54 protein-coding genes and 5 tRNA genes (2 of these 59 only partly in view) are annotated in these 57,671 nt (G+C 41.4%); 40 read left to right on the forward strand and 19 right to left on the reverse strand.

The annotated features are described in order from the left end of the window. Positions 1-1,465, forward strand: partial view of a signal peptide peptidase SppA gene (gene sppA, locus AC0L6H_RS17460; RefSeq protein WP_473390484.1) — the 3' portion only. It extends 404 nt beyond the left edge of the window; only the last 1,465 of its 1,869 coding nucleotides appear in the window; its start codon lies beyond the left edge, outside the window; the stop codon is at positions 1,463-1,465. 77 nt (positions 1,466-1,542) lie between these two features. Continuing rightward, the gene (locus AC0L6H_RS17465; RefSeq protein ID WP_473390485.1) at positions 1,543-2,055 is read left to right on the forward strand and encodes a SprT family zinc-dependent metalloprotease; all 513 of its coding nucleotides are present in this window, start codon (positions 1,543-1,545) and stop codon (positions 2,053-2,055) included. Positions 2,056-2,083: 28 nt separating this feature from the next. Here the strand turns inward: AC0L6H_RS17465 and yfbV are convergent, their stop codons facing one another. Next, positions 2,084-2,527, reverse strand: coding sequence for a terminus macrodomain insulation protein YfbV (gene yfbV, locus AC0L6H_RS17470; RefSeq protein WP_473390486.1), 444 nt, complete (start codon positions 2,525-2,527; stop codon positions 2,084-2,086). A 300-nt stretch (positions 2,528-2,827) separates the two neighbouring features. On the opposite strand from yfbV, the gene trxB reads away from it, so the two are divergent. The 5 genes from trxB (at position 2,828) to infA (ending at position 5,803) form a co-directional block, all read left to right on the forward strand. Continuing rightward, a complete protein-coding gene (trxB, locus tag AC0L6H_RS17475; RefSeq protein ID WP_473390487.1) occupies positions 2,828-3,784 on the forward strand; it encodes a thioredoxin-disulfide reductase in 957 nt (318 codons plus the stop codon). A gap of 26 nt (positions 3,785-3,810) precedes the next feature. Next, positions 3,811-4,200 carry a leucyl/phenylalanyl-tRNA--protein transferase gene (locus tag AC0L6H_RS17480; protein ID WP_473390489.1) on the forward strand — a complete coding sequence of 130 codons (390 nt, stop codon included), beginning with the start codon at positions 3,811-3,813 and terminating at the stop codon, positions 4,198-4,200. Beyond that, positions 4,115-4,549 (forward strand): leucyl/phenylalanyl-tRNA--protein transferase, encoded by a 435-nt coding sequence (locus tag AC0L6H_RS17485; RefSeq protein ID WP_473390490.1) that lies wholly within the window; start codon positions 4,115-4,117, stop codon positions 4,547-4,549. Before AC0L6H_RS17480 ends, AC0L6H_RS17485 begins: the two co-directional genes overlap by 86 nt. A gap of 42 nt (positions 4,550-4,591) precedes the next feature. Further along, complete coding sequence (locus tag AC0L6H_RS17490) at positions 4,592-5,326, forward strand: arginyltransferase (RefSeq protein WP_473394572.1); 735 nt, start codon at positions 4,592-4,594, stop codon at positions 5,324-5,326. Between the two features lie 258 nt (positions 5,327-5,584). Beyond that, on the forward strand, positions 5,585-5,803 hold the full coding sequence (gene infA, locus AC0L6H_RS17495; protein ID WP_006003271.1) for a translation initiation factor IF-1: 219 nt from the start codon (positions 5,585-5,587) through the stop codon (positions 5,801-5,803). A 137-nt stretch (positions 5,804-5,940) separates the two neighbouring features. Here infA and clpA read toward each other — a convergent pair whose 3' ends face one another. Together clpA and clpS are read right to left on the reverse strand one after the other, a co-directional pair. After that, the gene (gene clpA, locus AC0L6H_RS17500; protein WP_473390492.1) at positions 5,941-8,217 is read right to left on the reverse strand and encodes an ATP-dependent Clp protease ATP-binding subunit ClpA; all 2,277 of its coding nucleotides are present in this window, start codon (positions 8,215-8,217) and stop codon (positions 5,941-5,943) included. 8 nt (positions 8,218-8,225) lie between these two features. Beyond that, positions 8,226-8,546, reverse strand: coding sequence for an ATP-dependent Clp protease adapter ClpS (clpS, locus tag AC0L6H_RS17505; protein ID WP_473390493.1), 321 nt, complete (start codon positions 8,544-8,546; stop codon positions 8,226-8,228). Between the two features lie 242 nt (positions 8,547-8,788). Here clpS and cspD point away from each other — a divergent pair, with 242 nt between their 5' ends. The 9 genes from cspD to AC0L6H_RS17550 all read left to right on the forward strand — a co-directional run bounded on the left by cspD (position 8,789) and on the right by AC0L6H_RS17550 (position 18,070). Continuing rightward, positions 8,789-9,013 (forward strand): cold shock domain-containing protein CspD, encoded by a 225-nt coding sequence (cspD, locus tag AC0L6H_RS17510; protein ID WP_473390494.1) that lies wholly within the window; start codon positions 8,789-8,791, stop codon positions 9,011-9,013. A 155-nt stretch (positions 9,014-9,168) separates the two neighbouring features. Beyond that, positions 9,169-9,807 carry a pseudouridine synthase gene (locus AC0L6H_RS17515; RefSeq protein WP_473390496.1) on the forward strand — a complete coding sequence of 213 codons (639 nt, stop codon included), beginning with the start codon at positions 9,169-9,171 and terminating at the stop codon, positions 9,805-9,807. A gap of 177 nt (positions 9,808-9,984) precedes the next feature. After that, positions 9,985-10,305 (forward strand): hypothetical protein, encoded by a 321-nt coding sequence (locus AC0L6H_RS17520; RefSeq protein ID WP_473390497.1) that lies wholly within the window; start codon positions 9,985-9,987, stop codon positions 10,303-10,305. 121 nt (positions 10,306-10,426) lie between these two features. Further along, positions 10,427-10,633 carry a cold-shock protein gene (locus tag AC0L6H_RS17525; RefSeq protein WP_236986535.1) on the forward strand — a complete coding sequence of 69 codons (207 nt, stop codon included), beginning with the start codon at positions 10,427-10,429 and terminating at the stop codon, positions 10,631-10,633. 327 nt (positions 10,634-10,960) lie between these two features. Beyond that, complete coding sequence (mnmA, locus tag AC0L6H_RS17530) at positions 10,961-12,121, forward strand: tRNA 2-thiouridine(34) synthase MnmA (protein WP_473390499.1); 1,161 nt, start codon at positions 10,961-10,963, stop codon at positions 12,119-12,121. A gap of 6 nt (positions 12,122-12,127) precedes the next feature. Beyond that, positions 12,128-12,751, forward strand: a complete 624-nt coding sequence (hflD, locus tag AC0L6H_RS17535) for a high frequency lysogenization protein HflD (protein WP_473390500.1) — start codon at positions 12,128-12,130, stop codon at positions 12,749-12,751. 89 nt (positions 12,752-12,840) lie between these two features. Next, the gene (gene purB / locus AC0L6H_RS17540) at positions 12,841-14,226 is read left to right on the forward strand and encodes an adenylosuccinate lyase (RefSeq protein ID WP_473394573.1); all 1,386 of its coding nucleotides are present in this window, start codon (positions 12,841-12,843) and stop codon (positions 14,224-14,226) included. Positions 14,227-14,314: 88 nt separating this feature from the next. Beyond that, a complete protein-coding gene (locus tag AC0L6H_RS17545) occupies positions 14,315-15,613 on the forward strand; it encodes an adenylate/guanylate cyclase domain-containing protein (protein WP_473390502.1) in 1,299 nt (432 codons plus the stop codon). 228 nt (positions 15,614-15,841) lie between these two features. Next, the gene (locus AC0L6H_RS17550; RefSeq protein ID WP_473390504.1) at positions 15,842-18,070 is read left to right on the forward strand and encodes an NADP-dependent isocitrate dehydrogenase; all 2,229 of its coding nucleotides are present in this window, start codon (positions 15,842-15,844) and stop codon (positions 18,068-18,070) included. 70 nt (positions 18,071-18,140) lie between these two features. Here the strand turns inward: AC0L6H_RS17550 and kdsA are convergent, their stop codons facing one another. The 5 genes from kdsA to hemA all read right to left on the reverse strand — a co-directional run bounded on the left by kdsA (position 18,141) and on the right by hemA (position 23,044). After that, on the reverse strand, positions 18,141-18,986 hold the full coding sequence (gene kdsA, locus AC0L6H_RS17555) for a 3-deoxy-8-phosphooctulonate synthase (protein ID WP_473390505.1): 846 nt from the start codon (positions 18,984-18,986) through the stop codon (positions 18,141-18,143). 77 nt (positions 18,987-19,063) lie between these two features. Next, entirely contained in the window at positions 19,064-19,510 is a 447-nt protein-coding gene (locus AC0L6H_RS17560) for a SirB2 family protein (RefSeq protein ID WP_473390507.1), read from the reverse strand. Between the two features lie 107 nt (positions 19,511-19,617). After that, positions 19,618-20,538 carry a peptide chain release factor N(5)-glutamine methyltransferase gene (gene prmC, locus AC0L6H_RS17565; RefSeq protein ID WP_473390508.1) on the reverse strand — a complete coding sequence of 307 codons (921 nt, stop codon included), beginning with the start codon at positions 20,536-20,538 and terminating at the stop codon, positions 19,618-19,620. A gap of 64 nt (positions 20,539-20,602) precedes the next feature. Further along, entirely contained in the window at positions 20,603-21,688 is a 1,086-nt protein-coding gene (gene prfA / locus AC0L6H_RS17570; RefSeq protein ID WP_473390510.1) for a peptide chain release factor 1, read from the reverse strand. Between the two features lie 93 nt (positions 21,689-21,781). Further along, positions 21,782-23,044: a glutamyl-tRNA reductase gene (hemA, locus tag AC0L6H_RS17575; RefSeq protein ID WP_473390511.1), complete on the reverse strand. Its 1,263-nt coding sequence runs from the start codon at positions 23,042-23,044 to the stop codon at positions 21,782-21,784. A 277-nt stretch (positions 23,045-23,321) separates the two neighbouring features. Here hemA and lolB point away from each other — a divergent pair, with 277 nt between their 5' ends. From lolB to AC0L6H_RS17645, 14 genes are all read left to right on the forward strand, one after another. Beyond that, entirely contained in the window at positions 23,322-23,891 is a 570-nt protein-coding gene (gene lolB / locus AC0L6H_RS17580) for a lipoprotein insertase outer membrane protein LolB (RefSeq protein WP_473390512.1), read from the forward strand. Between the two features lie 4 nt (positions 23,892-23,895). Then, complete coding sequence (ispE, locus tag AC0L6H_RS17585) at positions 23,896-24,780, forward strand: 4-(cytidine 5'-diphospho)-2-C-methyl-D-erythritol kinase (protein WP_473390514.1); 885 nt, start codon at positions 23,896-23,898, stop codon at positions 24,778-24,780. Between the two features lie 17 nt (positions 24,781-24,797). Beyond that, positions 24,798-24,873: transfer RNA gene (locus AC0L6H_RS17590), tRNA-Gln, on the forward strand. A 30-nt stretch (positions 24,874-24,903) separates the two neighbouring features. Next, on the forward strand, positions 24,904-25,851 hold the full coding sequence (locus AC0L6H_RS17595) for a ribose-phosphate pyrophosphokinase (protein ID WP_473390515.1): 948 nt from the start codon (positions 24,904-24,906) through the stop codon (positions 25,849-25,851). A 197-nt stretch (positions 25,852-26,048) separates the two neighbouring features. Beyond that, positions 26,049-26,492, forward strand: a complete 444-nt coding sequence (locus tag AC0L6H_RS17600; RefSeq protein ID WP_473390517.1) for a hypothetical protein — start codon at positions 26,049-26,051, stop codon at positions 26,490-26,492. Positions 26,493-26,720: 228 nt separating this feature from the next. After that, entirely contained in the window at positions 26,721-27,368 is a 648-nt protein-coding gene (locus AC0L6H_RS17605; protein WP_473390518.1) for a 50S ribosomal protein L25/general stress protein Ctc, read from the forward strand. Positions 27,369-27,371: 3 nt separating this feature from the next. Next, positions 27,372-27,956 (forward strand): aminoacyl-tRNA hydrolase, encoded by a 585-nt coding sequence (gene pth, locus AC0L6H_RS17610; protein ID WP_473390519.1) that lies wholly within the window; start codon positions 27,372-27,374, stop codon positions 27,954-27,956. A 48-nt stretch (positions 27,957-28,004) separates the two neighbouring features. Continuing rightward, the gene (gene ychF, locus AC0L6H_RS17615) at positions 28,005-29,096 is read left to right on the forward strand and encodes a redox-regulated ATPase YchF (protein WP_473390521.1); all 1,092 of its coding nucleotides are present in this window, start codon (positions 28,005-28,007) and stop codon (positions 29,094-29,096) included. A 234-nt stretch (positions 29,097-29,330) separates the two neighbouring features. Beyond that, the gene (locus AC0L6H_RS17620; RefSeq protein ID WP_473390522.1) at positions 29,331-30,398 is read left to right on the forward strand and encodes a hypothetical protein; all 1,068 of its coding nucleotides are present in this window, start codon (positions 29,331-29,333) and stop codon (positions 30,396-30,398) included. Positions 30,399-30,531: 133 nt separating this feature from the next. Continuing rightward, positions 30,532-30,608 (forward strand) — tRNA-Met (locus AC0L6H_RS17625). Positions 30,609-30,629: 21 nt separating this feature from the next. After that, positions 30,630-30,714 (forward strand) — tRNA-Leu (locus tag AC0L6H_RS17630). A gap of 4 nt (positions 30,715-30,718) precedes the next feature. After that, positions 30,719-30,794: transfer RNA gene (locus AC0L6H_RS17635), tRNA-Gln, on the forward strand. A gap of 40 nt (positions 30,795-30,834) precedes the next feature. Beyond that, positions 30,835-30,910, forward strand: a tRNA-Gln gene (locus AC0L6H_RS17640). A 213-nt stretch (positions 30,911-31,123) separates the two neighbouring features. Then, the gene (locus AC0L6H_RS17645) at positions 31,124-32,605 is read left to right on the forward strand and encodes an alanine/glycine:cation symporter family protein (protein ID WP_473390524.1); all 1,482 of its coding nucleotides are present in this window, start codon (positions 31,124-31,126) and stop codon (positions 32,603-32,605) included. A 10-nt stretch (positions 32,606-32,615) separates the two neighbouring features. Here the strand turns inward: AC0L6H_RS17645 and AC0L6H_RS17650 are convergent, their stop codons facing one another. Beyond that, entirely contained in the window at positions 32,616-32,789 is a 174-nt protein-coding gene (locus AC0L6H_RS17650; RefSeq protein ID WP_473390525.1) for a hypothetical protein, read from the reverse strand. A 283-nt stretch (positions 32,790-33,072) separates the two neighbouring features. Then, a complete protein-coding gene (locus AC0L6H_RS17655; RefSeq protein ID WP_473390527.1) occupies positions 33,073-34,275 on the reverse strand; it encodes an FAD-dependent oxidoreductase in 1,203 nt (400 codons plus the stop codon). Positions 34,276-34,647: 372 nt separating this feature from the next. Here AC0L6H_RS17655 and miaB point away from each other — a divergent pair, with 372 nt between their 5' ends. The 6 genes from miaB (at position 34,648) to AC0L6H_RS17685 (ending at position 41,938) form a co-directional block, all read left to right on the forward strand. After that, entirely contained in the window at positions 34,648-36,075 is a 1,428-nt protein-coding gene (miaB, locus tag AC0L6H_RS17660) for a tRNA (N6-isopentenyl adenosine(37)-C2)-methylthiotransferase MiaB (RefSeq protein WP_473390528.1), read from the forward strand. 38 nt (positions 36,076-36,113) lie between these two features. Continuing rightward, entirely contained in the window at positions 36,114-37,172 is a 1,059-nt protein-coding gene (locus AC0L6H_RS17665) for a PhoH family protein (RefSeq protein WP_473390529.1), read from the forward strand. Between the two features lie 29 nt (positions 37,173-37,201). Beyond that, the gene (ybeY, locus tag AC0L6H_RS17670) at positions 37,202-37,705 is read left to right on the forward strand and encodes an rRNA maturation RNase YbeY (protein WP_473390530.1); all 504 of its coding nucleotides are present in this window, start codon (positions 37,202-37,204) and stop codon (positions 37,703-37,705) included. Between the two features lie 126 nt (positions 37,706-37,831). After that, positions 37,832-38,692: a CNNM family magnesium/cobalt transport protein CorC gene (corC, locus tag AC0L6H_RS17675; protein ID WP_473390531.1), complete on the forward strand. Its 861-nt coding sequence runs from the start codon at positions 37,832-37,834 to the stop codon at positions 38,690-38,692. Position 38,693: 1 nt separating this feature from the next. Next, positions 38,694-40,217 (forward strand): apolipoprotein N-acyltransferase, encoded by a 1,524-nt coding sequence (gene lnt, locus AC0L6H_RS17680; protein WP_473394574.1) that lies wholly within the window; start codon positions 38,694-38,696, stop codon positions 40,215-40,217. A 62-nt stretch (positions 40,218-40,279) separates the two neighbouring features. Then, the gene (locus tag AC0L6H_RS17685) at positions 40,280-41,938 is read left to right on the forward strand and encodes a SulP family inorganic anion transporter (protein ID WP_473390533.1); all 1,659 of its coding nucleotides are present in this window, start codon (positions 40,280-40,282) and stop codon (positions 41,936-41,938) included. Here the strand turns inward: AC0L6H_RS17685 and greA are convergent. The 4 genes from greA to dapB form a co-directional block, all read right to left on the reverse strand. Next, positions 41,929-42,408 carry a transcription elongation factor GreA gene (gene greA, locus AC0L6H_RS17690; RefSeq protein WP_473390534.1) on the reverse strand — a complete coding sequence of 160 codons (480 nt, stop codon included), beginning with the start codon at positions 42,406-42,408 and terminating at the stop codon, positions 41,929-41,931. The genes AC0L6H_RS17685 and greA overlap by 10 nt on opposite strands. Before the next feature lie 206 nt (positions 42,409-42,614). Continuing rightward, positions 42,615-45,836, reverse strand: a complete 3,222-nt coding sequence (gene carB, locus AC0L6H_RS17695) for a carbamoyl-phosphate synthase large subunit (protein ID WP_473390535.1) — start codon at positions 45,834-45,836, stop codon at positions 42,615-42,617. Between the two features lie 11 nt (positions 45,837-45,847). Then, the gene (carA, locus tag AC0L6H_RS17700; protein WP_473390537.1) at positions 45,848-46,996 is read right to left on the reverse strand and encodes a glutamine-hydrolyzing carbamoyl-phosphate synthase small subunit; all 1,149 of its coding nucleotides are present in this window, start codon (positions 46,994-46,996) and stop codon (positions 45,848-45,850) included. A 365-nt stretch (positions 46,997-47,361) separates the two neighbouring features. Beyond that, positions 47,362-48,168, reverse strand: coding sequence for a 4-hydroxy-tetrahydrodipicolinate reductase (gene dapB, locus AC0L6H_RS17705; protein ID WP_473390538.1), 807 nt, complete (start codon positions 48,166-48,168; stop codon positions 47,362-47,364). Between the two features lie 196 nt (positions 48,169-48,364). Here dapB and AC0L6H_RS17710 point away from each other — a divergent pair, with 196 nt between their 5' ends. Next, a complete protein-coding gene (locus AC0L6H_RS17710; protein WP_473390540.1) occupies positions 48,365-49,063 on the forward strand; it encodes a cytochrome b/b6 domain-containing protein in 699 nt (232 codons plus the stop codon). A 49-nt stretch (positions 49,064-49,112) separates the two neighbouring features. Here the strand turns inward: AC0L6H_RS17710 and AC0L6H_RS17715 are convergent, their stop codons facing one another. The 4 genes from AC0L6H_RS17715 to grpE all read right to left on the reverse strand — a co-directional run bounded on the left by AC0L6H_RS17715 (position 49,113) and on the right by grpE (position 53,966). Beyond that, positions 49,113-49,610 (reverse strand): c-type cytochrome, encoded by a 498-nt coding sequence (locus tag AC0L6H_RS17715; RefSeq protein WP_473390541.1) that lies wholly within the window; start codon positions 49,608-49,610, stop codon positions 49,113-49,115. A 237-nt stretch (positions 49,611-49,847) separates the two neighbouring features. Continuing rightward, positions 49,848-50,981 (reverse strand): molecular chaperone DnaJ, encoded by a 1,134-nt coding sequence (gene dnaJ / locus AC0L6H_RS17720; RefSeq protein WP_473390542.1) that lies wholly within the window; start codon positions 50,979-50,981, stop codon positions 49,848-49,850. A 198-nt stretch (positions 50,982-51,179) separates the two neighbouring features. Beyond that, on the reverse strand, positions 51,180-53,111 hold the full coding sequence (gene dnaK / locus AC0L6H_RS17725) for a molecular chaperone DnaK (RefSeq protein ID WP_473390544.1): 1,932 nt from the start codon (positions 53,109-53,111) through the stop codon (positions 51,180-51,182). A gap of 201 nt (positions 53,112-53,312) precedes the next feature. Further along, entirely contained in the window at positions 53,313-53,966 is a 654-nt protein-coding gene (gene grpE / locus AC0L6H_RS17730) for a nucleotide exchange factor GrpE (protein ID WP_473390545.1), read from the reverse strand. 253 nt (positions 53,967-54,219) lie between these two features. Between grpE and nadK the strand changes: the two genes are divergently transcribed. The 3 genes from nadK to AC0L6H_RS17745 all read left to right on the forward strand — a co-directional run bounded on the left by nadK (position 54,220) and on the right by AC0L6H_RS17745 (position 57,305). Beyond that, positions 54,220-55,095, forward strand: coding sequence for an NAD(+) kinase (gene nadK, locus AC0L6H_RS17735; protein WP_473390547.1), 876 nt, complete (start codon positions 54,220-54,222; stop codon positions 55,093-55,095). Positions 55,096-55,184: 89 nt separating this feature from the next. After that, positions 55,185-56,858, forward strand: a complete 1,674-nt coding sequence (gene recN / locus AC0L6H_RS17740) for a DNA repair protein RecN (protein ID WP_473390548.1) — start codon at positions 55,185-55,187, stop codon at positions 56,856-56,858. 90 nt (positions 56,859-56,948) lie between these two features. Beyond that, positions 56,949-57,305, forward strand: a complete 357-nt coding sequence (locus AC0L6H_RS17745; protein ID WP_473390549.1) for an outer membrane protein assembly factor BamE — start codon at positions 56,949-56,951, stop codon at positions 57,303-57,305. 56 nt (positions 57,306-57,361) lie between these two features. On the opposite strand, the gene AC0L6H_RS17750 is transcribed toward AC0L6H_RS17745, so the two are convergent. After that, positions 57,362-57,671, reverse strand: the end of a protein-coding gene (locus AC0L6H_RS17750) for a FimV/HubP family polar landmark protein (RefSeq protein WP_473390551.1). The gene runs 1,460 nt beyond the window's last position; only the last 310 of its 1,770 coding nucleotides appear in the window; the start codon falls outside the window, past its right edge; it ends in the stop codon at positions 57,362-57,364.

Below are 57,671 nucleotides of genomic sequence, written 5' to 3' on the forward strand. Positions count from 1 at the left end.
CTTAGCAAGCTTTAAAGAGTCAGGAAAACCCATTTATGCGGTGGGTGATTACTTTGGACGCGCACAATATTACCTTGCTAGCCATGCTGATAACGTCTACATACACCCTATGGGCGCGTTGCTTATGGAAGGTTATACTCGCTACGGTACTTATTTCGCACAAGCTCTAGAAAAATTAAAAGTGTCGACTCACGTGTTTAAAGTTGGCAAGTTCAAATCGGCAGTAGAACCCTACCTTCGCAACGATATGTCGCCTGAAGCCAAACTCGCTAACGAAGCATGGTTAAACGAATTATGGAGTATGTTTAAAGAAGACGTTGCCGGTTATCGCGGTTTTGATGAAGCAAACTTTGACGAAACCTTTGCTGATCTACTCAGTAAATTTGAAGCTGTTGAAGGTGACTTCGCCCAATACGCTTTATCTAATAATTGGGTTGACGGTTTACGCACACGCGCGCAATTTAGAAGCGAAATGATTGATTTAATCGGAGCTGATGAAGAAGACGAGAGTTTCAATCAAATTAGCTATCAAGCCTATTCGAAAATGCTCAAGCCTAGCTTCCCTCTTCCAAGCACAGGCGGGAATAAAGTAGCGGTTGTAGTTGCTAAGGGTAATATTTTAGATGGCGAGCAAGACCCAGGCGCAATCGGTGGCGACAGTACTGCAAAACTACTAAGAAAAGCGCGTTTTGACGACAATGTAAAAGCTGTAGTTTTACAAGTCGACTCAGGTGGTGGTAGTGCCTTTGCTTCAGAAGTCATTCGCCAAGAAGTTGAACTGTTAAAAGCCGCTGGTAAGCCTGTGATTGCCTCAATGAGCAGTGTTGCTGCCTCAGGTGGCTATTGGATTTCAGTCAGCGCTGATAGAATATTTGCTGAACCAAGTACCATTACCGGTTCAATAGGTATTTTTGGTATGCTAGCGACCTTCGAAAACTCGTTTAATTATTTAGGCGTAAATAGTGATGGCGTAGCAACAACAGAATTAGACGGTATTTCTGTAGAGCGCCCCCTTTCAGAAGGTTATAAATCATTATTACAACTGAACATAGAACGCGGCTATAAGCGTTTTATATCACTAGTCGCAGAAGAGCGCGGCATGACGCTTGAAGAAGTCGATAACGTAGCCCAAGGACGTGTATGGGTAGGCACTCAAGCATTAGAGCTAGGGCTAGTAGACGAACTTGGCGGTTTAGAAGAAGCGGTGACCTATGCGGCTAATATGGCGAAACTAGACGATTATAAAAAGATTTATATCGAACGTCAGTTGAGCGAGGACGAACAAATGTGGGCTAATTTACTTAATAACGCAAGTTCACTAATGTCAGGCTTGAACATAAAATACGAACCAAGTCCTTTACTTAAATTAGCTGAAAAAGTAGATGCGCAAACTAAGTTTCTTACCCAATTGAATGACCCGATGGCAGCCTATGTACTTTGTATAGAATGTACCTTGGTCGACTAAGTTAGCGAACAATTAGATTGAATTTCCCCTGCAAAGAGTCTACTTTAGGTAGGCTCTTTTTTTAGTTTATGAACGACATGACACTCAGTGATAGCTTGCAAAACCAGGCACAAGAACGCCTTAATAGCCTCTATAAAAATGCACTAGAAAACCCAATACTCAGCGAATTTAACGCATTGTTCAAACAACCAGAACTTAGCTTTAAACAACGCGGCAAAGCAGCCGGAAGTGCGCTAATTAATCAAAACGTGATTAAACTTAATCCGACCCTTTTTGAAAAAAATAAAGCGTATTTTTTAAGTCATGTAATTGCGCATGAACTCGCACACATATTGGTGTATCAATTATATGGACGTCGCGTAAAACCGCATGGTCTAGAGTGGAAAAAAATGATGTGTGAAGTGTTTAACTTGCCGCCCAAGGTTACCCACACTCTTGATGTTAGCCACGTAAAAATGCGTAGTGTTATGTATCAGTGTCGCTGTCAACGGGTTGCGCTTTCTATGATCAGGCACAATAGGATCACTAACAAAAAGCAATCTTATATTTGTAAAAAATGTAAGCAGGAGCTTCAGGAGATTACGCTATAACAATGCTAATGCGAGTATGCAAGAGGTTTTAAAAAAGATTATTGGTAAAGGCCTTGTCTAATTCTTTAAAGGCGGTTCGCAATAATACAGCAAGTTCCTTGAAATTGGGCTTTGCGCTTGGGCGTTGCAGTTGGCAGCCTTGAACTTGCATTTTGGCGTAAATCTCTTTGTACCAAGTACTAATATGTATTGGCAATTCTTGCTGACTTCTATGCCCTAGCCACAACAAACCTTGGATTGGCATACTTAAAAAGAAAATCCCCATTGTGATGGACTGTGCTAATGCTTCAAAACCCAAATAATGCAGCTGTATTGCGACCACGAAAACGGCGATACCTGGCATGACTTTCATACCAAACTTAGTAGCAGCAATTATCCTACATTCGGGAAACAATGCATATAATTGCTTTTGCATTGGCCAGATCCTCATGTATTCTTGGCCTGATTTAAAGTAACTAACAATTTGGTTCATTGGTATGTATTCAAAAATAATAAAAATTTACACGATTAAGAATAGCACAATATCTTGATTTTAGGGTATTTGAAACTGCCTTGTCCTCATATTTATGTATTTTTTAAGGTACACAAGGGCCACAACGCAATGAGAATTAATGCACAAACCTTGCGTTTTGTATAGTAGAATTATTTGTAGTATAGCGCATTGAAATAAGGCGCTTAGTCCTCATATCCTCAAGGACTAAAACCAGAAAACACGACACGACTAAACGAGTTTAGTAGTAGATAAACGCAAAGCTTTAACTTGGAGAAATGAATGGCCAATACACGACACGTGCCTTTACTAATTTTGGGCTCAGGTCCAGCGGGCTATACAGCAGCAGTTTATGCTGCACGCGCTAACCTTAAACCAGTCTTGCTAACAGGTAGTCAACAAGGTGGGCAACTTACAACAACAACGGAAGTTGAAAACTGGCCTGGTGACGCCAATGATCTAACCGGTCCTGACTTAATGGTGCGCATGCAACAACATGCTGAAAAATTTGATACCGAAATCATTTTCGATCACATAATCAAAACCGATTTCAGCCAAAAACCTTATCGACTTATTTCCGAAAATGGCGAGTATACCTGTGATGCTCTGATCATATGTACGGGCGCATCAGCCAAATATTTAGGCTTAGCGAGTGAAGAAGCCTTTATGGGCCGTGGCGTAAGCGCTTGTGCAACCTGTGATGGCTTCTTTTACCGCAATCAAAAAGTCGTCGTTGTTGGCGGTGGTAATACTGCTGTTGAAGAGGCTTTATATTTGTCGAATATTGCATCTGAAGTGCATGTCATTCATAGACGCGACACCTTCCGAAGCGAAAAAATATTGGCTTCTCGTTTATTAGATAAAGCAAAAAATGGTAACGTGGTTTTGCATCTTAATAAAACCTTAGAAGAGGTTGTTGGAGACGACGCAGGCGTTACCGGTGTTAGAGTCAAAGACACGCAAAGCAATGAAATCACTGATATTGAAGCGATGGGCTGTTTTATTGCGATTGGTCATTCACCAAACACTGGCATTTTTGAAGGTGAGCTTGAGATGAAAGACGGCTATATTGTTGTAAACAGTGGTTTGCATGGAAACGCGACACAAACTAGCGTACCCGGTGTGTTTGCAGCTGGAGATGTTAGCGATCATGTATATCGTCAAGCCATTACATCAGCCGGCACCGGGTGTATGGCGGCTCTTGATGCTGAAAAATATCTCGACGCCCTTGAGAAATAGCGCTCAATCTATCAAAGGAAACGTGTATGCTTGAGTTATTTAAACTTAATCAAACACTTTCCTTTCCTTCAGTAGATTTCGCCCTTGATGATCCCAACGGCTTACTTGCTTTTGGTGGAGATTTATCGACAGAAAGACTTGTAGCCGCATATAAACAAGGGATCTTTCCTTGGTACAATAATGAGGAACCAATTTTATGGTGGTCGCCCTCTCCTCGTGCCATTATTTATGCCCAAGCGTTTAAAGCAAATAAAAGCCTAAGAAAAAGCATTCGCAAGTATGGTTATACGGCCAGCCTCAATAAATCATTCAACAACGTTATTGAAAAATGTGCATCAGTTAAACGAGAGCACAAAAAAAACGCAAAGCAAGACGAAGATTCAGATACAGAGAGATCAAACATGGATCACCAATGAAATGATAAGCGCGTATAAAAACCTGCACAAACAAGGTTATGCGCACTCTGTAGAAATCACGAACCAACAAGGTGAATTAGTCGGCGGTTTGTATGGCGTTGTAGTCAACGGCATTTTTTGTGGCGAATCCATGTTTCACTTACAAAGCGATGCCAGTAAAAGTGCTTTTTTAGCACTATCGCAACATATGGTCAAACACAACATGTCAATAATTGATTGTCAATTGGTCAACCCGCATTTGCAAAGCTTAGGTTGCATTGCTATTGAGCGCGACGACTTTATGCATATACTGCAACAACATCCAACGCGAGTCGATTGTTGGCAGCCACAAACACTCAAACTCTTGTGAGAAAATCATGTCTATAGTCATTGATACTCAGCCGACTATTTTATCCAATCGCATCAGACTAGGTTTTGTGTTTTGAAGTTTGGCGTTACTCAAGCCTTTCCATGCAGTTACCTAGCAAACCGAGAGGAACAATTGCTCGTGTGCATGGAAGAGGTAGATACCTTAGCTACCCACTATCCCTTATTAATAAAAGCTGGATTTAGACGTAGTGGTGAGCAGCTCTATCGCCCACATTGCAAATCTTGTTCTGCTTGTCAGTCGCTAAGAGTGCTAAGCGCAGAATTTGTTCCGAGTCGCAGCCAAAAACGAGTATTGGCAAAAAACGCTAACATCAGCATTAAAGTATTAGAGGGAGAGCGTGATGATTATTACCCATTGTATGAAAAATACATAAGCGTTGCACACCGCGACGGATCGATGTATCCCCCTAGCTATGACCAATATAGAAGTTTTATTCATTGCCATTGGCAATCGCCAATGTTCATTGAAGGAAGAATTGATGGACGCCTAGTAGGCGTTGCAGTTACCGATAAAGTGCATGCAGGCTTGTCAGCCTTGTATACATTTTTTGATCCCGATTTACACAAACATTCTCTTGGCACCTATTTCATTTTGCAACAAATTAAAATGTGTCAACAGATGCAATTAGATCATTTATATCTAGGCTATCAAATAGATGAATGCACGAAAATGAACTACAAGAACAAATTTTACCCCCATGAACGTTTCCAGCAAAACAAATGGGTCTTGTACCGCCGACAAATCGCGTGTAAATAAAGTAAATGAAGATCACAAGCCACTAATTTCAGTGGCTAGCACATCAAGAATTAACGACAATTAACACAGGAAAAACTTTACTATCGCAGCAAATTCGCGTATGGTTCGCGCGTTATTATTTAAGCGCCTGTGTTTTAGCAAAATTTTTAGTCAATAAAAACGCCCTAGTAGCACGGTAATCAGTAGCGTGTTCACTCAATCATGCGCTTAAATCTACAAAAGTAAATATTATATTATAAACCGAGGTTACCCACTTAGATGGCAAAAGAAGATTGTATTGAAATGGAAGGTACTGTGCAGGACACACTTCCTAACACCATGTTTCGCGTTGAATTAGAAAATGGTCATGTTGTTACCGCACATATATCCGGAAAAATGCGCAAAAACTATATTCGCATATTGACTGGCGATAAAGTTACCGTAGAAATGACACCTTACGACCTCAGTAAAGGCCGCATTATTTATCGTGCGCGCTAAATATTAGGCGAAAAGTGCTGCAAGGCGAACCCCCTTTTTGCAAACAATGCCTAAAGATAACGCCGTTTGCTGGTATTAAATAAATTCAAAAAAAAACGCTGCCTTATCGACAGCGTTTTTTTTGCGTTTTACTTTTATTAAACCTCTTCGCTTTTGGTTTTCTCAATTGTCTTGTAAGTAAAAGTAAGTTTTTTATTCTTAATTCCTACTTTAACTTCACCACCATTTGCCAGCGTACCAAAGAGTAATTCAGAGGCCAATTCACGTTTTAATTCTTCTTGAATTAGACGAGCCATAGGCCTAGCTCCCATTGATTTGTCATAGCCCTTCTCAGCCATGTACTCACGTGCTTTTTGCGTCACTTCTAAAGAAACACCTTTGGCATCAAGTTGTGCTTGTAATTCGATGATAAATTTATCGACTACTTGCATAATGACTTCTTCACTTAAGTGGTTAAACCAAACAATACTATCTAAGCGGTTTCTAAACTCGGGAGAGAAAGTCTTGTTGATTTCTGACATCGCATCGTGGCTATTGTCTTGTTGCTTAAAGCCGATGGAGTTGCGCACAGTGGCTTGTACACCGGCGTTTGTTGTCATTACTAAAACAACATTTCTAAAGTCAACCTTGCGACCGTTATTGTCGGTTAACGTACCGTGATCCATCACTTGTAGTAAGATGTTATAGATATCACTATGCGCTTTTTCCATCTCATCTAATAGCACTACACAATAAGGGTTTTTTATCACCGCATCTGTCAGTAGTCCACCTTGGTCATAACCGACATATCCTGGTGGTGCACCAATTAGACGACTGACTGCGTGGCGCTCCATATATTCAGACATATCAAAACGAACCAAGTCTACACCCATTATTTTTGCGAGCTGCTGGGTTACTTCGGTTTTACCCACGCCCGTTGGGCCTGCAAACAAGAAGTTTCCGATGGGTTTAGTTTCATTGCCTAAGCCTGAACGCGACAATTGAATTGCTGACGACATTTGCTCTATCGCTTCGTCCTGACCAAATACCACCAATTTCAAGTTGCGACTGAGGTTTTTCAGTACATCTTTATCAGAAGCAGAAACCGACTTCTCTGGGATTCTGGCAATTTTCGAGATAATCATCTCAATGTCAGATACGTTAATCGTCTTTTTGCGCTTTGACGCGGGTAACAAACGTTGGCTTGCCCCTGCTTCATCAATGACATCGATAGCCTTGTCTGGCAATTGACGTTCATTAATGTATTTAGCAGACAGCTCAGCCGCCGCCTGTAACGCTTTTTGAGTGAATTTGACGCTATGGTGCTCTTCATATCTGGATTTCAAACCCATCAATATTTTAGTCGTATCACTCACGCTAGGCTCCACTACGTCAATTTTTTGGAAGCGACGAGCAAGTGCGCGATCTTTTTCAAATATACCTTGATACTCTTTATAGGTGGTTGAGCCCATGCAACGCAGCTCGCCACTACTTAATTTAGGTTTAAGTAAGTTCGAGGCATCCATGACTCCGCCTGATGCCGCTCCAGCGCCTATAATGGTATGTATTTCGTCTATAAACAAAATCGCATTGTGATCCTTGCTAAGTTCTTTCAAAATACCTTTTAGGCGTTTTTCAAAGTCACCGCGATATTTCGTACCAGCAAGTAAGCCACCTAAGTCCAAAGAATAAATAGTGCTGTCACAAATAACATCTGGGACGTCTTTATTTACTATTCTAAAGGCCAAACCTTCGGCAATGGCGGTTTTACCAACCCCAGCCTCACCTACCAATAAAGGATTGTTCTTGCGCCGCCTACATAAAATTTGAATACTGCGTTCAACTTCAGAGTCACGACCAATAAGAGGATCGATCTTGCCTTCTTGAGCGGCAATATTTAGATTGCTGGCATACTTCGCCAACATCGATTGATTCTCTTCGCTTTCGCCGCCTACGCCTTCTTCGTTTATGTCTTCAGATGGCGTGTCTTCATCAGGGTTTTTACTAACCCCATGAGAAATATAATTCACAACATCTAAGCGCGTAACATCAGCTTTTTTCAAGATGTAAACGGCTTGAGACTCTTGTTCACTAAAAATAGCAACAAGCACATTGGCGCCTGTGACTTCCCCTTTTCCTGAAGACTGGACATGAAATACAGCACGCTGCAATACGCGCTGAAAGCCCAATGTTGGTTGGGTTTCACGGTCTGGTGTATCACCTTCACCTAATAACGGTGTTGTTTCATTGACGAAATCGGTTAGTTCATTGCGCAACAAGTCTATTTTAGCACCACAGGCTTTCAAGGCCTCACTGGCAGCTGGATTGTCGAGTAACATCAACAATAGATGTTCGACCGTCATAAACTCATGACGTTGCTGACGCGCAAAAACAAAGGCTTCGTTGAGCGTTTGTTCTAAATCTTTATTTAACATATCTACCCCTATTGCGCTGGTTCCATCGTACACATCAATGGATGTTGATGTTTACGAGCATATTGATTCACTTGCATGACTTTTGTTTCTGCAATCTCTGCAGTATATATGCCACAAACTGCTTTTCCGTGATAATGCACGGTTAACATTGTTTGATTCGCCTTTTCTAAGTCCATCGAAAAAAACGTAGTGAGCACTTCGACCACAAAATCCATCGGCGTATAGTCATCATTATTAAGCATTACTTTATACATCGGCGGAGGCGATGTTTTCTTTCGTTGAATCTCGAGCTGTTTCTCTCGCTCTATATTTATAATATCTTTACTCATAATTACTTATAATTGAAAAGTGTGGCATAAGACCACCATTTTAGTTAAATATTTGGATTTATTTGTTTTATTCGTCGATAAAACCGATATTAACTTGACAAAATCCGGTTTTCCTTACTACTCTACACCGTGAGTGGTAATTTAGCTGCATACCACTTTTGATTCCAGAGATCATCTTACCCCATGTTGAATGATTAATGGAGACTAATAGTCAAGAATTCAAGGATATAGGAAGTAGTACAATGGCAGTTGGTAAAGTAAAGTGGTTTAATAATGCAAAAGGGTTCGGTTTTATCGTACCTGAAGATGGCGGGGACGACATCTTTGCACATTATTCAACCATTCAGATGGATGGGTATCGGTCCCTTAAAGCCGGCCAAGAAGTGACCTATGAAGTACAGCAAGGACCTAAAGGTCTACATGCTGAGAACATTGGCTTGCCTGACAATGAAGAGCCAGAAAGATAAGCCCCTCGTTGTATCTCGCTACCATGTTAAATAGCGTTGCAAACAAAAAAAGCAGATTTAGATCTGCTTTTTTTGTGCCATCGATTTTTACCAACTAGCGTGTAGACCAAGCGTAACAAGTCCAAATCTAACTAAATCATGCTAATTTAATACTAATGAACAATAAATCTAACAACGCAAATAAAGCCTCGCCATCTAAAATAAGCGCTAAGCTAACACAATCACACGTGAATAAACGTCGTAAACGAGCATCAGAGTCAAAAAAAATTATATTATTCAACAAGCCTTTCAATGTTTTATGCCAATTTACTGACGAGAACAACAGAAGCACACTAAAAGATTATATCAATGTAGCCAATGTTTATGCCGCAGGGCGGCTTGATTATGACAGCGAAGGCTTATTGGTATTAACTAATGATGGTGCGCTAGCAAGCAAAATTACTTCGCCCAAGCACAAAACAAGCAAAACGTATTGGGTGCAGGTTGAAGGTAGCCCTGATCAAAAAGCACTCGACGCACTGGCAAAAGGCGTTGAGCTAAAAGACGGCTTCAGTGCTCCTGCCAAAGTCGCTAAAATGGCGCCACCAAATGTGTGGCCCCGCACACCACCAATTCGAGAACGTAAACACATTCCCACTACTTGGCTAAGCATTACGATAGAAGAAGGTAGAAACAGACAAGTAAGGCGAATGACGGCGCACATTGGCCATCCCACTCTCCGCTTAATTCGGTATAGAGTTGGAAGTTGGACTATTGATGGTATCGATAATGGAAGTTTCGTGACACTTAAATGACATTTACGCGTCATTTTATGGGTGTTTTGTAGGCGAATACCTAATTCAATGTATCTTTTTGATTTTTAATACGATTATTATTTGATTTAAGTTAACAGCAGGTGATTTCTCCTGTAGACTCGACGCCATAATAAAGTAGACCAGATAGTTAATGCCGATTCTGAGTAAGCCAGATTGATGAAACCTTATGCTAACATTGCTGAATTAATTGCCTCATTGGAATCTGAACTTGCGTCCATTGAACATACAATTAGTGTGTTAAAACAAGCACCTAAAAGCATTAACGAACAGATTATTTTTAAATATATCGATACTTGCAGTACCGGTAAAACAAAAGATTTCGTTAGGTCACTTGACATAAAGTCTGAACGAGGCACTTTGTTTTCATCAGGCGATGTGAGTAAATTAATTAAGGATGGCGCCGATGATATTTCGCCTGATTTACTTAAAGTAGCGAGAAAAGTGAGTAATTTGAAAAAGAAACACAGCAAATTCTAGTAATTAGTTCTATACTAGACAAAAGTTGCTTTTTTAAGTAGCCAATAAGATCAAATGTCCGGTTTGTAATGGTGATAGCAAATCGGAATTATATTTTTTCACCAAATATGAAGAGAGTGTTATGAGTAAAGGTACAGTTAAGTGGTTCAATGCAGATAAAGGTTTCGGATTTATTACACCAGAAGACGGTAGTAAAGATCTGTTTGTTCATCATTCAGAAATTCAAGCTGGTGGTGGATATGCTACATTGAATGACGGCCAAGCGGTTGAATTTGAAGTAGGCCAAGGCCAAAAAGGTCCTTGTGCAAATAAAGTTGTTCCTGTGTAAATACTAGGTTCTGCTTCGACAGCTAAAGGCTCAGCGCCTTTGGCTGTCGTATATACCCTCTCAACCTTAATCAGCACCTCCCTTAAAATTCAACACATCCTAAACGCCTTTTGTTAATCAAAAACAAGCGTAGAAAAATAAACAACCCCCATCAATCAGAAAAATCCCCTATTTCGTTAATTTATGCGACTAAAATTGACACCCAAATAAGTGCATCCATGTATGACTAAAGAAAGGAGTTTTGATATACTCTGTTGGATATTCATGTGATGAAAAATCAAGACTAACCTATCCGATAAATTTTATGTCGAGTTCGTAAACTAAACTATGCAAAACATCGTTTCTCATTTAGCAAAATCACCCAAGGAAACCAAAGTCATTGTTGGTATGTCTGGTGGTGTAGACTCTTCTGTTTCAGCCTTACTCTTGCAGCAGCAAGGTTTCGAGGTTGAGGGCTTATTCATGAAAAACTGGGAAGAAGATGACAATGACGAATATTGTGCAGCCGCCGAAGATTTAGCTGACGCGCAAGCGGTCGCTGATAAACTAGGTATTTATTTACATAAAATCAACTTTGCTGCTGAATATTGGGACCGCGTTTTTGAATATTTCTTAGAAGAATATAAGGCTGGTAGAACACCTAATCCTGATATTATGTGTAACAAAGAAATAAAGTTTAAAGCCTTCTTGGAATTTGCAGCTGAAGATTTAGGCGCTGATTATATAGCGACAGGTCATTATACTCAGCGGAGACTTGTCAACCAGAAATGGCAAATGATCCGAGGCGCTGATGACAACAAAGATCAGAGTTATTTTTTATATACTTTAAGCCACGAACATATCGCAAAAACACTCTTTCCAATTGGTCACTTACCCAAGCCAGAGGTTCGCGAAATAGCCAAAGAATATGGTTTGCTTACGCATAATAAAAAAGACAGTACAGGCATTTGTTTTATTGGCGAACGTAAATTTAGCGATTTTTTGTCACAATACTTACCTGCGACACCGGGCATCATTGAAACGATTGATGGCGATGAGATAGGAAAACACAATGGGCTCATGTACCATACTTTAGGTCAGCGCAAAGGTTTGTTGATAGGCGGCAAGAAAGAATACGGTGAAGAACCTTGGTATGTGGTTGAAAAGGACATTGCACGAAACGTATTGATAGTCGCTCAAGGAAGCGATAATGCTAGCCTATACTCGATTGGACTAATTGCTACTCAATTACACTTTGTTGACCGAGTTGGGCCCAGCAAAAGAACCAAGTTGACGGTGAAGACCCGATATAGACAAAAAGATATTCCATGTGAATTTATTCCCAATGGCGATGGCACCGCAAAAGTCATGTTTATGACTCCACAAAAAGCGGTGACTCCTGGCCAATCAGCGGTATTTTACGCAAACGATGTGTGTTTAGGTGGCGGTATTATTGACGGCTATATTAAAACAGACGAGAAAAACCAAGAACAACTTAAGCGCGCCTAAGCAATTATGACTACACAATATTTAGAACAGCATTTAGCCTTGGCTGGCGTTTGTCAGAGCGCTACTTTAGTACAAAGTATCGCTCGTAAGGGTGAAGCCGACGCTACAGCCGTAGAAGCAAGTTTATCGAGTATACTCGTTACGTCCCCTGACAATACCCAGCAGGTATATGGTTCACTGCAAAATTTAAAAGTGGGCTTTACAACCTTAGTCAGTCAAATCGACTCAGACAACAAATTAAAAGACGCCGAGTTAACCCGCTATATTGCCTCTATATTGAGTCTAGAGCGCAAATTAAGCCGCCATCCTAAAGCCTTAAATGAACTCGGCGAGCGTATATCTCACGTACAACGCCAAGTCGCTCACTTAGCATTCGAAAACGCTCAAATAACCACTAACTTAGCGTCGATTTATACCGACATTGTGAGCCCGCTTGCACCCAAAATACAAGTAGCTGGAAATCCTCAGAATTTGAGTATAGAAAGCAACCAACACAAAATTAGGGCACTTCTATTAGCCGGTGTAAGATCAGCTGTTCTGTGGCGACAGTTAGGAGGTAAACGTCGGCAAATATTATTCAATAGAAAAGCCCTAATAAATAGTGCCAAAAGTGCGCTAAGAGCAATGTAATACACTCAGATTTAAAGCTTGGAGACGATGATGTTCATCACGCAATACTTCAAGTATTAACACAAACATTTAATTTAATAGGTAACATGATGGACTTATCTGCACTCTCTGCCCTTTCACCCGTTGACGGCCGCTACGGCAACAAAAGCGAAGCTCTTAGACCCTATTTTAGCGAATACGGATTGATTAAACATCGCGTATTAGTTGAGGTTCGTTGGTTACAAACCCTCGCTGATTGTAACGAAATTACCGAAGTGCCTGCACTTTCAGAAGAGGCAAACAAATTACTCAATGATATCGTTGAGCACTTTTGTGAAGCAGATGCCCAGCAGATAAAAGACATTGAAAGCACAACTAATCATGACGTCAAAGCGGTCGAATACTTTTTAAAAGAGAAAGTAAGTGCACTTGCAGAACTACAACAGATAAACGAATTTATTCACTTTGCCTGTACCTCTGAAGATATAAATAACCTGTCTCATGCTTTAATGCTAAAAGGCGGTTTACACGACGTAGTTTTACCCTATTGTCGCCAATTAATTGATGGATTGAAAAAACTAGCCAAGGAATACCGTAGTATTCCAATGATGGCTCGAACACATGGACAACCAGCTTCACCAACGACCATGGGTAAAGAAATGGCAAATGTCGCTGTTCGTCTTGAACGTCAGTATGCACAGATACTCGCAGTTCCTATGTTAGGCAAACTCAATGGCGCGGTGGGCAACTATAATGCACATTTAAGTGCCTACCCCAATACTGACTGGCACGCCCTGTCAGCGCAATTTGTCACCTCACTGGGCCTAAGCCATAACGCCTTTACGACACAAATTGAGCCCCATGACTATATCGCGGAACTCTATGATGCGGTCGCTAGGTTTAACACTATCATCATTGATTTTGACCGCGATATATGGGGTTACATAGCCCTTGGGCATTTCAAGCAACGCACAATAGCCGGTGAAATTGGCTCATCAACAATGCCGCACAAAGTAAACCCTATCGACTTTGAAAACTCTGAAGGCAACTTAGGCATAGCCAATGCCATATTCTCACATTTGGCGGCAAAACTTCCTGTTAGCAGATGGCAACGAGACTTAACTGATTCAACTGTATTACGCAATTTGGGCGTGGGTTTTGGTTACGCGCTCATCGCCTATCAAGCAACGCTAAAAGGAATAAGCAAACTGCAAGTTAACGAAGCGAGTCTGCGCGAAGAATTAGACAATAACTGGGAACTGTTAGCAGAGCCTATTCAAACCGTTATGCGTCGCTACGGCATCGAAAAGCCTTATGAAAAACTCAAAGAACTCACGCGTGGTAAAAAAGTAAATGCACAAGTTATGTCAGAGTTCATCGACGGCTTAGCCTTACCTGAAGAGGTTAAGCAATCACTAAAATTAATGACACCTGAGAACTATATTGGTGATGCGATAAAACTAGTAGATGAACTACTTGCACTAGACGCGAACTAAGGGAAAACGGTCCTAAAGTTCAGTTGTGCAAAATAAGCATTTTTAGCACGATATAAACATACAATAATCACATGATTCAAGGATGAACATGTTGACTTCAAATACGCCACCAACGGTGGGAATAAAACAACATTTACGCCAACGTGAGCATATCATGTTGCGTATTTGTCAAGCCTTGATTGTCGTCATTGTATTGCAATCTGGGAAACTAGTCGCTGCATCACTATATTATCCCTTTGCGCTAAGCTCGCAAAGTTTGCAGTACCACGTCCTAAATATGCTCATACATTTAAGCTGCTTTTTCATAGTTTTGCTCTTACTTAAGAAGAAGGCGGTAACCCGTGCAAAAATCATACTCTTGCTTGGCTTTTTAAGCTATATCCTAACAGCATGCTACCTTTGGCACTATGATGTAAATTTACAGTATTACTTTTTGCTGTCTATGTTCATATGCTGCTACATTTTTGACCGTTATGAAATGCCAGCCCTTGTGGCAGCAATTACGCTATGTTTAAGTGCCTTCGTTTTTACGCAATCCCCCCAGATTGTTAGTACACACGATACAAACTTAACGTTAAGGCAAGCAAAAGGTGAAATAGAGTATTTAACAAATATTGCCCAGATTAACGCTCTTGTTTTTGCCCTTGCCTGTTTAATTTGCGCATTATTCATTCGCCGTATTTTGGCCAATAATTGGCAACAACTTCAGCATTATGAAAAAACGCAATCACGAATATTAAGTAAGTTATTTCCACCGGAATTAGTTCCGCCACTACTAACCTCGTTTAACGGCGCACAACAGACTCGATTAGGCAAAACAGTAATGCCTGATACTACAAACAAAATGCAAAGCAACTTTTCAATGGGTGTCATATTTGTTGACGTGGTAGATTTCACTCAACTTGTGTGTCAAAGCAAAGCCGCACCATTACACTGGAAATCTATTTACAGCTTATTCTCTGCCTTTGATGAAGCGATAGGTGCATTAGACGTAAAGCGCATAAAAACCAATGGTGACCAATATATCGTGCTGGTTGGCTTTCAAAGCCGAGGTGTTGAAAACAAGTCAATTGTGAAACAAATCATTGAGGTTGCAAGCGCTCTGCATTCTGTCTCTGCGCTGAATTTACGTATAGGCGCGGCCTTTGGTCCTGTGACGTGTGGTGTGTTTGACCATAACAACCCAAATTTTGATATTTGGGGAGAGACAGTTATCCGCGCTGCTCGCTTAGAAAAAGTAGCGCAAGCTAATCAAATACTAGTAGATGAAGCCACGTTTAGCTTAAGTCCAAGAGGAACACCATTCGCTAAGGCCCAGAAATATAGCTTAAAAGGGTTGGGGGAACAAAATGTGTATGCATTACAAAGTGAGAAGTTTAAAACCTAGCTTTAAGTCCTGTATTGTCCAAAATCGTATGTAAAATTAGCGCTTAACCACAAATTACGGCCAATTTTTATGACCAATTAGTAATAGCTACTGTAAAAATGCTGCGGTTTCGTATAAAATCGCGACCCAAATTCGCATGTTTTTTCGTTTAGCTGTACTTTTTATTCATATTAAGATGAAAACGAGCACAACAAGCGGCCTCTTTTTCAATTTTCTTTAGGATTTTTAATGACTACTGAACCATCCAAGATCATATATACCATTACTGACGAAGCCCCTGCATTAGCAACCCAATCATTGTTGCCAATAATACAAGCATTTACTGCGTCTTCCGGTATTGATATTGAGACACGTGACATTTCTTTAGCGGGACGTATTATTGCTAATTTCCCAAGTTATTTGACAGAAGAACAACGCATAGGCGACGCACTAGCTGAATTAGGTGATCTAGCTAAAACCCCTGAAGCAAATATTATAAAGCTTCCAAACATCAGCGCATCTGTCCCTCAACTGCAAGCCGCAATTAAAGAACTTCAAGCTAAAGGTTATGCACTACCGAATTACCCTGAGCAAGCCACCACTGCTGAAGAGAAAAAAATTAAAGAAACTTACGCAAAAGTACTTGGCTCTGCAGTAAATCCAGTATTGCGCGAAGGTAATTCAGATCGCCGCGCTCCAAGCTCAGTTAAGCAATATGCAAAGACTAACCCGCATTCAATGGGTGCTTGGACAGCAGACTCTAAATCTCATGTTTCACACATGGATGACGGCGATTTTTATGGTAGTGAGTTATCGACAACCGTTAACGATGCGCAAGAAGTGCGTATAGAGTTTGTTCATGCTAACGGCGATGTATCGGTATTAAAAGAAAAAGTTTCACTACTCGACCAAGAAGTGATTGACGCATCAGTTATGAGTAGCGCTGCCCTTAAAAGCTTTTTCGAGAAAGAAATTAACTTAGCAAAAGAACAAGATGTACTTTTATCATTGCATTTGAAAGCAACGATGATGAAAGTATCTGACCCTGTAATGTTTGGACAAGCAGTTGAAGTTTTTTATAAAGACGTATTTGCCAAACATGGTGAGACCTTCGCTGAAATTGGCGTTGATCTTAAAAACGGTTTAGGCGATGTTTACGCTAAAATAGCAAACTTACCCGCCGAACAAAAAGCCGAAATCGAAGCCGACATTCAAGCGGTTTACGCACAACGTCCCGAAATGGCAATGGTAGATTCTGACCGTGGAATTACCAACCTACATGTACCAAGTGACGTTATTATTGACGCTTCAATGCCAGCGGCGATACGCGCTTCTGGTCAAATGTGGGGACCTGACGGTCGTCAAAAAGATACTAAATTCATGATCCCCGATCGTAATTATGCTGGTGTATTTGCTAGTGTTATCGAGTTTTGTAAGAAAAACGGTGCATTTGATCCAACAACCATGGGGACGGTTCCAAATGTTGGCCTAATGGCACAAAAAGCGGAAGAATATGGCTCGCATGATAAAACCTTTATTTTAGATGCTAAAGGCACGGTAAGAGTTGTCAATACAGCTGGTGATACTTTACTCGAGCATAATGTTGAAGAAGGTGATATTTGGAGAATGTGCCAGGCAAAAGATGCACCAATCCAAGATTGGGTTAAACTTGCCGTTACTCGCGCTCGTGCAACTAATGTACCTGCCATTTTCTGGTTAGATGAAAATCGTGCTCATGACGCGCAAATGATCAAAAAGGTCAATACATATCTAAAAGACCACGATACTAATGGTTTAGACATCCAAATTATGAGCCCTGTTGATGCAACCGAATATACCCTTGCTCGTTGCGCGAAAGGACAAGACACTATTTCTGTGACCGGCAACGTATTGCGCGACTATTTGACCGACTTATTCCCCATATTGGAATTAGGTACAAGTGCAAAAATGCTATCAATAGTCCCGCTAATGAACGGCGGTGGCTTGTTTGAAACTGGCGCTGGAGGTTCGGCTCCTAAACATGTTCAACAGTTTGAAAAAGAAAACCATCTACGTTGGGATTCTCTTGGCGAGTTCCTTGCACTTGCTGCGTCTTTAGAGCACTTAAGCGTGACCACTGGCAATGCTAAAGCGAAGGTATTAGCTGATACCTTAGACCAAGCAACAGCGAAGTTTTTACAAGAGAACAAATCACCCTCACGTCGTGTAAATGAATTAGATAATCGCGGTTCGCATTTTTACTTAGCGCTTTACTGGGCACAAGCACTTGGTGAGCAAAGCGCTGACTCACAACTTCACATGCAGTTTGCGCCTGTGGCAGCAAACATGACTGACAATGAGGCAGCAATAGTAGGTGAATTAAACGGTGCTCAAGGTGTACCAGTGGATATCAAAGGCTATTACTTTGCTGATGACAAACTAGCAGCAGAAGCTATGCGTCCAAGTGCAACGCTTAATGCACTGCTAGCAAATGTCTAAATCATAATAAATAAGCATTTAAAAAGGCTAAGTGAGAAATCACTTAGCCTTTTTTATTACGGCACTTTTATTAATCTATTTTCAATTCTTCAAACGACTTTACTAAGTCATCTACAGCTTTCATTTGTTGTAAATAAGGCTCTAATTGGTCAAGCGGCAAGGCACAAGGACCATCACACTTTGCATTTTCAGGATCGGGATGGGACTCAATAAATAGACCCGCTATTCCTAAAGCCATACCACTTCTTGCCAATTGCGCTGCTTGTTTACGTCGTCCATCAGCAGAGTCACTGCGTCCGCCGGGTTTTTGTAGCGCATGCGTAGCATCAAATATTACCGGTGCCATAGGTTTCATCAGGTCCATTCCAAGCATATCAACGACTAGATTGTTATAACCATAGCAACTTCCCCGTTCACACAAAATAATGTTTTGATTACCCGCTTCGTCAAATTTATTAATGATATGTGCCATTTCATGGGGTGCCAAAAACTGTGGTTTTTTAACATTAATCACCGCTTGTGTTTTTGCCATCGCAACAACTAAATCAGTTTGACGTGCCAAAAATGCGGGCAATTGAATAACATCAACGACCTCTGCAACAGGGGCTGCTTGATGCGGTTCGTGCACGTCAGTAATAATAGGGACATTAAATTCTCGCTTAATACGCTCGAAAATACGTAAGCCCTCTTCCATGCCTGGCCCGCGATAAGAACTCACCGAAGATCTATTTGCCTTATCGAAAGAGGCTTTAAATACATAAGGTATCCCCAATTTTGTGGTGATCTCGGTGTAGGTCTCAGCAATTTTCATCGCGAGGTCTTCAGATTCCAATACGTTCATACCACCAAATAAAACGAATGGCTTATCGTTGGCAACGGTTAACTCTTTTATCTTTACTTGGTCAATTTTAAGCATTGTGTTTACCTCTGGATTTAATAACTTCGACTATTTTTTGCACTTTTCAAATGCAATACCTGACCCCACGTTGTTGCCTATCCAACCAATCCTCGTAGGGTATCTGATAAAAACTGTATATACGCATTTGTATCTTGGACCGCACCTTTTACCTTTATATGATCAGCAAATCCTAAACGAGCCGTGACGAGCAACCAAAATACTGCACTGATCGCGCCAGCAACGCGCCACATGTTATTCTTAGCCCATTTAAGCGCGAAAGTTATAGAGAGTAGATAGAAGACAAATCCGGCTAATTTTGATGATGCCCAGCCATTCACAAAAGGATAGAGTTGAAGTGGATTCACATAAGCCAAGTAAATGAAGGTCAATACAAACAAGGTGTATAGAATATGTGGGCCTATTTTTAATAGTTTGTTTGTGCCCGCGTCCGAATTCTTCATCAAAGAAATCAAGTTAATTAAAAAAAAGATAAAGGTCAACGCGATAATAGTAAGGTGTAAGTGTTTGATAATTGTGTACATAGTTATTTCTCTTTTTTATTTTGAATGTAATTGTGTCGCTATTTGTTGTTTCTCACGCAGCTTTGTAAATTGATAGCTTCTAAGTTGTTAGTGTTTTTCTACCAGTATTAGACTCGCCATTGTCCCATCGTAATTCGTTCAATTTCATTAATATCTCGTTTTGATTGCACTGAACTAAAGCCAGCATCACGAAATAAACTTTGCACTGCGCTTGCCTGTCCTTGCCCATGTTCTATCGCCAAAAAGCCTTTGTTATTTAAAAAAGCGATAGATTGAGTGATAATCTTGCGAATATCGTCCAAGCCATCTTTCCCAGACACTAAGGCGCTTAATGGTTCAAAGCGCAAGTCACCGTGCTTAAGATAATCACTATCAGCTTCTACGTAGGGTGGATTACTGACGATAAGATCAAAAGTATGCTCAAGCTTGGCACAATCTAGGGCACTAAACCAATTACTTTGTAAAAAAGCGACGTCTACATTATTTAAACGCGCGTTCTCTTTTGCTAGTTCAACCGCCCCTTCAATTTTATCGAGTCCTAGCACTTGCCAATCAGGTTTCTCTTTTGCCAGCGCCAGCGCAACAACACCTGTTCCCGTACCCAAATCTAGCACGTTGGCTGTATTACTTAGAGGCAAATCAAGGGCCGCTTCAATTAAGGTTTCAGTATCCTGGCGCGGGATTAAAGTACAATCAGAAACTTTTAAGGTGAGTGTCCAAAATTCTTGAGTCCCTAAAATGAACGCGATAGGTTGCCCCATCAAACGTTGTTTTAAACAATTTATATATGCTTGTATCTGCGTTTCACTCAATTTTTCAGAAACGAGACTCGCCCCGTAAGTCATAATCCAAGCGTGACTCTTGTGACTTATATGGCTAAACAATAGGCGCGCTTCTAGTTTAGGAGACTGAAAACACAAGCCTTCTTGTGTCGCAATCTGTCGTTCACTCCAGCGCAAAACTTCGTCAATAGTACGCGCTGGAATATTGGCTAGTTCCGTATTCGTGTCTAACTGCTTATCTTGCATGGTGCATTAACTATTATCCTTGATAATCAGCTGTAGTAAAACCGACATGCAGTGGTAACGAGCATTAATCACTGGCTAATGCTGCGAGCAAATCTGCTTGATGTTCTTGGCGAATAGGATCTAATAAGGCGCCTAAGTCCCCAGCAATAACATCATCTAGTTTATATAAGGTCAAATTAATACGGTGGTCAGACACTCGTCCTTGCGGGAAATTATAGGTACGAATACGTTCAGAACGATCTCCACTACCTACCAAGCTTTTACGCGTACTGGCTTCTTCTTCATCACGCTTTTCTTTTTCTATATTGTTCAATCTGGCTTGTAAGACTGACATCGCCCGTGCTCTATTTTTATGCTGCGAACGTTCATCTTGGCATTCAACAACCACGCCGGTTGGAATATGCGTTAAACGAATCGCTGAATCGGTTTTATTCACGTGCTGACCACCCGCACCTGAAGCTCGATAGGTGTCAACACGTAAATCAGCAGGATTAATTTCAATCGCTTCTGATTCTGGCACCACAGGGAGCACGGCAACGGTACATGCAGAAGTATGGATGCGTCCTTGTGACTCTGTTTCAGGAACACGTTGTACACGATGGCCACCTGATTCAAATTTCAGAATTCCATATGGACCATTCCCCGTTATTTGCGCAATGATTTCTTTGTAGCCACCGTGCTCGCCTTCATTTGCACTCATTACTTCTAAACGCCAACCTTGCGTTTCAGCGTAACGGGAATACATCCTAAACATATCGCCGGCAAAAATCGCCGCTTCGTCGCCACCTGCTCCCGCACGGATTTCTAAAAAGCAATCATTGTCATCATTGGGATCTTTTGGTAACAACAGAATTTGCAAATCTGTTTCAAGTTGTTCACTGTTTTTCTTGGCTTCTTTTAATTCTTCTTGCGCCATCTCACGCATTTCTGCATCTTCTTCTTGAATCATCTCAAGCGCAGAAGCAATATCGGCCTGGGCACCTTGAAAAGCATTGAACTGTTTTACAACTTCTTCAAGCTGAGAATACTCTTTAGATAAGGCTCTAAATTTTTCTTGGTCGTTAATTATACTAGGCTCACCCAATAGGGCTTGTACTTCTTCAAAACGTTCAACTAGAGATTCTAGTTTTTGTACTACCGAGTCTTTCATGTGTTTCCTTTATATGGCCAAGTCTTACGATTAGGACCTGCCTTAATATGCTAGGTGAGACATGCTAAAAACGCACAAGCACCTTAATTTATCTTATTTTTTATCTTCGCCAAATATATCTTCAAACAGCGACAACGCGCTCTCTTTGGGATTGGCTATCGCTTTTTGCATAGCTTTAGTTGGCGCATGCATCATGGCTTGCGACAACTTATAACTTAATTCTTGTAGCACTTTTTCAGGGCTTTCGCCTTGTGCTAGTTTGATTAACGCTTTTTCTTCTAATCCGCGCCTCGTTTGTTCAGCGTCGTCTCTGTAGGTTTTAATTAAGTCAATTTTTTTGTGTTGTTTTTGCCATAACAGTAACTCAGCAACGTGGTACTCAATAATTGTGTTAGCCTCGTTTGCCGCTTGTTCACGATTAGCCACATTCTGTTGCACAATGTGTTGTAAATCGTCTACTGTGTACAAGTATACATCATCTATCTCAGAAACTTGGTCTTCAATATCACGCGGCACCGCTAAATCAATCATCAACATAGGTTTGTACTTTCGTTCTTTTAAGGCACTTGCTACAGTCCCCTGCCCTAAGATAGGCAATGCGCTTGCGGTTGAACTGATCACTATGTCTGCTTTTGATAAACGTTCTGGAATTTCACTAATGGTAATCGCCTCAGAATCTACAAGCAGTGAATCAGCTAACAACTGTGCATTTGCAAGGGTGCGGTTGGCGACCGTGACTTTCTTTAAACTAAACATCGCTAAATGCTTGGCGACCAACTCAATTGTCTCACCAGCCCCTATCAATAAAACGTGGCTCTTTGCTAAATTTGAGAATATTTGTTTCGCCAGTTGCACGGCGGCATAGGCAACAGAAACCGCATTTGCACCAATATCTGTTTGCGACCTTACCTTTTTTGCCACCGCAAAAGTATTTTGAAATATCTTTTCGAAATGACCATTGACGGTCCCCACATGCTTTGCTTCTGAAAAGGCTTGTTTAACTTGCCCTAAAATTTGCGGTTCGCCCAAAATCAATGAATTTAGGCCACAAGCAACCTGCATTAAATGCCGGATGGCGTGTTCGTTTTCATGAACGTACAAGTACTGACTCAGGTCTGCAAGTTCAACCTTGTGAACTTCAGCTAACCACGCGCCAAGATCAGCTGCATTTACCTGCTCACTATTTGCAAAAACTTCGGTACGATTACATGTTGACAAAATAACCAACTCTGCCTGTTTCACGCGCAGGGCATAATTTTTCAAGGCACCAGCAAGCGAAGTGGGCGTAAAGGCGACCTTTTCACGCATCGCCACCGGTGCAGTTTGGTGATTTATGCCAATGGCAATAAAACTCATGTAATGTCGATTCAACTAGGGTTATTAATCAGCGGCGTATTGTAGTCAAAAGTAGCTCACATTTAAAGAAATACACATTAAGGTTAGAAAAAAAGCCAATATTCTTGTATGTTTGCATACAAATACATAAGGCTAATCAGCAAAAAGACTCACACACATGAAATATCAGACTCAATTTGCATATCGCTGTTTGCAAGTGATCGTTACTCTATTTTTCAGCTGTTTCTTACTATCTTGCGCCACAAAGCCGAATTTGGAGACCCAAGCGCTAATTAATTTGAACAACAATTTAGCCCAACTAACAAAGTGGAAGCTAAAAGGAAAAATTGCTTGGATAACCGATAAAGAACGCAAAAGCGCCTATATCAATTGGCAACAAAATGATGCATTGATGCAATTTGCATTGACCAATGTTCTGGGGATAAACCTAGCTAATTTAGAATATGACGGCATCATGGCTACACTCCAGGCTGACGGCAAAAGTTATTATGACAGCTCCCCATCAGCCTTAATTTATCAGGTAAGCGGTTGGCAAGTCCCCTTAGAGCAGCTTAGTAGTTGGATAAAAGGAGCGGCAACTAGCGAGGGAAGAAACGCGATGCTAGGCCAAGTAAATGGAACACGGCAAGAAAGAGGGGAAAATCAGGAAATAACCCGCTACGAGAATGGCCTCATCAAACAGATAAAAGCCACATGTAATCAATGTGATCAATGGACAATTAACTACACACAGTATAACAATGTCAGTATTAACAATATCGAATACCAATTACCGGAACAAATAAATATGTTCAACTCTGCATATCAAGCGACGATTAAAATAAGAATTAGTGAATGGAGTCAATAAGCTAATGGTCCTTGATAAAATAGAATGGTGGCCAAGCCCTGCCAAACTAAACTTATTCTTACATGTTTGTGGTCGTCAAGCGAATGGATATCATGAATTGCAAACCCTCTTCCAATTACTCGACTTTGGGGACGAAATAGGGATAGAAGTCACGTCAACGGGCACTATTGAGCTAATGAACAATATCGAAGGGGTCTTGCCACAAGACAACCTTGTTTATAAAGCGGCTCAATTACTCTTAGATTATCGCCCACAAAAAAACTTAGGCGTAAATATCTCCTTAAAAAAACGTATTCCTATGGGAGGGGGACTGGGCGGTGGGTCATCTAACGCAGCAAGTGTTTTGGTTGCCCTAAATTTCATGTGGCATTGCCAACTCACCACGACTAGCTTACTAGCCTTAGCCAAAACGCTAGGAGCGGATGTCCCAGTATTCGTTAACGGTCATTCTGCATTTGCTGAAGGCATTGGTGAAAAATTACAAAACACGCAAATTACACCAAGCTATTATCTTGTGGCGACTCCTAATGTGCACATTTCGACACAAGCCGTTTTTAGGCATTCAGATTTGCCTCGAAACACAGCTAGAATGATTATGCAAGACTATAAGTTTGACTTAACGCAAAATGATTGTGAGAAATTAGTCTGTAATCTGCAACCTGAGGTTGCAAATTTACTTAACAGATTGCTACACTACGCCCCGTCTAGAATGACAGGAACTGGGGCAAGCGTTTTTGCCAAGTTTGACAGTATTGAAGCTGCAAATGAAGTAGTTCCTTGTTTACCCAACGGAGTAACAGCCTTTGTCGCCAAAGGCGTTGACGTATCACCACTACATAACAAGTTAGCTGAAATGCAGTTATCTGCAGCAAATTTGCATGTGGTATAATACAAGCAACAAATAATTGGGGTATAGCCAAGTTGGTAAGGCAGCGGGTTTTGATCCCGCCATTCGTAGGTTCAAGTCCTGCTACCCCAGCCAATACAACTAACATGCACCGAGGAATCACTTGTGCCTGATATGAAGCTTTTTGCAGGAAATGCCGTTCCTGAACTCGCCCAGAAAGTCGCCGAGCGTTTGTATACTAAATTAGGAAATCTTACTTGTGGCCGTTTTAGTGACGGTGAGATTAGCGTTGAAATTCACGAGAATGTGCGTGGGTCTGACGTATTTATTATTCAATCTACCTGCGCACCTACAAACGATAACCTTATGGAGCTTATCGTGATGATTGATGCCTTCAGGCGTGCATCAGCCGGTCGCATAACTGCGGTAATCCCTTATTTTGGCTATGCTCGACAAGACCGCCGTGTACGTTCTGCACGTGTGCCGATTACGGCCAAAGTTGTTGCTGACTTTTTGTCAAATGTAGGTGTTGACAGAGTATTGACTGTTGACTTACACGCTGAACAAATTCAAGGCTTCTTTGATGTTCCTGTAGATAATGCTTTCGGCACACCAATTCTTTTAGATGACATGTTCCAAAGAGATTTCGATGCTCCGGTGGTTGTATCTCCTGATATCGGCGGCGTGGTGCGTGCTCGTGCCACGGCAAAGTTGCTCAACGACGCTGACCTAGCCATCATCGATAAACGTCGTCCTAAAGCTAATGTAGCCCAAGTGATGAATATTATCGGTGACGTCAAAAATCGTGATTGCATCATCGTAGATGATATGATCGATACCGGTGGTACGCTTGCAAAAGCAGCTGAAGCGCTAAAAGCACATGGCGCTAAACGTGTTTATGCTTACGCAACACATGCTGTATTTTCAGGTAACGCCGCTAAGAACTTACAGGATTCTGTGATTGACGAAATAATCGTCACCGATAGTATCCCCTTGCCTGACGCGATAAGAAAAATTAAGAAAGTAAAACAACTTACGCTGTCCGAAATGTTAGCGGAAACGATTCGCCGGATAAGTAATGAAGAATCTATTTCGGCAATGTTCGAGTACTAGATTTAATAAAACACCAAAACGGGCTTATTTAATACATAAGCCTTTTTTGTTTCCACTACTATAATACATGCTTGACATTGTCTTAGTCTTGTTTCGACCTATTGGAACTTAACGCGATAATCGCAGACTAAAAGAATAGCTTCCCATTTGCGCTTGCATAGGCAGTGATTTTTATCTCCATTTATTGAGGCTTGAAAATGCTAATTAGGAAATATTCATTCAACGCTGTAGTAAAAAGTGTCGTATTGCTGCCTTTTGTTGCCCTAAGCTTGAGTGCGTGCAACAGTAATGAGGATGACGCTAACGACAAAGCAGTAGCAGGTAAAAGTGAAACAAGTAAGATGCAAGTTGTGCAAGAAAATGCTACAAAAATTGAAGAGTCTAAAACGATGACACTAACAGGGCAAATCACTTTCCAACAGTTTGAAGGTGGCTTTTATGGGTTTATTGCAAATAACGGCGATAAGTACATGCCATCTGGCCTTAAGAGCGAATACCGTAAGAATGGTCTAATCGTCGAAATGAAGGTTGAACCAATGGAAGGTATAGCGAGCACACAACAGTTTGGTAAATTAGTGAAAATACTTGAAATTAGGGTCATTGATGCGTCAAAAGTAAGCGATATAAATCAAACTTACTAAATAATCTTACTTTTGATGAATTTCACATTGTACAGGCGCATGTGCAATGATAATATACGCCGCCGTTTTAGAACGAGCGGCGTTTTTATTTTTGTGCACTATTCGAGCTAAAGTTAATAGTCGCGATAAAAGTAACAACAACAATCATGTAGTTTTTGGTCGCAAAAAACTACCCACTTAATCGTATTAATTACATATTCGTAATTTTACAAACCTTGGAGACATATAATGTCTGATGCAATATTTAGTTTGGATGCTACAGTCCGTACAGATTTAGGGAAAGGTGCGAGCCGCCGCCTACGTCACACAGGCAAAGTACCAGCCATCATTTACGGCGGCGGCAAAGAGCCGGTTTCGCTAACACTTGAACACAATAAAGTATTACAAGCTCAAGAATTTGAAGCGTTTTACTCACACGTATTAACCATCAACATCGATGGCAAGAAAGAAGAAGCGCTAGTGAAAGACATGCAGCGTCACCCTTACAAGCCTAAAGTAACGCATATCGATTTTGTACGCATTGTTGCTGGTGAATTACTAACAACAAACGTACCACTTCACTTCATCAATGAAGATAAAGCTGATGCAATAAAGTTAGAAGGTGGTCACGCAGAACATCAAATGAACGAAATTGAAGTAACTTGTTTACCAAAAGATTTACCAGAGTTCATTGAAGTCGACGTTGCTAACCTAGCTTTAGATGAAACACTTCACCTTTCTGATATCACTTTACCTAAAGGTGTTGAATCAGTTGAATTAGCTAAAGGCGAAGATCATGATTTAGCCGTTGTTACGATTAAACAATCTAGAGGTTCGGTTGTTGAAAGTGAAGACGAGCCAGAAGCAGAAAGTGATGATGGAGCCACCAAGGAATAATCGGTGTCGACAATTCGTCTAATTGTGGGCCTGGGTAATCCAGGTCCAGAATATAAAGATACCCGCCACAACGCAGGTGCACAATTTGTAGAAAACTTAGCGTCGAGCTTTAATATAAGCCTAAAACTCGACGCTAAGTTTTTTGGTTTTACTGGTCGCGGCACCATCGCAGGCCAAGATGTACGTTTGCTCATTCCAACAACCTTTATGAATTTAAGTGGTAAGTCGGTTGCTGCGATTTGTCAGTTTTATAAAATACAAGTCGATGAAATATTAGTCGCCTATGACGAGTTAGATTTTGACCCTGGTATTGCCAAATTGAAAATCGGCGGTAGCTCTAGCCAAAATGGCATTAAAGATATTGTTAGCGCCCTTGGCAAACAACGCGATTTTTTAAGACTGCGTATTGGTATTGGCCACCCAGGACATCGAAGTAAAGTCACCAATTACGTATTATCAAAAGCACCGCCTGCAGATTTTGCTCGGATTGAAGACGCCATTGACGAAGCGATGCGCTGTATACCAATTCTTTATGAGCAAGATTTAAGCAAAGCACAACAACGCCTACACAGTTTTAAAGCAGAATAATAGTTCGGCGCAAGTGGGTAGACAAAATTTTATTAAACAGAGGTAGTTATGGGTTTTAAATGCGGCATTGTAGGTTTACCGAACGTGGGTAAATCAACCCTTTTCAATGCATTAACAAAAGCAGGAATAGAAGCGGCCAACTTCCCATTCTGTACCATTGAACCAAATACCGGTGTAGTGCCTGTTCCGGACCCTCGACTAGCACAATTAGCCGAAATCGTAAACCCGCAGCGTGTTATCCCAACCACAATGGAATTTGTCGATATTGCTGGCTTAGTGGCAGGCGCATCTAAAGGTGAAGGCTTAGGCAATAAATTTTTAGCCAACATACGTGAAACCGATGCTATCGGGCACGTTGTGCGTTGTTTTGACGATGAGAATATTGTTCATGTGGCAGGTAAGGTTAATCCACAAGAAGATATTGACGTTATCAACACTGAATTAGGACTCGCTGACTTAGAGACCACTGAAAAAGCCATATTTCGGGTAGCGAAAAGAGCTAAAAGTGGCGAGAGTGACGCAAAAGCTGAGTTAAAAGTGCTTGAGAAGTTACTACCTCATCTAAACGAAGGCGGACTATTGCGTTCTTTAGACCTCACAAAAGAAGAACATGCAGCCATATCTTACATGAACTTCCTAACCTTAAAACCAACCATGTATATCGCCAATGTTAGTGAAGATGGTTTTGAAAACAATCCTTACTTAGAGCAAGTAAAAGCCATTGCCGAAAAAGAAAATGCGGTTGTTGTTAGCGTTTGTGCTTCAATAGAATCGGATATTGCCGAACTAGACGAAGAAGAAAAACAAGAGTTTATGGAAGAACTGGGCTTAAGTGAGCCTGGTTTAAATCGCGTAATACGCGCAGGATATGGATTGCTAACGCTACAAACCTATTTTACCGCAGGTGTTAAAGAAGTACGTGCATGGACCTTTCCAGAAGGTTCTACTGCGCCTCAAGCAGCCGGTAAAATCCATACTGATTTTGAAAAAGGCTTTATTCGAGCAGAAATCGTCGGCTTTGATGATTACGTAGCGAATAAAGGTGAATCCGGTGCAAAAGAAGCAGGAAAATGGCGCTTAGAAGGCAAAGAATATGTTGTCAAAGACGGCGACGTTATTCATTTCCGATTTAACGTATAGAGCTGTAAAGCCAAATAAACCAATAAAGGGAAGCATTTAGCTTCCCTTTTTTTATTAAGCAGTCCATACTAAAAATCAGTGTTTAGAGCTTATAGTAAGCATTAATTCACACTCCACTTCAGCAATATTTACTATTTATAATCCATATTCCCAATTTACACATACTACTATCATGATGAAATTAACCATAAGTTTTGTGGGTCTACTTAGCACATAAAACTGTTTGCGGACATTATGAAAACACCTATATCCGACATGCTACCTTTACTACCCGGTGAAACGGCCTTGCCCAAAGCGCCCGCTGTGGTGTTAGACGACGGCACAAACTGTATTCCTCAACATTATTTGAGCTATCAACATACCAAGCAATCTGTCGAAGCGATAATTGCTGAAATAGACTTTGACCCCAAATACATTTTGTTTGTTGACGAAGATAACGCGAGTATTTTTATTCAGGTAGGTATTATAGGCAAAGACAATTACCAATCATTTGACGAGCAACAGTCTGAAAAAATTGTCTATGGAAGACGCTGGCGAGTTGAGCCACAATTGCCGTCATCTGAAATTATACAAACCGCGTTCCTAGCGCTTGTGAAAGCTAGAGAACATGAAATTAGAGAGTTATTCAAATACAAAACAATAAACACTGGTGACACCAGCGTTGTTACTAAATCCAATACAACAAGTCCTTTTAGTTGTCACCACGACTTGCCTTTAATTGCGATGTCTCAAGCAACAAATACCAATGGTCCGCAAACAATATTAAACAAAGAAAGTCTGCAGTTGTGTTGCACTCACATTCGCTATGACCATGCTCGTTTTATTTTGCAAGATGTCAGTGAATTGGCAAATGGGCAATTACTGTTGGCCCTATGTATTGCGCCAGACAAGCGCACACAACTACCGGAATTGCTTAGTTTGGGCGCAAACAACACAAGCCCCAAAATTGCCAGCCATATACTCATAGACAGCGCAACAGAAGACAATCTTATGTATGGTTTAATGGATTTTGTGTTACAGCTGAGTAATCGCTTCGCTGAGGAGCACTTCAGGTTTAAAGGTTTTGCACGTTTTTCGCGCAAGCAAAGCATTCAAAAGATTTCAGTTTTATCTGCAAGAACAAGAGTTACAAATCCACATAAGCATGATGCAGATTTTGTGAACGCTTTTGCCAATGCAAATTATGAAACTGACACCACAAGAGTGCCAAAAATACGTGCTGGAAAGTTGGGCAATAAAATAAAGGCACAATTAAATAAATTTGACATCAAATACGGCATTTTGCCTAAAAATGAGGACTAAGACCCAAAAATACGCTTTTTGTTGGTTAGTTTGTAGTCAACCGTTCATTTTTGCTATTTTTTTGGCAAAAAACGGTTGACGCTTAGAGTTCTACTAAGCATAATACGCGCCACTCAGAAACAGAGTAATTAATGGCTAAGTAGCTCAGCTGGTTAGAGCACATCACTCATAATGATGGGGTCGCAGGTTCGAGTCCCGCCTTAGCCACCATTTTTTCTGTTAGAGTACCGTGCGGGAGTGGTGGAATTGGTAGACACGCTGGATTTAGGTTCCAGTGCTTCACGGCGTGAGAGTTCAAGTCTCTCCTTCCGCACCATTGCTGGGGTATAGCCAAGTTGGTAAGGCAACGGGTTTTGATCCCGTCATTCGTTGGTTCGAGTCCAGCTACCCCAGCCACATTTTTCCAAATTAATAAGTCTTTGTGACTTATTTTTTTTGGGGTATAGCCAAGTTGGTAAGGCAACGGGTTTTGATCCCGTCATTCGTTGGTTCGAGTCCAGCTACCCCAGCCATATTATGAACGCCGGTTTTTAGCCGGCGTTTTTCATTTCTACACATCAACTTGCAAACTATCGGTCCTGCAAAATCAGCGAAATCAGAAACATCTCAAAGGCAAAAACTGCTTTTTTGCTCTGTTTTACCATTTAGCATGGTGAATCATCTAAAAATCTTGCACAATACAGTGAACTAACCAGAACAATAACTAAAATTAGTTGCCTTATCCTATGAATGAAATAACTGCGTGGTTTACTCAAAATATCCTTCTTCCAATGCAAAGCGCAATAAGCAAAGTTGTTGGTGTTGCTAATTACTGGTTGTGGGGGGATCAATCTACCTATGGCGTGCTAATATTTCTGCTAGTAATAGCCGGTGTTTGGTTTAGTTGGCGTTTGAAGTTTATTCAGATCTTCGATTTTAAACATATGTTTTCAATCATGCGCAAAAGCACCAAATCTGATGCTTCAGGTATTAGTTCGTTTCAAGCGCTGTGTACAAGTTTGTCAGCTCGTGTGGGAACAGGAAACTTAGCGGGCGTCGCGGTTGCTATTTCATTAGGCGGTTCTGGCGCCGTATTTTGGATGTGGGTTATCGCGCTTTTAGGCATGGCAACAGGCTACGCAGAAAGCGTACTAGGCCAAGTATATAAAATAAGAGATTCTAACGGTCAATATCGCGGCGGGCCTGCTTATTACATCCAACAAGGTATACAAAACAAAGCATTTGCTTGGCTTTTTGCCCTCTGTTTATTCCTTGGTTATGGTTTTGTTTTTAGCGCCGTACAAGCCAATACTATTACTGACGCATTAAACAACAGCTACAACCTACCTACCCTTTATTCTGGTATCGGTATTATTGTGTTAGCCGCGCTAATTGTGGTGGGCGGACTCAGAGCCATCGCCCGCTTTGCTGAATACGTTGTGCCCTTCATGGGTATCGCCTACGTTGCGGTAGCCTTGGTAATCACAATTATCAATATACAATTACTCCCCACGGTGCTTTACGACATCGTAAGTAGCGCTTTTGGTTTTCAAGAGGCTGGTGCAGGCGCGTTAGCCGCCGCCATTAAAAATGGTATTCAACGAGGACTTTACTCAAACGAAGCGGGATCAGGTAGCGTACCTCATGCTGCCGCAGCGGCAACGCCTGAACCGAACCATCCGGCCTCACAAGGCTATGTGCAAATGTTGGGCGTATTCATCGATACGATGATTTTATGTACCTGCACGGCTTTTATTATTTTACTGGGTACACAAACTGGCATTGGTGAAATGGAAGGTATACGACTTACTCAAACAGCGATGGAAACGCATTTAGGCGGCGCTGGTAGTGACTTTGTATCAGCCGCAATTTGTTTCTTTGCATTTACCTCTGTAGTGGCGAACTATGCCTATGGTGAAAGTAACTTGCATATGTTTAAGCTCGACAATAAATTTGGCCGACGCTTTTACACTACTGGGTACTTAGTGATGATTTTATGGGGTTCGGTAGCATCATTACCCGTAGTTTGGGCTATGGCAGACATGGCCTTGGGCTTGATGACTTTGGTTAATGTTATTGCCATTTTTATCTTAACACCAACCATCGTTGCGGTAACGAACGATTACAAAGCCAAACGAAAGGCGAACAAAAAGATATTGTTCGACCGCAGTGATTGCCTAATTCAAGGTGAGTTAGAGGAAAAAGACATTTGGCAAAGTAAAAACTAAGCGCGCGGGTTTACCAAAAGCTTGTCATTAAACCCGCTAAGATGGCAATGCATAGCAATGGGAATATCCACTTTGATAATTTGGCCGTGCTTTCATCACTCATGCGCTTACCTGATTTCTCTAGTAAAGGAATAAGAATCACTAAAGTTAAAAACAACACACCTAGTATTACAAAAACTGACATTTCTTCCCCTTCTTTCATTAACTTATGTAAAATGATATACGATTTATACGACTTCTACACTATTGAGTTCAACTTCCAACCCTACAAATCCACCTGTATTTGATACACTAGCATGAATCCCAACCCTGTCGTTATTGCGGGGGCAAGAATCTGCTTTTAGACGATGCGACCTTTGTGATGGTAGAGGGGGTAGGAGATATATGCCTGCGCAAATATGACGGGGAGGAGGACGAATATGACGGGAAGGAGGACGAATATGATGGGGAGAAGGCCAAATAAAGTCTTAGTCGCTTAATCCCATCGCATATTTTAGGGCCTTGTGCTTTAGAGGGCCGGCTTTATCTGCCAAAGTTAGTCCAAACTGGCGCGCCAGCTTTATCGGCAACAATGAACTTGAAAACGTCTGATAGATGGCGTCCATACTCGACATCATCAATAAATTTGCTATTTTGCGTTTCGCTTCGTATTGCTTAATAAGCAACTTAGGGTCATTTATCCCATGTTCTGAAATTAATTCTAAAATGGCCGCGGCATCTTTAAAACCTAAATTAACCCCCTGTCCCGCTAAAGGGTTAATGGTATGAGCGGCGTCACCTGCAATTAGCGCCTTGCCTTGTCCATATCGATGCGCATGCATTCTTGTCAACCCAAAGCCTGCGACTTGCAAAATTTCAAACTCGCCAATTAAGTCAGGAAATTCTTTGTATATCGATGCTTTGAGTTCATCAAATGGGGCATTCTGAATCCAATCACTTTGCTGCGCACCGTGATACCAAATCAAACAAGCATAATTGTCGTGCATCGGCAGCAAAGCTCTGGGGCCTGTAGTAAAAAATGCCTGCCATGTTTCATCACTTACTTTGTTGACTGTTTTAATCAATACCGCATTGGCTTTTTGTGCGTACTGCCAACCACTGCTTGGTATACCTGCCGCAGTCCTAACTTGCGATTGTGCGCCGTCAGCCCCAAAAATAAGCTGGCTATGAATTTCATCGCCATTACTTAATGAAACGCGGCCCGCTTCAACATCAATATCGATAATTGATTGCTGATGTATGCATGCAACATTATCAGCCACTTGCGCATTAATTTCGTCGTATAAAGAAAGCTGCAAGAGCCTATTTTCAACAAAATAACCTAGTAAAGGTCGCTCAATCTCTTGCGCGGTAAATCGTGTGAGGCCTTTTTTATCTATTGTATTACCGCTAACTTTAAGATTTTCACCATCCCACACACTTAGTGTGTCGTAAGCGCGACTACGCATTTTTTGAACGAATTTCCAAGCACCTAAGTTCGACAACAACTCAACAGTGTGCATATTTAAAGCCGACAAACGAATATCAGGGGCTTGCTCAGGAGAAAATGGAACAAGTTCATCCTTCTCAATTAGCGCAACACTATAACCCTGTTTAGCTAAGCCTAAAGCTAAGGTAGCGCCAATCATACCGCCGCCCACCACGCAGCAATCAACATTTTTATTAGGCATATTTTTATTTCACTGTTTTCAAGTAGAGCAATTTCTTTGGGTCTAGTATGCCACAGCCTTTATGCCATTTGTATGTTCTAAATCAACGCTTTTGTAACCTTCGATATTAAGGAAAGCCCAAGTATTTCAATGACCGTAAATTGCGCCTTTTTTGTTTAAACGGCTACGAAATAGTTTTAGATGTAAAACCCGTAATGACTGGCGTTGTGCCGTAAATGCAGGTAAAATACCCGGCCATTTAAAGTGGTGGCTTTGAGAATAAAAAGAACAAAATATCAGCAAGGGCGTACGTAAACAATATAACAGTATTATCGTTAGCCTCATATTAAACGACAACACAAAGCGACCTGTTAACCTATTTGATGAAGTGAAATGAGCAAAAAATTATTTATTAAAACCTGGGGTTGCCAAATGAACGAGTATGACTCGGAGAAAATGGCTGACCTATTAGATTCAACACATGGTTTCACGATGGCTGAAGAAGCCGAGGAAGCAGATGTGATATTGCTCAACACCTGTTCTATTCGTGAAAAAGCCCAAGAGAAGGTATTCCACCAGTTGGGCCGTTGGAAACATCTTAAAAATGACAAACCCGAATTAATCATCGGCGTGGGTGGCTGCGTAGCCTCTCAAGAAGGGGCTGAAATTCGTAAACGCGCACCTTTTGTTGATATCGTCTTTGGCCCTCAAACGCTGCATCGTTTGCCTGAAATGATTGGGCAAATACAAGGCGGACAGCGCTCTGTTGTTGATGTTAGCTTTCCTGAAATAGAAAAATTTGACCGTCTGCCAGAGCCTCGCGCAGAAGGCCCTACGGCCTTTGTATCAATTATGGAAGGCTGTTCTAAGTATTGCAGCTTTTGCGTTGTGCCCTATACCCGAGGTGAAGAAGTTAGTCGGCCTGTAGACGACGTGCTTTTAGAAGTAGCTCAATTAGCAGCGCAAGGTGTTCGTGAGGTTAATTTACTTGGCCAAAACGTAAACGCTTATCGTGGCGACCATTTTGATGGAAGCGTTTGCCGTTTTGCGGAGTTGTTAGAACTTGTAGCAAGTATTGATGGTATCGACCGCATACGATATACCACCTCTCATCCGGTCGAGTTTACTGACGATATTGTAGATGCTTATGCCAATATTCCTGAGTTAGTGGATCACCTTCATTTGCCTGTGCAATCAGGAAGCGATCGCATTTTAAATTTAATGAAACGTGGCCACACTGCAATTGAATACAAGTCAACCATTCGTAAACTCAAAAAAATACGCCCTAACCTAGCCATGTCTTCTGACTTTATTATTGGCTTCCCAGGGGAAACAAATGACGACTTTGAAGCAACCATGGATTTAATTAACTATGTTGGTTACGACATGAGTTTTAGCTTTATCTATAGCGCAAGGCCCGGGACACCCGCAGCCGATGCCATTGATGACGTGCCTGAAAGTGAGAAAAAACAACGCCTACAAATATTACAACAGCGTATTAATCAAAACGCACAACAGATTGCACGCAACATGCTTGATACAACGCAACGTATCTTGGTAGAAGGCCCTTCTAAGAAAGACCCAAATGAGCTCACCGGACGTACTGAAAATAATCGCGTAGTGAATTTTGTGGGCAGCCCAGATATGATTGGCGAGTTTGTTGATGTAAAAATAACGTCAGTATTTAGTAATTCTTTGCGCGGAGAAGTCAGCTTGCGAGAGGCTGATATGGGGCTGCGTATTGCAGTATCACCACAAAGTATTATCGCTAAACAACCCACACCGGATAAGAACGGTGTTATTCAAATAATGCCCGCGTAAGTTCAAGCCAAGACAGCGGTCATCATTAAGGAAACTCATTGAGCAAAATAGTTAGTAATAAATTAGTACTTGAACCACAAGACAGCAAACGCTTGTCAAGTTTGTGTGGCCCATTTGACGATAACCTGAAACAAATAGAAAGACGTTTGGGTGTTGAAATAAATTATCGTAACAATGAATTCAGTGTCCATGGCGATCCACAGCAGGCTAATGGCGCCAGTGAATTATTAAAACTACTTTATATTGAAACTCAGCCTGTTCGTGGTAGCGTGCCTAATTTAGAGCCCAATCAGGTTCATTTAGCTATTCAAGAAGCAAAATGTTTAGAACGAGCTGAAGCCGGAGACTACGGTAAAGAAGTTCACATAAAAACGAAACGGGGTGTTGTTAAACCAAGAAACCCCAACCAATCTAAATATGTCAGTAATGTGCTGAGTCACGATATCACCTTTGGCGTAGGCCCTGCCGGTACCGGTAAGACTTACTTGGCGGTAGCGTGTGCTGTAGATGCCTTGGAAAGGCAAGAAATAAGACGTATTCTACTAACGCGCCCTGCAGTTGAAGCAGGTGAAAAACTTGGCTTCTTACCAGGTGACTTGTCACAAAAAGTCGATCCTTATCTACGCCCTCTTTACGATGCATTATTTGAAATGTTAGGTTTTGAAAAAGTAGAGAAGTTGATCGAACGCAATGTGATAGAAGTCGCTCCACTGGCCTACATGCGTGGTAGGACGCTGAACGATGCATTTATTATTCTTGATGAATCTCAAAATACCAGTGTAGAACAAATGAAAATGTTCTTAACGCGTATTGGTTTTAATTCTAAAGCCGTCATTACCGGTGACATTACGCAAGTAGATTTACCTAGAGGAACGCGTTCTGGCTTGCGCCATGCCATCGACGTATTAGGAGATGTTAATGATATCAGCTTTAATTTCTTCGTGGCTTCAGATGTGGTGCGCCATCCCGTCGTAGCTAGGATCGTACAAGCATACGAAGACTATGAATCAGCGCAAGATGCACTAAAAGCTAAAAAGCGCCAAGAACAAGAAAATATGCAAAAGCAAAATAACAGTGCGTCCAGCGACGATGCTTAAGTACTATTTACATTGTTCAGAGCACAAATATGCCTAAAGAATTATCGCTTGATATACAAATTGCTGATGATCTAGCACAAGATTTGCGCACAAGTCTGCCGACAAAAGAAAATTTCTCCTTTTGGCTAGCAAAAGCTTTAGATGTAGCAAACAAACAAAGCGATGTTCAGAAAAACGAACTGCCAGCTGAAATAGGTCTTCGAATAGTATCTTTAGCAGAGTCTCGCATGCTCAACGCACAGTATCGAGGTAAAGACAAAGCAACTAATGTACTTTCATTTGAAAGCGACCTACCTGAATTTGTACCTAGTGGCTTTTTAGGAGACTTGGTCGTTTGCGCCGATATTGTTCAACAAGAGGCAACACAACAACAAAAATCGTTAACAGACCATTGGGCGCATTTATGCATCCATGGTACCTTGCATTTGTTAGGCTTTGACCATATTGACGATATAGACGCTGACGAAATGGAAGCTTTAGAAATTAAAATATTAGCCCAATTAGGTATTGACGACCCTTATCAAATTAGTTGAGTATAGTATTTGAGTAATCACCGTGTTGAAGATGACTTGTTTCCTACTTAAACATTTCTGTATGCGCAATAAGATCTGAACATAAACACTACTTTTAAACATGAATATAAAGATGCGAATAAAATAATGAGCGAAGATAGCCCCCACTCTAGCAACGGTTCTGCTAACAAAAGCTGGTTAAACAAGTTAATGACCAACTTTAAAGGAGAACCGCAAAACAAAGAAGAGTTATCAGATCTCATCTCTGATGCGGAAACCCGTGAAGTCATCGATCCGCAAACCAAAGAGATGATTGAAGGCGTAATGGGCGTAAGTGAAATTAAAGTCCGCGAAATAATGATACCCCGAGCACAAATGATCACGATTGACATTGAGCAATCGGTTGATCAATTTCTCCCCTTGGTGCTTGACTCTGCGCATTCGCGCTTTCCTGTTATCAGCGAAGATAAAGACCATATCGAAGGGATTCTGCTAGCAAAAGATTTACTGACTTACGCCTTTAATGACGAAAAAAGCTTTGTTTTAAAAGACGTCATTCGCGAAGCGGTAATCGTCCCTGAAAGTAAACGCGTTGATGTGCTTTTAAAAGAGTTTAGACAGCAGCGATATCACATGGCGATTGTTGTGGATGAATATGGTGGCGTGTCGGGCTTAGTCACCATTGAAGATATATTGGAACTCATCGTAGGTGAGATTGAAGATGAGTATGATGACGAAGTAGATGAAAATGACTACATTCGACCACTGAACAAATCGACCTATTCAGTCAAAGCATTAACCCCTGTCGATGATTTTAATAAATTTTTCGAATCATCGTACAATTCTGATGATTCAGATACTATTGGCGGTGTGGTGCTTCGCGCATTTGGTCATATGCCAGAAACCGGTGAAAAAGTTGAAATTGACAATATACAGTTTGAAGTTACCACCTCTGACAAACGCCGTTTGCTTCAATTAAAGGTGTATTTGCCCGATTTGGAGTCCTAATCTGAGCACTTTTGTTGTCAATCTTTTACTGACTTTATTAGGAGCGAGTTTAGTATTCGCTTTTGCTCCTTTTGATCAATGGTACTTAGTGTTTCTTGTGCTACCAATCGCCTTTTATTTGCTTGCCTATAAAACTAGCACACCTTTTAAAAGCGCTTGGTTCTTTGGACTCGGATATTTTGGCGCGGGTATCTCTTGGGTGCATGTTAGCATCGCAGAATTTGGCGGTGTCCCCTTAATTGTCTCGCTTGCTTTAATGCTGCTCTTATGTGGTTACTTAGCGCTTTTCCCTGCCCTCGTTTTCTCTTTTCTGTCTCGTTATTTTAACGTTTCGTCCTGGCCTTTAAGTCTACCTTTCGTTTGGCTTGTTTTGGAATGGTTCCGTGCCCGAATTTTAACCGGATTTCCGTGGTTATCTATTGCTTATTCGCAGTCAAATAGCTTTTTAAGTGCATGGTATCCGATTATTGGTGAAATTGGCTTGAGTGCGCTTATTGTATTAGTTTGTGTAAGTTTGATTGTGGGCTTCGTTCAAAAAAAATACCTCTATGCGGTCCTTCCTATCACGGTTTTACTAATCAGTTCTGCTCTTTTCAATCGTATTGATTGGACACATCCTACAGGAGAGCAAAAAAGTGTTGCATTGGTACAAGGCAATATCGCGCAATCGATGCGTTTTGATCCTGAAAAAGACCAAATGGCAATAGACAAATATGTCGCGATGACAGAATCTTTATGGGGCAAAGACATCATTGTTTGGCCTGAGGCGGCGATTCCCAAGCTTGAATCACTTGTACAAGTATTTTTAAAGACCTTGGACGTAAAAGCAACGCAGCACAACACAGGGCTTATTACTGGCGTCATCAATTACAACTTAGAAACTAATATTGCCTATAATTCATTGCTCGCTTTAGGTATTGATGAAAAAACGAATACTGAAACTTACCAAATTAATCATAATAAACGCTATTCAAAACATCATTTGCTACCCATTGGCGAATTTGTTCCATTTGAATCGGTGCTAAGAAACCTAGCGCCTATTTTTAACTTGCCGATGTCCTCTTTTAGTCGCGGTGATTATGTACAAGCTAACTTAGTTGCTGGCAATACCCATTTAGCGCCCGCTATCTGCTTTGAAATAGCATTTCCTAAACAAATTGCAGCAAACCTCAGTTCAAAATCACAGGCAATAATTACCGTAAGTAATGACGCTTGGTTTGGCGATTCCCATGGTCCACATCAACATTTGCAGATAGCTCAAGTGCGAGCAAAAGAATTTGGCATACCCGTATTACGCGCCACTAATAACGGTGTGACCGCAATTATCAATCATAAAGGCCAGATCCAGAGCCAACTTCCTCAATTTAAAGCCTTGGTGTTAGAAGACAGCATCAGCTTGGTTTCTGGTGAAACGCCCTACAGACGCTTTGGTGACTGGCCTATATGGATACTATTGCTAATTAGTTTTGCCTTAGCAACTCGGGTAAGAGCTAAATTCAGCCCTGTCCCGACCACTGAAAAATAAAAATGGGATACACTATTGCGCATTAGAAGCGCCATGTTTTTGTCGATAAAAAAGAGAATACAGTGAAGATTTTCAATAACATTAACCGCAATAGTATAAAAGGCGATATCTTAGGTGGTTTAACAGCCGCGATCGTTTCATTACCATTAGCATTAGCGTTTGGCGTCGCCTCAGGTGCAGGACCAGAAGCTGGTTTATATGGCGCAATTATTATCGGTTTCTTTGCTGCACTTTTCGGTGGCACACCTACCCTAATATCTGAACCCACCGGGCCAATGACGGTTATCATGGCTGCGGTTGTGACGGCTATGTTAGCGCGCTACCCTGAAACAGGTCTTGCAATGGCATTTACTGTAGTCATGATAGCGGGTCTCACGCAGATACTTTTTGGCATGCTTAAGTTGGGTAAATATATTACCTTAATGCCCTACAGCGTCATCAGTGGTTTCATGTCTGGGATAGGATGTATCCTTATTATTATGCAGTTTGCACCCGCTATAGGTGCTAGTTCCCCTAGTGGCGGTGTTACAGGTGCCATTTTTGATGTAGGTGAAACACTGTCTCAGTTTAGCCTAACCGAGGCTTCAATGGCCTTAGCAACATTGCTGCTGATATTTTTTACTCCACGAAAGATAAAACAATGGATACCGCCTCAGCTTATCGCTTTGGTGCTTATTTCTGTTATTTCGGTTTACTTTATTACAGATCCAAATATCAAGCGCATAGGCGAAATTGATGTAAGTCTTCCCTCTCTTGTATTCCCTACCTTTAGCCGCGAACTTATCCAAACCATGATACTAGATGGTATTGTGCTAGGTATGCTGGGCTGTATTGACTCAATGCTTACCTCTGTCATTGCTGATAACTTGACTCGCAGTGAACACAAATCAGATAAAGAACTCATTGGTCAAGGTATGGGTAACTTATTTTCTGGTTTATTTGGTGGTTTGCCAGGTGCAGGGGCAACAATGGGCACGGTAGTAAATATCCAAACAGGCGCCAAATCTGCGCTATCAGGTTTAACGAGAGTGGCAATATTGGTGGTTGCCGTCTTTGGCGCTTCTTCCCTCATTTCCCTCATTCCCATTGCTGTTTTGTCGGGCATTGCGATAAAAGTGGGGATAGATATCTTAGACTGGAGCTTCATAAAACGTGCACATAAAGTATCTAAACAAACGAGTATAATTATGTATGCGGTTTTGCTGCTTACTGTCTTTGTGGATTTGGTTGTGGCTGTAGGTATCGGCGTATTTATTGCGAATATCATAACGATTGAAAAGCTCAGCACCTCTCAAGCAAAAAATATAAAAGCGATTAGTGATGTTGACGGGCGCTTGCCACTTAACGAAGAACAACAAGCTTTATTGAATAAAGCACAAGGCCAACTACTTTATTTCTATTTAAGCGGTACGATGATATTTGGTGTATCAAAAGCACTTTCGCGCGAACTTGGGAGCTTAGGCGATCATCATGCTCTAGTTGTTGATTTAAGTGATGTCTCATTTCTAGACGATACAATTGCCTTGACGATTGAAAATTTGGTGAAAGATGCGCAAAGCTTAGACAAGCAAATCGTGATGCTAGTAAAGAACCCACTAAGTAAAGAAAAACTCATGAGAATTGGTTTTGAGACTATGCTTAATGATGCTGATTTTGTTCATGATAGAACGCAAGCCCTAGAGCTTGCGCACAAGAAATTAATTGATGGCGGCTATTTATAGTCTACTTGAATAATTTCATATTCAACGACACCTGCAGGCGTTTTTATGGTCGCGACATCGTCAAGTTCTTTGCCAATTAGGCCACGAGCGATAGGCGAATTGACCGATATTCTGCCACTTTTCAAATCGGCTTCATCATCACCCACAATCTGGTATTGGATTTCTTCATCAGTATCTACATTGACTAAATGCACGGTAGTACCAAAAATGACTTTTCCGTTGTTTGGGATTTTGGTCACATCTATGATTTGCGCAGCTGAAAGTTTGCCTTCAATATCTTGAATACGACCTTCACAGAAGCTTTGCTGCTCGCGCGCCGCATGGTATTCAGCATTTTCTTTTAAGTCGCCGTGTTCTCTGGCTTCAGCGATAGATTTTATGATCTTTGGTCTTACTTTGGACTTTAGTTCGTTTAATTCATCACGCAATTTTTGCGCACCTAAAAGTGTCATTGGATAGGTAGTAGCCATTCTTATTCTCTTATCATGGTAAAAGTTGAAACGTCGACTTTATAATTATAACTGAGATCAATACTCAGCAACAAAGTATGAGGATAAACACAGGTATCAAGGCGAATAAACTCAACGCTAAAATAGAAAACGAACGCTTAAAGCGTTCGTTTTAATTATATAATAATCCATTAGTATAAAACAATCAGACTATTGTGTGTAGGCTTTTAGGCTTCAATTTGCTTATGTAACTCTTGAATCGAATTAACATTCTTATAAGCATCAGCTTGTTTCGACTGCATTGTTGCAAAGGCCGCATTTAAGGTAGTTGTGTACGCAACCTTATTTAATAGTGCTTCGCTACGTATATACACCGAGTCGGTTATCGCTTGACGCCCTTCGGTTGTGTTAACAATATACGTATAAGCACCATTTTTAATCGCATCAACAATGTTTGGACGACCCTCAAGCAACTTATTAACAACACTACAAGGATATCCGCCTTCGTTGATAAACTTAGCAGTACCGCTTGTTGCTTCGAGCGTAAAGCCATTTTCAATAATCACTTTAGCTAGTGCTAACACTCTATGTTTATCGTTATTTCTTACGGATACAAGCACCTTACCTGCATGTGGTAGCGGAGAACTCGCTCCTAAACCGGCTTTTGCATAGGCTTCTTCGAAGTTAACGCCAATTCCCATAACCTCGCCTGTAGAACGCATCTCTGGGCCTAAAAGCGGGTCTACACCTTGGAACTTAGCAAATGGCAACACAACTTCTTTGACCGAATAAAACGGCGGGATGGTTTCTTTAACAATCCCCTGACTCGCTAAAGACGTACCGGCCATTACTCTAGCTGCAATTTTAGCTAACGGAATGCCTGTGGCTTTTGAAACAAACGGAACCGTTCGCGCTGCACGAGGGTTTACTTCAATGATGTAAACCTCGTTATCTTTAATCGCAAACTGGGTATTCATCAAACCAACGACCCCAAGCTCCAAGGCCATATCTTTGACTTGCTTACGCATTATGTCTTGAATATCTTTTGACAAGGTATAGGGCGGTAAACTACAAGCCGAATCGCCAGAATGCACACCGGCTTGTTCAATATGTTCCATGATACCGCCGATGACGACGAGTTCGCCGTCACAAATCGCATCTACGTCGACTTCAATTGCGTCATCAAGAAATCTATCAAGCAACACTGGCGAATCATTAGACACTTTCACCGCTTCGTTTAGATAGCGCTTTAAGTCTTTTAGGTCATAAACTATTTCCATGGCACGGCCACCTAACACATAGGAAGGTCTAACCACCAGAGGAAAACCAATCACTTTGGCATTTTCAAGTGCTTCTTCCATATTGCTAACAGTGGCGTTCGCAGGTTGTTTTAAACCTAATTTATTCACCATTTGCTGGAAACGCTCTCTGTCTTCAGCACGGTCAATTGCATCAGGCGAAGTACCAATAATATTGACGCCATTTTCTTTTAGCGCACGAGCAAGCTTCAACGGTGTTTGACCGCCATACTGCACGATGACACCTTCAGGTTTTTCTATGCGACAAATTTCAAGTACATCTTCAAGGGTAACCGGTTCAAAATACAGACGGTCCGAGGTATCGTAATCCGTTGAGACTGTTTCTGGATTACAGTTTACCATGATGGTTTCGTAGCCATCTTCGCGTAAAGCTAAGGCTGCATGAACACAGCAGTAGTCAAATTCAATGCCTTGTCCAATACGGTTTGGTCCGCCACCTATTACCATAATTTTAGGTTTGTCAGACGGTAGTGCTTCACACTCTTCATCGTAACTAGAATACATATAGGCAGTAGACGTAGAAAACTCAGCAGCACAAGTATCAACACGCTTGTAAACAGGTAATATGTCCATCTTAACGCGGTTGTCGCGCACGTCACCTTCACTAACGGCGGTTAATTCAGCAATACGCGCATCTGCAAAACCTTTGCGCTTTAATGCTCTCATGTAGTCTTTATCAATACCGGTCAAACCTAGGCTTTCAATTTTTGCTTCTTGTTTAACAATATCTTCTAGCTGCACTAAGTACCACGGGTCAATATTGGTAAGTTTAAATACTTCCTCCACCGACATGCCCAATCTGAAGGCGTCGCCAATATACCAAATACGTTCAGCACCAGGCTCACGCAATTCAAATACAATTTGATTTTTCGCTTCAGGGTCGTTTAAATCAACGATAGGATTCAATCCTGTTGCACCAACTTCTAGGCCGCGCAACGCTTTTTGCAAAGACTCCTGTTGATTCCGACCTATCGCCATCACTTCGCCCACCGACTTCATCTGCGTCGTTAAACGGTCGTTAGCGCCGGCAAATTTTTCGAAATTGAAACGGGGGATTTTGGTGACGACATAATCAATTGACGGCTCAAATGATGCCGGGGTTTTTCCACCAGTGATATCGTTCGCAAGCTCGTCAAGAGTGTATCCAACCGCCAGTTTTGCGGCTATTTTAGCGATTGGGAATCCAGTCGCTTTTGACGCTAAAGCAGACGATCTTGATACCCTCGGGTTCATCTCGATAATGACCATTCGACCCGTTTTAGGGTCGATACCAAACTGTACGTTTGAACCACCTGTTTCAACACCAATCTCGCGAAGTACTGCAATTGCAGCGTTTCGCATAATTTGAAATTCTTTGTCGGTTAAGGTTTGAGCGGGAGCAACGGTGATTGAGTCACCTGTATGAACCCCCATAGGATCGAAATTCTCAATCGTACAAATAATAATGCAGTTGTCAGCAGAATCACGAACAACTTCCATTTCGTATTCTTTCCAGCCGATTAAGGACTCATCGATGAGTAATTCTGAGGTTGGAGACAAATCCAAACCGCGAGTACAAATTTCATTGAATTCGTCAATGTTATAGGCAATACCGCCGCCGCTACCACCCATGGTAAAAGAAGGGCGAATAATGCACGGAAAACCGATTCTGGTGACTACATCATGAGCTTGAGCGAGACTGTGTGCAATCTCGGCGCGAGGACATTCAAGGTTAATTGATTTCATTGCCTTGTCGAAGCGTTCACGGTCTTCGGCTTTGTCGATAGCATCTGCATTAGCGCCGATGAGTTCAACATTAAATTCTTCAAGAACACCATGCTTGTTCAGATCTAGAGCACAGTTTAGTGCAGTCTGGCCACCCATGGTGGGCAAAATAACGTCAGGGCGTTCTTTGGCAATAATGTTACGTACAACTTCCCAATGAATAGGTTCGATATACGTTGCATCGGCCATTTCTGGGTCAGTCATGATGGTCGCTGGATTGGAGTTAACCAATATGACGCGATAACCTTCTTCACGCAAGGCCTTGCACGCTTGTGCTCCAGAGTAATCGAACTCACAGGCTTGCCCTATAACAATAGGGCCAGCGCCAAGTATCAAAATACTTTTGATGTCGGTACGTTTTGGCATAGTAAAGCTTCCTATTGTTTCGCTTGTTTGATTAGGTCTATAAAGTGGTCAAATAACAATGCGGCATCACACGGACCTGGACTCGCTTCAGGATGTCCTTGGAAACCGAAGGCCGGTGCATTTTTAAGCGCAATACCTTGCAAAGATTGATCAAACAGTGAAACGTGACTTATATCGATGTTTTCGGGTAAAGATTCTTGATTGACGGCAAATCCATGGTTTTGGCTAGTGATCATCACGCGTTTATGCTCGATATCTTTTACTGGGTGGTTGGCACCGTGGTGGCCAAATTTCATTTTCTCTGTGCTGGCACCTGCTGCTAATGCTAGTAATTGGTGGCCTAAACAAATGCCAAACATAGGGATTTGTTTTTCAATGAAGGTTTTGATGGCGCTTATTGCATAATCGCATGGTTCAGGATCGCCCGGTCCATTGGATAAAAAGATGCCATCAGGTTTTAGCGCTAAAGCCTCTTCACTTGTTGTCTGTGCGGGAACTACCGTTAATCTGCAACCGCGGTCAACCAGCATTCTTAAAATATTATGTTTTGCACCGAAATCATAGGCGACGACATGAAAAGGTAAGTCGCTTGCGTTAGTATCATAACCGCTGTTTAGATGCCAGATACCGTCGGTGAAAGTATATGCATCTTTACAGCTTACCGTTTTCGCCAAATCCATGCCTTTTATACCAGCAAAGCCTTTCGCTTTGTCTAATGCTTTGGCGATTACATCATCAATTTCAGCTTCATTAGTAAGCGTTGTAATGCATCCATTTTGAGCACCTTTGTCGCGCAAAACGCGTGTTAGGCGCCGTGTATCAATATCCGCAATACCAATAATATTATTTTCAACTAAATATTCAGATAAGGTTTTTTCACTTCTAAAATTGCTTGCATACATAGGCAAATCTCGTATAACAAGCCCTTTTGCCCAAATATTATTAGACTCCACGTCTTCAGTATTAACGCCGGTATTACCAATATGAGGATAAGTTAAGGTGATGATTTGTTCAGCGTACGAAGGGTCGGTAAGAATTTCTTGATAGCCGGTCATCGAGGTGTTGAAAACAACCTCACCAACACTACTACCAGTTGCGCCAATTGCAGTTCCTTTAAACACAGAACCGTCGGCGAGTACTAACAGGGCAGAAACAGCCAAGTCAACCTCCTAAAAAGTAGAGATAGCTAGGGTTTGTTACAAAAACGCAACAAACTTGCAGTTAAGTGATGTTTTACCTAAAAAACACACTACATGTCTCTGCCAAAATAGAAACATTAAAAGTGAGCAATTACCAAGATACATCCAGTAAATTAGCACTTACCGTCTCTTTTATAGCCATTTTCAAAGGACGAAAATCACTTTATTTTGGCAAATTCCACGTAGTATATAGAACAAACTTATTCAGGTCTATAAGTTTTAAAAAACTAACTAAAAAGACCTAAAACAAGGCTAATATCAATTATTCACCAACAAAGCCCCAAAAACAGCTGTTTTCTTAGCTTTATGGAGCCCATAAATAAGATCTATTTATCTAAATTTAATACTTCTTGCATTGAATACAAACCAGGCTCTTGGTCTTTCACCCATAGAGCTGCTGTTAGCGCGCCATTCGCAAAGGTTAAGCGATTACTCGCTTTGTGTGTAATTTCAATGCGTTCACCTAAAGTAGCAAAAAGCGCGGTGTGTTCGCCCACAATATCGCCTGCGCGTACTGTTGCAAAGCCAATTGTTTGAGAATCTCTTTCCCCAGTATCGCCTTGACGTCCATATACCGCACAAGAGGCTAAGTCTCTACCAAGAGTATCAGCAATGCGTTCACCAATAGCCATCGCAGTGCCAGAAGGCGCGTCTTTTTTGAAGCGATGATGTGCTTCGCTTATTTCAATATCTGCATTATTGCCCATCACTTTTGCCGCTGTACTTACCAGACTAAGCATCACGTTTACGCCAACACTATAGTTGGCTGCAAACACGATGGGGATCTTTTTAGCGGCTTCATCTATCGACGCCAACTGCGCTGAATCTAGGCCAGTTGTTCCTATGATAAGCGCTTTATTATGCTTAACGGCGTAATCAAGGTTACTTTGTAATGCTTCAGGTAGCGTGAAGTCGATTAATACATCGGCAGTATTGGCAAGTCTGTCTTCAAGAACGGAAATATTTATATATTGCTTGTTGATTCCTGCTAACTCACCGGCATCAATTCCTGCAAATGATGAGCCTTTGCGAACGCTTGCAAAACCAAGTGCAACTTCAGCATGTTGATAGGCAGCATCAATCAATACTCGCCCCATTCTACCATTTGCTCCAAACACCCCTACTTTAATCACGCGGATTCCTTCTGATTTAAACTGTAAACACGACAATCTAAGTGTATCTTGTAATGATTGCTTATTAATATATTGTGCCATCAAATTCTGTTACTAGCAAAAGCAAGCATACCTTTATTTACTATGCCTATTTAATTTTCGCTACAACAAGGTTTATACTAAAAAAAATCAAGTATTTATATGCAAAAGGAAAGCTATGACAACGCAAAAAGTATGGGATCTACCCGTCAGGATCTGTCATTGGGGATTAGTGGCTATCATTATTTTTCAATATCTAAGCGCTGAAGTATTAGATGAAAATGTATTAGCAAATACCATGCAATGGCATTTTTACGCCGGTTATACATGTATTGCAATCATCATTTTTCGGCTAAGCTGGGGAGTGTTTGGCACGTACTACGCGAAGTTTAGTCAGTTTATGGTTTCACCTTTAGCAAGCCTTGCCTACCTGCGCGAAACGCAATCAACTAGTCATTATATAGGCCATAATCCTGCGGGCGCTTATTCTGTTGTTGTGCTATTGACCTTAATCCTTACGCAAGCCTTTAGTGGCTTATTCATTAGCGACGAGATTTTCAACGATGGGCCATATTATGGTGTGTTAGGGGACAGTGCGCAGGATATCGCGAATTACTTGCATCACAATGTTTACCTAGTTTTATTTGCGTTCATTGCTTTGCATATTGGCGCAATTTTGTATTACAAACTTAGGCACAAACAAGCTTTAACAAGTGCTATGATCACAGGGAAAAAAGAAGTTCTTGAAAAAACTGACCCTCAAGAAAGCTTCCCCTGGATAGGGCTGCTTATCAGCCTTTTGATCACCGCAATTGCTATGTACTTATTGCTTGACGTATTTGCAGTTGAAGCGAGCGACGATTACTACGGATATTAGGCACTGCTGGCAATGCCTAATATCGTTAAAAAAGCGTAGTGTTGAGTATTTAGTCTTGCTTATATTTGTCGTGACACGCTTTGCAAGTGGCGCCTAAGGCGCCAATACCTTTGCGATATTCGCCTTCTTCTTCGTTTGCGACGAGGGCTTCTAGTTTAACAGCGGCGTCGACCAAATCATTTATCTTGCTCGTAAAATCAGCATGTTCTTTCCATATGTCAGCTTTCGCTTCAGTATCTAATGAATAAGCGCTGGTATCTAAGTTGAAATAATCGTGCATCATCTCGCCCAAAAACGCGATTCGGTTTGCGTTTATAGCAATAACATCGGCGTCCATTGGTATATTTCCTTTCGCCATCGCGCCTAGCGGCCCCATATTACTGCGCACTAATTGCAATAAGGATTTCCTGAACGTAATTGCACTACTTGCTTGTTTCTCACTTGTCGCAGTCTTGACTTCATGGTCGTTGGCAACAGCCTTTGGCGGCGCTGACAAAGATACCAATGCACAACTTGCAGCAAATAATACCAGTGATGTTTTTTTCATAATATATCCTTTATGTTTACTGAAATTAATTCAAGCTTATTATACTTAACGAAAATAAAACGCCCTTAGACCACTTGTCTCAATGCAAAGTGCCTAATCGATTTATGAACACCTTCTACTGTACTTAAATTAGCAGCGTTGATGAAGCTTTTTCTTATCCTCATTAGTTGTGATTATATCTTAAAAAAACCCAACAATAAATGCTGGGCTTTTAGTGATGTGCTAATTTTATTAAGCTTAATTAGAATTGGTTAAATCGTCAAAAAACTTCTTCACGCCATCGAAAAATCCTTTTTCTTTAGGTCTATGTTTGGCTGCTTGGCCATTAATAGAAACTTCAAATTCTTGCAATAGCTCTTTTTGCTTTGATGACAGGTTGACCGGCGTTTCAATAACGACTTTGCATATTAAATCACCAACACTGCCACTTCTGACTGATTTGACGCCTTTTCCTCGTAACCTAAACATTTTCCCAGTTTGTGTTTCTGGCGTAATTTTAAGCTTCACTTTACCATCTAAGGTGGGCACTTGAATTTCACCACCTAGCGCCGCCGTTGTAAAACCTAAGGGCACTTCGCAGTATAAATTGTTATTGTCACGGGTAAATATATCGTGATCACGCACATTTACTTGAACGTAAAGATCACCTGGAGGAGCACCATTTTCGCCTGCTTCGCCTTCGCCAGATAATCGAATTCGATCACCTGTGTCGACACCCGCAGGGACTTTAACTGAAAGCGTTTTGGTTTTCTCAACTCGGCCTTGTCCACGGCAAGGAGAGCACGGATCGGATATTATTTTACCTTTGCCCGAACAGGTTGGGCAGGTCTGTTGAACCGCAAAGAATCCTTGGCGCATCTGCACTTGGCCATTCCCTTTACAGGTTGGGCATGTAGTGGGCGACGAGCCTTTCTTAGCACCTGATCCGTCACAGGTATCACATTCAACCAAAGTGGGAACACGAATTTCAACATCTTTACCGCGTACAGCTTCTTCAAGAGAAAGTTCTAGGTTATAACGTAAATCAGAGCCTTGGCGCGCGCGCGAACGTCCGCCTCCACCACGGCCACCGCCGAAGATATCACCAAATACATCCCCGAAGATATCACCAAAGTCGGCAGCACCTGCACCGCCGCCGCGGTTTGGATCAACACCGGCATGACCATATTGATCGTAGGCTGCACGTTTTTGAGTATCGGTCAGTATTTCATATGCTTCTTGAATCTCTTTAAACTTTTCTTCAAGCGCTTTATCACCTTGCGTACGATCTGGGTGATATTTCATTGCCAACTTCTTGTAGGCCTTTTTGATATCACGTGCGTCGGTACCTTTACTTACCCCTAGCACCTCATAATAGTCTCTCTTAGACATAAACCACCCATTAAAACTTATTTGTGTATTGCTGTAAGCACGCTATCTGGCGCACTTATAAACAGTATTTCATTTATTTTCGCTACCCAAAAAGGCAGAGTACTTTCGTAATAAAGGCGCAACACTCTTGCGAGGTCGCGCCTGATGATGGCAGCAAGTTATATTCAACAACTTGCGCCATGGTGTATTACGACAATATTACTTTTTATCGTCTTTTACTTCTTCAAACTCAGCGTCAACAACATCGTCGCCAGCGTTATTTGCGCCCTGCTCTGGTGCTTCTCCACCTTGAGCTTGTGCGCCTTCAGCCTGAGCTTTAGCTTGCGCGATTTCCATTAATGGCGCAGACGCTTCCATTAATGCTGTAGTTTTCGCTTCAATGGCTTCTTTGTCTTCGCCTTTGCGAGCTGTTTCTAGCTCATCAAGAGCGGCTTCAATTTTAGCCTTATCGTCAGCACCGATAGCATCACCGGCTTCTTCAAGCTGCGTACGCGTACCGTGTATCATGCCATCAGCTTGGTTACGTGCTTGCACTAGCTGCTCAAACTTCGCGTCAGCATCTTTGTTCGCTTCGGCGTCTTGTACCATTTGGTTGATTTCATCTTCACTTAAACCAGAAGACGCTTTAATCGTTATCTTCTGCTCTTTTCCGGTGTCTTTATCTTTCGCAGACACATGCAAGATGCCATCAGCGTCAATGTCAAAAGTAACTTCAATTTGAGGTGCGCCGCGCTGTGCAGGGCGTATCCCTTCTAAATTAAACTGACCTAGTGACTTGTTGCCTTGCGCTTGCTTACGCTCACCTTGAAGTACATGAACCGTTACCGCAGACTGATTATCTTCAGCCGTTGAGAAGGTTTGTGACTTTTTGGTAGGGACCGTGGTATTTTTCTCGATAAGGGCTGTCATCACACCGCCCATTGTTTCGATACCCAATGATAATGGCGTTACGTCCAATAACAATACGTCAGTTACGTCACCGGCCAATACACCACCTTGAATTGCTGCACCTACCGCAACTGCTTCATCAGGGTTAACGTCTTTACGCGGTTCTTTACCAAAGAACTCAGTCACATATTTTTGTACCAGTGGCATACGCGTTTGACCGCCCACTAATATAATGTCATTAATTTCACCGACACTAAGGTCAGCATCAGCAAGCGCCTGTTTTAGCGGTGCTAAAGATTTCTTAACTAAATCTTCAACTAATGACTCTAATTTTGCACGTGTTACTTTGATTGCTAAATGTTTAGGGCCTGACGCGTCAGCAGTAATATAAGGAAGGTTAACTTCCGTTTGCTGTGCAGAAGACAATTCAATCTTCGCTTTCTCACCGGCTTCTTTCAAACGCTGCATAGCCAATGGATCTTTTCGTAAATCAAAGCCTTGGTCTTTCTTAAACTCTTCTACGAGGTAAGTAATCATACGATTATCGAAATCTTCACCACCTAGGTGCGTATCACCATTGGTAGAAAGCACTTCAAAAGTATGTTCACCATCAACTACGTCGATTTCAATAATCGAAATATCAAAGGTACCACCACCAAGGTCATAAACCGCTATAGTATTGTTGCCTTTGTTTTTATCCATACCGTAAGCAAGTGCTGCCGCGGTAGGCTCATTGATTATGCGCTTAACTTCAAGACCCGCAATACGGCCTGCGTCTTTTGTCGCTTGACGTTGTGAATCGTTGAAGTAAGCAGGAACAGTTATAACTGCACCAGTCACTTCTTCACCTAAATAATCTTCTGCAGTCTTTTTCATTTTTTTCAAGACTTCAGCAGAAATTTGAGGTGGTGCCATTTTTTGGCCATTCGCTTCAACCCATGCATCGCCATTGTCCGCTTTCATTATTTTAAACGGCATAATATCAATGTCGCGCTGCACTTCTTTGTCTTCAAATCTACGACCAATTAAACGCTTAATCGCAAATAAGGTGTTTGCTGGGTTGGTTACCGCTTGACGTTTTGCAGGCTGACCTACTAAGGTCTCCCCATCTTTCGTATATGCAATGACTGATGGCGTTGTACGCTCACCTTCAGCATTTTCGATAACTTTTGCATTTTTACCATCTAGTACTGCTAAACAAGAGTTAGTTGTACCTAGATCTATACCAATAATTTTACCCATATCATGTCTCCAAATTCTTTTGTTGCTACACTTTTGATGATTATAAAGTGGGGCTAGTAACCCTATTTTCAATAGGTGATTAAATAAATTTTTTACTTTTTTCTGTTTTGTTTCACTAAATTAGGATGAAACAAGTGTTTCGCCGATGACTCTGTTCTGTCACCGTACTAAGTAAGGTTAGATTGCTAGCAATCTAGGTCTTTACGCTTGCGTGTCAACAGAGTTTGTGCCGCCGCGAGAAACCATTACCATTGCCGGTCTAAGCAGGCGTCCATTTAAGGAGTAACCTTTTTGCATTACCGCCATAATTGTGTTGGCTGGCAATTCATCATTTTCTTGCATTGACATCGCTTGATGTTTTTCTGGATTGAAAGTTTCACCTTGGGGATCAATCAGTTCTAGACCAAATTTCTCAAAGGTTGTCATAAACGCTTTTTGCGTTAACTCTATTCCTTCCAATAAAGGTTTTATGGCTTCATTTTCTGCATCAGCGGCTTGTGTGGCTCTTTCTAGGTTGTCGACGACCGATAACAGCTCACCGGCAAACTTCTCTAGCGCGTATTTTCTTGCTTTGTCGACTTCCTGTTCAGCTCTGCGTCGTGCATTCTCACCGTCAGCTTTTGCCCGCAACACACTATCTTTTTGCTCTTCAATTTTAGCTTCAGCAGCAGTCAGTTTCGCTTCTAACTCATCTGCATATATTTTCCAATCAAAACCTTGGGCCTCTAGTGCCTCATCAGATTCTACTGATTGAGCATCGCCTTCTACAGGACTCGCGTTTTCATTTTGAACAGCATTAATAGGTTCGTCTGCCGGCTGTTGAGTTTCTTTATCAGAAGCATTTTCTTGCGTCATTGGGCGCTCCGCTTTTTAACGTTGAATATGGTGAACACTGTCACCTTGATTAAGTCATAGTTGCTATAGTGGGGGCAGAATTGATGGCTTCAAGCCAAAATTTGTAAATTTATTCTATTTTTTTACTAGGCTAAGAGACTGTGTTCACCTGATATTTTTAGCTCACTTTTGTTTAATTAAGTAAATTATACTTGCAACACCAATAGCGTTACGTATACCTTACCTAAAAGAGGTGTTTAGGTTCACAAAATATATGCGTTATAAAACCGTTGGATTAATTGGCAAACCCGGCCATTCAGGCACTCATGCTAGTTTGACAGTGCTGGTTGAAGAGTTGATACAACGCGGCTGCACTATTTTGATAGAACAGCGCATTATAGATTCTATAGACAATAAATCTTTGCTGGTTTGCTCCATGCAAGACATAGGTAAGCGCGCCGACTTAGCGATCGTTGTCGGTGGTGACGGGTATATGCTAGGTGCCGCTCGTGTGTTAGCTGGTTATCCTATAGATGTCGTGGGTGTAAATCGAGGAAATTTAGGTTTCTTAACCGATATAAACCCAGAAGACATTAGTCGCCAATTAGATAAAATATTCGCAGACCAAGGCCATCGCGAAGAACGCTTTTTACTCGAAGCTCAAGTGCATAGTAACAACAAACTCAAAAGTACCCATGTCGCTATCAATGAAATCGTTTTACACCATAGTAAAGTGGCGCATATGATGGAGTTTGAACTATACGTAGGAAATGACTTTGTTTTTAGTCAGCGTTCTGATGGTCTTATTGTAGCAACGCCTACCGGTTCTACAGCCTATTCATTGTCAGGTGGCGGACCTATTTTAGTCCCGCATTTAGACGCTATTACACTCGTTCCAATGTTTCCGCATAGTTTGACTAGCCGCCCCATTGTAATTGATGCCAATTCCCCCTTAATGCTTAAAATTTCAAATAAAAATTCAGACAATGTACAAATTAGTTGTGATAGTCATGTGGTGATTAGTTTAGCGCCGGGTGACGAAGTCCACATAAAGAAAAGTCCCAACTTACTAAGCTTGGTGCATCCGCCTGAATATTCGTATTTTAATGTGCTTAGAACCAAATTAAATTGGGGTAGCAAACTCTTTTAATGCAAAACTGATCTTTACACCCGCATAACTACTGTATATATTATCAGTATAGTTACCATAATGATGAATATTAGCAGGCAGGTAGAGTTATGTTGGTTCATATTGCAATTAAAAATTTAGCGATTGTAAAAAAAGTGGATTTGGCGCTTGGTCAAGGCCTAACAGCAATTACGGGTGAAACCGGCGCAGGAAAATCTATAGCCTTAGATGCGCTCGGGCTATGCCTTGGTGACAGAGCCGAATCAAATATGGTCCGAGACCATGCTGACAAAGCAGAAGTTGTCGCTCATTTCGATATTGCCAAGGTGAAAAGCGCTCGTGAATTCTTAAACGAACATGAATTATTACAAGATGATAATCCTGATGAATGTTTTATCCGTCGAGTGATTAACCCTGAAGGACGCTCAAAAGCTTTCGTAAATGGTATCCCCGTAAATTTAAGCCAACTTAAACTACTTGGTAGTAAATTAGCCTTCATTCATTCACAGCACGCTCACTATCAATTCTTAAAACCTGAGTTTCAGAGAAAAGTACTAGATCAATACGCACAACATCCAGACTTGCTTGCTGAAGTAGCCAATGCATATAAAACCTATCACCAGACTCATAAACAATTAAAACAACTCGAGGCAGAACAACAACAGCGCATTGATCGTAGTCAATTACTCGCTTATCAAGTCAAAGAGCTTGATGACTTTAGTATTGGTGAAGATGAATTCGCCACACTCGAAAGTGACTTTAAAAAGTTAAGCAATACACAAGAGCTCATAGACAGTACTGATTTTGCAATTCATACCTTAAAAGAAAGTGATGAAGCTAATGCATTATCGTTATTGCACCAAAGCATAAAATCCTTAAGTAAAATCGCGCATTTTGATGAAAGTTTAAATGAGACTATTGAAAGCTTACAGAGCGCGCTTATTCAAGCAGAAGACGCAAGCGAAGAGTTAGAACTCTACAAAAGCCGAATAGAATCTGACCCTGAGCAATTGCTCGCAATAGAACAACGCTACTCAGAATGTATAGACCTTTCACGCAAGCACCAAGTTCGTCCTGAAAATCTATATGAAATGCACTTATCCTTAGCTGATGAATATAAGACCCTACTTGACCAAGAAGACAACCTAAGTACGCTTAAGAGTTTGGTTAGTAGCCATCTTGATGAGTATAAAGTAGCCAGCGAGGCTCTCTCAAAATCTCGTTTAGAGGCGGCTGCCCTATTATCTCAGGAAATACAAACATCTGTCAGAGAGATGAACCTACCTCACGCTGTGGTAGAACTAAGATTACATCAAGATGCTAATACCCTACCAAGCGCATTAGGTAGCGACGTTGTGCAAATATATTTGTCAGTAAATCCGGGGCAAGCACTCGATTTATTAGATAAAGTTGTTTCAGGTGGGGAATTATCTCGTATTGGCTTGGCGCTTCAAGTCATCTCCTCAAAAGATACGCTTATTCCAACAATGGTCTTTGATGAGGTTGACACCGGCATAAGCGGCCCCACGGCATCTTTAGTTGGAAAGCTACTGAGGCGTTTAGGCGAAAAAGCACAGGTAATGTGCGTGACCCATCTTCCCCAAGTAGCCGCGCAGGCCCACAATCAACTATTTGTCAGCAAGGTTACTGATGGTCATACGACTGAAACAAATCTGCTTAAGTTAACCAAGCAAGAGCGTATTAACGAAATCGCAAGATTACTTGCAGGCGATGAATTGACCGATACAGCAATTGCGAATGCGAAAGATTTACTCAAGCTATAAGGCGCTATTTTAAATTCGAACCATTTAGCACTTGAATGGTCATACGCAGGTAAGGTAGGATGCCTGCGCTCAATTTATTATAGGTTAAACATGAAATCAGCTTACATAGCCATTATATTAGTGGCCACATTGCTCACATCGGCGTGTTCCGATTGGATATTCCGAATTGATGTACCTCAAGGTAACTTCCTTGAACAAAAAGACGTCGATAAGTTACGTATAGAAATGACCAAGGAACAAGTGCAATTTGTGCTCGGAAATCCTGTGGTTGAAGATAGTTTTAGCACCGATACTTGGTATTACGTCTATGATATGAAACGAGGTATGAGTAAACGTGGTGACGATATTCGTAAAGAGCTTATTTTGACTTTCGTTGACGGCAAATTATCCACTATGAAAGGCGATTTTAAAAAGCCTGAAGAATTTGATATCCCCTTAGAAGTATAAGTAAGCCCTAGACTGATACGACAGAATCCCTATGAAATTGCGCCGTATACTATTTGTTAAGGCGCAATCTTACCTAAAAGTTCACTTGCCTCTTCCTGTTGTTCATTGCTGCCTAGACGCACAACTTCATCTAATAACTCTTTAGCGGCGTCAAAGTCTTCCATATCTAAATAAACGAGCGCTAAGTCTAAATTACTTGCTTGGTCCGATTCAACATCCGACGCAGCATCGGCCACTATCCTATGTTGATTAGGGATATCTTGGTCCAATGCGTCATCAAGATTGAGTTCTATATCAACGTCGCTGACTTTTGCTGCCGCTTCACTCTCATCCAAAAGATCATCAACGTCTAGGAAATCAAAACCA

This window comes from Glaciecola sp. G7-5, from assembly GCF_055808975.1.

Bases quoted from the DNA above. Each gene is read 5' to 3' on its own strand.
- AC0L6H_RS17465 (WP_473390485.1), top strand. From the start codon at position 1,543: ATGACACTCAGTGATAGCTTGCAAAACCAGGCACAAGAACGCCTTAAT.
- yfbV (WP_473390486.1), bottom strand. From the start codon at position 2,527: ATGAACCAAATTGTTAGTTACTTTAAATCAGGCCAAGAATACATGAGG.
- trxB (WP_473390487.1), top strand. From the start codon at position 2,828: ATGGCCAATACACGACACGTGCCTTTACTAATTTTGGGCTCAGGTCCA.
- AC0L6H_RS17480 (WP_473390489.1), top strand. From the start codon at position 3,811: ATGCTTGAGTTATTTAAACTTAATCAAACACTTTCCTTTCCTTCAGTA.
- infA (WP_006003271.1), top strand. From the start codon at position 5,585: ATGGCAAAAGAAGATTGTATTGAAATGGAAGGTACTGTGCAGGACACA.
- clpA (WP_473390492.1), bottom strand. From the start codon at position 8,217: ATGTTAAATAAAGATTTAGAACAAACGCTCAACGAAGCCTTTGTTTTT.
- clpS (WP_473390493.1), bottom strand. From the start codon at position 8,546: ATGAGTAAAGATATTATAAATATAGAGCGAGAGAAACAGCTCGAGATT.
- cspD (WP_473390494.1), top strand. From the start codon at position 8,789: ATGGCAGTTGGTAAAGTAAAGTGGTTTAATAATGCAAAAGGGTTCGGT.
- AC0L6H_RS17515 (WP_473390496.1), top strand. From the start codon at position 9,169: ATGAACAATAAATCTAACAACGCAAATAAAGCCTCGCCATCTAAAATA.
- AC0L6H_RS17520 (WP_473390497.1), top strand. From the start codon at position 9,985: ATGAAACCTTATGCTAACATTGCTGAATTAATTGCCTCATTGGAATCT.
- AC0L6H_RS17525 (WP_236986535.1), top strand. From the start codon at position 10,427: ATGAGTAAAGGTACAGTTAAGTGGTTCAATGCAGATAAAGGTTTCGGA.
- mnmA (WP_473390499.1), top strand. From the start codon at position 10,961: ATGCAAAACATCGTTTCTCATTTAGCAAAATCACCCAAGGAAACCAAA.
- hflD (WP_473390500.1), top strand. From the start codon at position 12,128: ATGACTACACAATATTTAGAACAGCATTTAGCCTTGGCTGGCGTTTGT.
- purB (WP_473394573.1), top strand. From the start codon at position 12,841: ATGGACTTATCTGCACTCTCTGCCCTTTCACCCGTTGACGGCCGCTAC.
- AC0L6H_RS17545 (WP_473390502.1), top strand. From the start codon at position 14,315: ATGTTGACTTCAAATACGCCACCAACGGTGGGAATAAAACAACATTTA.
- AC0L6H_RS17550 (WP_473390504.1), top strand. From the start codon at position 15,842: ATGACTACTGAACCATCCAAGATCATATATACCATTACTGACGAAGCC.
- kdsA (WP_473390505.1), bottom strand. From the start codon at position 18,986: ATGCTTAAAATTGACCAAGTAAAGATAAAAGAGTTAACCGTTGCCAAC.
- AC0L6H_RS17560 (WP_473390507.1), bottom strand. From the start codon at position 19,510: ATGTACACAATTATCAAACACTTACACCTTACTATTATCGCGTTGACC.
- prmC (WP_473390508.1), bottom strand. From the start codon at position 20,538: ATGCAAGATAAGCAGTTAGACACGAATACGGAACTAGCCAATATTCCA.
- prfA (WP_473390510.1), bottom strand. From the start codon at position 21,688: ATGAAAGACTCGGTAGTACAAAAACTAGAATCTCTAGTTGAACGTTTT.
- hemA (WP_473390511.1), bottom strand. From the start codon at position 23,044: ATGAGTTTTATTGCCATTGGCATAAATCACCAAACTGCACCGGTGGCG.
- ispE (WP_473390514.1), top strand. From the start codon at position 23,896: ATGGTCCTTGATAAAATAGAATGGTGGCCAAGCCCTGCCAAACTAAAC.
- AC0L6H_RS17600 (WP_473390517.1), top strand. From the start codon at position 26,049: ATGCTAATTAGGAAATATTCATTCAACGCTGTAGTAAAAAGTGTCGTA.
- AC0L6H_RS17605 (WP_473390518.1), top strand. From the start codon at position 26,721: ATGTCTGATGCAATATTTAGTTTGGATGCTACAGTCCGTACAGATTTA.
- ychF (WP_473390521.1), top strand. From the start codon at position 28,005: ATGGGTTTTAAATGCGGCATTGTAGGTTTACCGAACGTGGGTAAATCA.
- AC0L6H_RS17620 (WP_473390522.1), top strand. From the start codon at position 29,331: ATGAAAACACCTATATCCGACATGCTACCTTTACTACCCGGTGAAACG.
- AC0L6H_RS17645 (WP_473390524.1), top strand. From the start codon at position 31,124: ATGAATGAAATAACTGCGTGGTTTACTCAAAATATCCTTCTTCCAATG.
- AC0L6H_RS17650 (WP_473390525.1), bottom strand. From the start codon at position 32,789: ATGTCAGTTTTTGTAATACTAGGTGTGTTGTTTTTAACTTTAGTGATT.
- AC0L6H_RS17655 (WP_473390527.1), bottom strand. From the start codon at position 34,275: ATGCCTAATAAAAATGTTGATTGCTGCGTGGTGGGCGGCGGTATGATT.
- miaB (WP_473390528.1), top strand. From the start codon at position 34,648: ATGAGCAAAAAATTATTTATTAAAACCTGGGGTTGCCAAATGAACGAG.
- ybeY (WP_473390530.1), top strand. From the start codon at position 37,202: ATGCCTAAAGAATTATCGCTTGATATACAAATTGCTGATGATCTAGCA.
- corC (WP_473390531.1), top strand. From the start codon at position 37,832: ATGAGCGAAGATAGCCCCCACTCTAGCAACGGTTCTGCTAACAAAAGC.
- greA (WP_473390534.1), bottom strand. From the start codon at position 42,408: ATGGCTACTACCTATCCAATGACACTTTTAGGTGCGCAAAAATTGCGT.
- carB (WP_473390535.1), bottom strand. From the start codon at position 45,836: ATGCCAAAACGTACCGACATCAAAAGTATTTTGATACTTGGCGCTGGC.
- AC0L6H_RS17710 (WP_473390540.1), top strand. From the start codon at position 48,365: ATGACAACGCAAAAAGTATGGGATCTACCCGTCAGGATCTGTCATTGG.
- AC0L6H_RS17715 (WP_473390541.1), bottom strand. From the start codon at position 49,610: ATGAAAAAAACATCACTGGTATTATTTGCTGCAAGTTGTGCATTGGTA.
- dnaJ (WP_473390542.1), bottom strand. From the start codon at position 50,981: ATGTCTAAGAGAGACTATTATGAGGTGCTAGGGGTAAGTAAAGGTACC.
- dnaK (WP_473390544.1), bottom strand. From the start codon at position 53,111: ATGGGTAAAATTATTGGTATAGATCTAGGTACAACTAACTCTTGTTTA.
- grpE (WP_473390545.1), bottom strand. From the start codon at position 53,966: ATGACGCAAGAAAATGCTTCTGATAAAGAAACTCAACAGCCGGCAGAC.
- nadK (WP_473390547.1), top strand. From the start codon at position 54,220: ATGCGTTATAAAACCGTTGGATTAATTGGCAAACCCGGCCATTCAGGC.
- recN (WP_473390548.1), top strand. From the start codon at position 55,185: ATGTTGGTTCATATTGCAATTAAAAATTTAGCGATTGTAAAAAAAGTG.
- AC0L6H_RS17745 (WP_473390549.1), top strand. From the start codon at position 56,949: ATGAAATCAGCTTACATAGCCATTATATTAGTGGCCACATTGCTCACA.